The 57,671-nt window shown below is 59.8% G+C and carries 52 protein-coding genes and 2 pseudogenes (2 of these 54 cut by a window edge); 28 read left to right on the top strand and 26 right to left on the bottom strand.

From position 1 onward, the window contains the following. The 3 genes in view from pdhA to V7E26_RS00520 are tightly spaced (at most 20 nt apart) and all read left to right on the top strand, a layout consistent with a single transcriptional unit that may run on beyond the window. Positions 1-290, top strand: partial view of a pyruvate dehydrogenase (acetyl-transferring) E1 component subunit alpha gene (gene pdhA / locus V7E26_RS00530; protein ID WP_324412332.1) — the 3' end only. Its footprint begins 811 nt before the window's first position; only the last 290 of its 1,101 coding nucleotides appear in the window; its start codon lies off the left edge, out of view; it ends in the stop codon at positions 288-290. Continuing rightward, positions 283-1,263, top strand: a complete 981-nt coding sequence (locus V7E26_RS00525; RefSeq protein WP_324412330.1) for an alpha-ketoacid dehydrogenase subunit beta — start codon at positions 283-285, stop codon at positions 1,261-1,263. The genes pdhA and V7E26_RS00525 overlap by 8 nt, the downstream gene beginning before the upstream one ends. Positions 1,264-1,283: 20 nt before the next feature. After that, a complete protein-coding gene (locus V7E26_RS00520) occupies positions 1,284-2,384 on the top strand; it encodes a dihydrolipoamide acetyltransferase family protein (RefSeq protein ID WP_324412328.1) in 1,101 nt (366 codons plus the stop codon). 99 nt (positions 2,385-2,483) lie between these two features. Here the strand turns inward: V7E26_RS00520 and V7E26_RS00515 are convergent. From V7E26_RS00515 to V7E26_RS00485, 7 genes and pseudogenes are all read right to left on the bottom strand, one after another. Further along, positions 2,484-3,217 (bottom strand): annotated as a pseudogene (locus tag V7E26_RS00515) (ABC transporter ATP-binding protein). Further along, the gene (locus tag V7E26_RS00510) at positions 3,214-3,948 is read right to left on the bottom strand and encodes an ABC transporter ATP-binding protein (RefSeq protein ID WP_324412326.1); all 735 of its coding nucleotides are present in this window, start codon (positions 3,946-3,948) and stop codon (positions 3,214-3,216) included. Before V7E26_RS00510 ends, V7E26_RS00515 begins: the two are co-directional and overlap by 4 nt. After that, positions 3,945-4,877, bottom strand: a complete 933-nt coding sequence (locus tag V7E26_RS00505) for a branched-chain amino acid ABC transporter permease (protein WP_324412459.1) — start codon at positions 4,875-4,877, stop codon at positions 3,945-3,947. Before V7E26_RS00505 ends, V7E26_RS00510 begins: the two co-directional genes overlap by 4 nt. Before the next feature lie 11 nt (positions 4,878-4,888). Beyond that, positions 4,889-5,752, bottom strand: coding sequence for a branched-chain amino acid ABC transporter permease (locus V7E26_RS00500; RefSeq protein ID WP_324412324.1), 864 nt, complete (start codon positions 5,750-5,752; stop codon positions 4,889-4,891). Positions 5,753-5,788: 36 nt separating this feature from the next. Then, complete coding sequence (locus V7E26_RS00495; RefSeq protein ID WP_324412322.1) at positions 5,789-6,997, bottom strand: amino acid ABC transporter substrate-binding protein; 1,209 nt, start codon at positions 6,995-6,997, stop codon at positions 5,789-5,791. Positions 6,998-7,216: 219 nt separating this feature from the next. Next, positions 7,217-7,453 carry a hypothetical protein gene (locus V7E26_RS00490; RefSeq protein ID WP_324412320.1) on the bottom strand — a complete coding sequence of 79 codons (237 nt, stop codon included), beginning with the start codon at positions 7,451-7,453 and terminating at the stop codon, positions 7,217-7,219. Between the two features lie 351 nt (positions 7,454-7,804). Next, a complete protein-coding gene (locus V7E26_RS00485) occupies positions 7,805-7,969 on the bottom strand; it encodes a hypothetical protein (protein ID WP_324412318.1) in 165 nt (54 codons plus the stop codon). 131 nt (positions 7,970-8,100) lie between these two features. Here V7E26_RS00485 and V7E26_RS00480 point away from each other — a divergent pair, with 131 nt between their 5' ends. Further along, a complete protein-coding gene (locus V7E26_RS00480) occupies positions 8,101-9,627 on the top strand; it encodes a Do family serine endopeptidase (RefSeq protein WP_324412316.1) in 1,527 nt (508 codons plus the stop codon). 427 nt (positions 9,628-10,054) lie between these two features. Here V7E26_RS00480 and V7E26_RS00475 read toward each other — a convergent pair whose 3' ends face one another. Next, a complete protein-coding gene (locus V7E26_RS00475; protein WP_324412314.1) occupies positions 10,055-10,870 on the bottom strand; it encodes a class I SAM-dependent methyltransferase in 816 nt (271 codons plus the stop codon). 197 nt (positions 10,871-11,067) lie between these two features. Between V7E26_RS00475 and V7E26_RS00470 the strand changes: the two genes are divergently transcribed. Next, a complete protein-coding gene (locus V7E26_RS00470; RefSeq protein WP_324412311.1) occupies positions 11,068-11,766 on the top strand; it encodes a winged helix-turn-helix transcriptional regulator in 699 nt (232 codons plus the stop codon). A gap of 217 nt (positions 11,767-11,983) precedes the next feature. Here the strand turns inward: V7E26_RS00470 and V7E26_RS00465 are convergent, their stop codons facing one another. After that, positions 11,984-12,304, bottom strand: a complete 321-nt coding sequence (locus V7E26_RS00465; RefSeq protein WP_324412309.1) for a phasin family protein — start codon at positions 12,302-12,304, stop codon at positions 11,984-11,986. 720 nt (positions 12,305-13,024) lie between these two features. Here V7E26_RS00465 and ctaD point away from each other — a divergent pair. The 3 genes from ctaD (at position 13,025) to V7E26_RS00450 (ending at position 15,927) form a co-directional block, all read left to right on the top strand. Then, entirely contained in the window at positions 13,025-14,635 is a 1,611-nt protein-coding gene (ctaD, locus tag V7E26_RS00460; protein WP_324412306.1) for a cytochrome c oxidase subunit I, read from the top strand. 141 nt (positions 14,636-14,776) lie between these two features. Next, entirely contained in the window at positions 14,777-15,784 is a 1,008-nt protein-coding gene (locus V7E26_RS00455) for a sensor histidine kinase (RefSeq protein WP_324412304.1), read from the top strand. Continuing rightward, positions 15,781-15,927, top strand: coding sequence for a hypothetical protein (locus tag V7E26_RS00450; protein WP_324412302.1), 147 nt, complete (start codon positions 15,781-15,783; stop codon positions 15,925-15,927). Before V7E26_RS00455 ends, V7E26_RS00450 begins: the two co-directional genes overlap by 4 nt. A 17-nt stretch (positions 15,928-15,944) precedes the next feature. Here V7E26_RS00450 and acnA read toward each other — a convergent pair whose 3' ends face one another. From acnA to rnk, 4 genes are all read right to left on the bottom strand, one after another. Beyond that, entirely contained in the window at positions 15,945-18,935 is a 2,991-nt protein-coding gene (acnA, locus tag V7E26_RS00445; RefSeq protein ID WP_442893332.1) for an aconitate hydratase AcnA, read from the bottom strand. Positions 18,936-19,012: 77 nt separating this feature from the next. Continuing rightward, on the bottom strand, positions 19,013-20,131 hold the full coding sequence (locus V7E26_RS00440) for a baeRF11 domain-containing protein (protein ID WP_324412299.1): 1,119 nt from the start codon (positions 20,129-20,131) through the stop codon (positions 19,013-19,015). A gap of 147 nt (positions 20,132-20,278) precedes the next feature. Then, positions 20,279-20,602, bottom strand: coding sequence for a DUF1476 domain-containing protein (locus V7E26_RS00435; protein WP_324412297.1), 324 nt, complete (start codon positions 20,600-20,602; stop codon positions 20,279-20,281). Positions 20,603-20,758: 156 nt separating this feature from the next. Continuing rightward, positions 20,759-21,181, bottom strand: a complete 423-nt coding sequence (gene rnk / locus V7E26_RS00430; RefSeq protein WP_324412295.1) for a nucleoside diphosphate kinase regulator — start codon at positions 21,179-21,181, stop codon at positions 20,759-20,761. Between the two features lie 1,351 nt (positions 21,182-22,532). On the opposite strand from rnk, the gene V7E26_RS00425 reads away from it, so the two are divergent. Together V7E26_RS00425 and V7E26_RS00420 are read left to right on the top strand one after the other, a co-directional pair. After that, positions 22,533-24,347: a PHA/PHB synthase family protein gene (locus V7E26_RS00425; RefSeq protein WP_324412293.1), complete on the top strand. Its 1,815-nt coding sequence runs from the start codon at positions 22,533-22,535 to the stop codon at positions 24,345-24,347. 59 nt (positions 24,348-24,406) lie between these two features. Next, a complete protein-coding gene (locus V7E26_RS00420; RefSeq protein WP_324412290.1) occupies positions 24,407-25,168 on the top strand; it encodes an SDR family oxidoreductase in 762 nt (253 codons plus the stop codon). A 51-nt stretch (positions 25,169-25,219) separates the two neighbouring features. On the opposite strand, the pseudogene V7E26_RS00415 reads toward V7E26_RS00420, so the two are convergent. Next, positions 25,220-25,482: pseudogene (locus tag V7E26_RS00415) on the bottom strand (dihydrolipoyl dehydrogenase); the annotation flags it as partial. 29 nt (positions 25,483-25,511) lie between these two features. On the opposite strand from V7E26_RS00415, the gene V7E26_RS00410 reads away from it, so the two are divergent. Beyond that, entirely contained in the window at positions 25,512-27,320 is a 1,809-nt protein-coding gene (locus tag V7E26_RS00410; protein ID WP_324412288.1) for a glycoside hydrolase family 15 protein, read from the top strand. 404 nt (positions 27,321-27,724) lie between these two features. Continuing rightward, positions 27,725-28,558 carry a TIGR00282 family metallophosphoesterase gene (locus V7E26_RS00405; RefSeq protein ID WP_324412286.1) on the top strand — a complete coding sequence of 278 codons (834 nt, stop codon included), beginning with the start codon at positions 27,725-27,727 and terminating at the stop codon, positions 28,556-28,558. A 280-nt stretch (positions 28,559-28,838) separates the two neighbouring features. Here V7E26_RS00405 and V7E26_RS00400 read toward each other — a convergent pair whose 3' ends face one another. Further along, positions 28,839-30,167: an MFS transporter gene (locus tag V7E26_RS00400; protein WP_324412284.1), complete on the bottom strand. Its 1,329-nt coding sequence runs from the start codon at positions 30,165-30,167 to the stop codon at positions 28,839-28,841. A gap of 535 nt (positions 30,168-30,702) precedes the next feature. Then, entirely contained in the window at positions 30,703-33,510 is a 2,808-nt protein-coding gene (locus V7E26_RS00395; RefSeq protein ID WP_324412283.1) for a UPF0182 family membrane protein, read from the bottom strand. Positions 33,511-34,459: 949 nt separating this feature from the next. Between V7E26_RS00395 and V7E26_RS00390 the strand changes: the two genes are divergently transcribed. Together V7E26_RS00390 and V7E26_RS00385 are read left to right on the top strand one after the other, a co-directional pair. Next, positions 34,460-36,862 (top strand): glucan 1,4-alpha-glucosidase, encoded by a 2,403-nt coding sequence (locus V7E26_RS00390; RefSeq protein WP_324412282.1) that lies wholly within the window; start codon positions 34,460-34,462, stop codon positions 36,860-36,862. A gap of 379 nt (positions 36,863-37,241) precedes the next feature. Next, positions 37,242-38,186, top strand: a complete 945-nt coding sequence (locus V7E26_RS00385) for a Crp/Fnr family transcriptional regulator (RefSeq protein ID WP_324412280.1) — start codon at positions 37,242-37,244, stop codon at positions 38,184-38,186. A gap of 114 nt (positions 38,187-38,300) precedes the next feature. Here V7E26_RS00385 and V7E26_RS00380 read toward each other — a convergent pair whose 3' ends face one another. From V7E26_RS00380 to V7E26_RS00345, 8 genes are all read right to left on the bottom strand, one after another. After that, on the bottom strand, positions 38,301-38,513 hold the full coding sequence (locus V7E26_RS00380) for a hypothetical protein (protein WP_324412278.1): 213 nt from the start codon (positions 38,511-38,513) through the stop codon (positions 38,301-38,303). Positions 38,514-39,000: 487 nt separating this feature from the next. Continuing rightward, a complete protein-coding gene (locus tag V7E26_RS00375) occupies positions 39,001-39,822 on the bottom strand; it encodes a Cof-type HAD-IIB family hydrolase (RefSeq protein ID WP_324412276.1) in 822 nt (273 codons plus the stop codon). Then, the gene (gene zwf / locus V7E26_RS00370) at positions 39,819-41,339 is read right to left on the bottom strand and encodes a glucose-6-phosphate dehydrogenase (protein ID WP_324412455.1); all 1,521 of its coding nucleotides are present in this window, start codon (positions 41,337-41,339) and stop codon (positions 39,819-39,821) included. The genes V7E26_RS00375 and zwf overlap by 4 nt, the downstream gene beginning before the upstream one ends. Positions 41,340-41,436: 97 nt before the next feature. Next, on the bottom strand, positions 41,437-42,480 hold the full coding sequence (gene gnd / locus V7E26_RS00365; RefSeq protein WP_324412274.1) for a phosphogluconate dehydrogenase (NAD(+)-dependent, decarboxylating): 1,044 nt from the start codon (positions 42,478-42,480) through the stop codon (positions 41,437-41,439). Positions 42,481-42,640: 160 nt separating this feature from the next. Beyond that, positions 42,641-44,716, bottom strand: coding sequence for a transketolase (gene tkt, locus V7E26_RS00360; RefSeq protein ID WP_324412272.1), 2,076 nt, complete (start codon positions 44,714-44,716; stop codon positions 42,641-42,643). A gap of 268 nt (positions 44,717-44,984) precedes the next feature. After that, positions 44,985-45,170 carry a DUF2945 domain-containing protein gene (locus V7E26_RS00355; RefSeq protein ID WP_324412270.1) on the bottom strand — a complete coding sequence of 62 codons (186 nt, stop codon included), beginning with the start codon at positions 45,168-45,170 and terminating at the stop codon, positions 44,985-44,987. Positions 45,171-45,206: 36 nt separating this feature from the next. Beyond that, a complete protein-coding gene (locus tag V7E26_RS00350) occupies positions 45,207-45,635 on the bottom strand; it encodes an OsmC family protein (RefSeq protein WP_324412268.1) in 429 nt (142 codons plus the stop codon). Between the two features lie 225 nt (positions 45,636-45,860). Beyond that, positions 45,861-46,232, bottom strand: a complete 372-nt coding sequence (locus V7E26_RS00345) for a DUF488 domain-containing protein (RefSeq protein WP_324412266.1) — start codon at positions 46,230-46,232, stop codon at positions 45,861-45,863. A 612-nt stretch (positions 46,233-46,844) separates the two neighbouring features. Here V7E26_RS00345 and V7E26_RS00340 point away from each other — a divergent pair. From V7E26_RS00340 to V7E26_RS00305, 8 genes are all read left to right on the top strand, one after another. Beyond that, a complete protein-coding gene (locus V7E26_RS00340) occupies positions 46,845-47,174 on the top strand; it encodes a hypothetical protein (protein ID WP_324412264.1) in 330 nt (109 codons plus the stop codon). Then, positions 47,171-47,602: a PAS domain-containing protein gene (locus V7E26_RS00335; RefSeq protein WP_324412261.1), complete on the top strand. Its 432-nt coding sequence runs from the start codon at positions 47,171-47,173 to the stop codon at positions 47,600-47,602. The genes V7E26_RS00340 and V7E26_RS00335 overlap by 4 nt, the downstream gene beginning before the upstream one ends. Next, entirely contained in the window at positions 47,589-47,852 is a 264-nt protein-coding gene (locus V7E26_RS00330) for a universal stress protein (RefSeq protein ID WP_442893331.1), read from the top strand. The genes V7E26_RS00335 and V7E26_RS00330 overlap by 14 nt, the downstream gene beginning before the upstream one ends. A gap of 207 nt (positions 47,853-48,059) precedes the next feature. Continuing rightward, a complete protein-coding gene (locus V7E26_RS00325) occupies positions 48,060-48,839 on the top strand; it encodes a Crp/Fnr family transcriptional regulator (protein ID WP_324412259.1) in 780 nt (259 codons plus the stop codon). Between the two features lie 327 nt (positions 48,840-49,166). Continuing rightward, the gene (locus V7E26_RS00320) at positions 49,167-50,567 is read left to right on the top strand and encodes a cbb3-type cytochrome c oxidase subunit I (RefSeq protein WP_324412258.1); all 1,401 of its coding nucleotides are present in this window, start codon (positions 49,167-49,169) and stop codon (positions 50,565-50,567) included. Further along, a complete protein-coding gene (locus V7E26_RS00315) occupies positions 50,564-51,892 on the top strand; it encodes a c-type cytochrome (protein ID WP_324412256.1) in 1,329 nt (442 codons plus the stop codon). The genes V7E26_RS00320 and V7E26_RS00315 overlap by 4 nt, the downstream gene beginning before the upstream one ends. Positions 51,893-51,901: 9 nt before the next feature. After that, a complete protein-coding gene (locus tag V7E26_RS00310) occupies positions 51,902-52,141 on the top strand; it encodes a hypothetical protein (RefSeq protein ID WP_324412254.1) in 240 nt (79 codons plus the stop codon). A 13-nt stretch (positions 52,142-52,154) separates the two neighbouring features. Then, positions 52,155-52,601, top strand: a complete 447-nt coding sequence (locus V7E26_RS00305) for a cytochrome C (RefSeq protein WP_324412252.1) — start codon at positions 52,155-52,157, stop codon at positions 52,599-52,601. A 656-nt stretch (positions 52,602-53,257) separates the two neighbouring features. Here the strand turns inward: V7E26_RS00305 and V7E26_RS00300 are convergent. After that, entirely contained in the window at positions 53,258-53,515 is a 258-nt protein-coding gene (locus V7E26_RS00300; RefSeq protein WP_324412250.1) for a hypothetical protein, read from the bottom strand. Between the two features lie 97 nt (positions 53,516-53,612). Here V7E26_RS00300 and V7E26_RS00295 point away from each other — a divergent pair, with 97 nt between their 5' ends. The 6 genes from V7E26_RS00295 to V7E26_RS29950 all read left to right on the top strand — a co-directional run bounded on the left by V7E26_RS00295 (position 53,613) and on the right by V7E26_RS29950 (position 56,879). Further along, on the top strand, positions 53,613-54,506 hold the full coding sequence (locus V7E26_RS00295) for an XdhC family protein (RefSeq protein ID WP_324412248.1): 894 nt from the start codon (positions 53,613-53,615) through the stop codon (positions 54,504-54,506). A 171-nt stretch (positions 54,507-54,677) separates the two neighbouring features. Beyond that, entirely contained in the window at positions 54,678-55,475 is a 798-nt protein-coding gene (locus tag V7E26_RS00290; protein ID WP_324412453.1) for a succinate dehydrogenase iron-sulfur subunit, read from the top strand. Between the two features lie 24 nt (positions 55,476-55,499). Beyond that, positions 55,500-55,904: a succinate dehydrogenase, cytochrome b556 subunit gene (gene sdhC / locus V7E26_RS00285; protein WP_324412246.1), complete on the top strand. Its 405-nt coding sequence runs from the start codon at positions 55,500-55,502 to the stop codon at positions 55,902-55,904. An 11-nt stretch (positions 55,905-55,915) separates the two neighbouring features. Continuing rightward, on the top strand, positions 55,916-56,287 hold the full coding sequence (sdhD, locus tag V7E26_RS00280) for a succinate dehydrogenase, hydrophobic membrane anchor protein (RefSeq protein WP_324412243.1): 372 nt from the start codon (positions 55,916-55,918) through the stop codon (positions 56,285-56,287). 120 nt (positions 56,288-56,407) lie between these two features. Next, the gene (locus tag V7E26_RS00275) at positions 56,408-56,752 is read left to right on the top strand and encodes a carboxymuconolactone decarboxylase family protein (RefSeq protein ID WP_324412241.1); all 345 of its coding nucleotides are present in this window, start codon (positions 56,408-56,410) and stop codon (positions 56,750-56,752) included. 16 nt (positions 56,753-56,768) lie between these two features. Then, complete coding sequence (locus V7E26_RS29950; protein WP_442893330.1) at positions 56,769-56,879, top strand: DUF3551 domain-containing protein; 111 nt, start codon at positions 56,769-56,771, stop codon at positions 56,877-56,879. A gap of 623 nt (positions 56,880-57,502) precedes the next feature. Here V7E26_RS29950 and V7E26_RS00270 read toward each other — a convergent pair. After that, on the bottom strand, positions 57,503-57,671 hold the 3' portion of the coding sequence (locus tag V7E26_RS00270) for a hypothetical protein (RefSeq protein ID WP_324412239.1). The gene runs 26 nt beyond the window's last position; the window shows 169 of its 195 coding nt (coding positions 27-195); its start codon lies off the right edge, out of view; it ends in the stop codon at positions 57,503-57,505.

Raw genomic sequence — 57,671 nt, 5'->3', positions numbered from 1 at the left:
CGACCTCCGATGACGCTTCACGCTATCGTTCGGCTGACGACGTCCAGGCTCATTGGAAGGAAGAGCCGATCGCCCGATTGCGGGCCTATCTTGTCGGTCGGAAAATGTGGAACAAAACCGACGAAGAGCGGCTTGCCACTGAGTGCCATGATCGCCTCGAGGCGGCGGTCGAGCGCTATCTGGCAACGGCACCGCGCCGGCCGGAAACCATGTTCGACCACCTCTATGGCGATCTGCCCGAGGTCTATGCCGCACAGCGCCGTGAACTCGCGGGAGAGCACGATGGCTGAGGTAACGCTGGTGGAAGCCATCAATCTGGCACTCGGACGGGCGATGGAGGACGATCCCGATGTGGTCGTTCTTGGCGAAGACGTTGGCATCAGCGGAGGCGTCTTCCGCGCGACCGTGGGCCTGCAGAAGCGCTTTGGAGCCGAGCGCGTCCTCGATACGCCGCTTGCCGAGCTCCTGATCAGCGGGCTCTGCGTCGGCATGGCGGCGCAGGGGCTGAAGCCCGTCGGCGAGATCCAGTTCATGGGGTTTATTTATCCCTGCCTGGATCAACTGGTGAACCACGCATCCCGAATACGTAACCGTACCCAAGGACGGCTCACCTGTCCGATGGTTCTGCGTACCCCGCATGGGGCCGGCATTCGCGCGCCCGAACATCATTCCGAAAGCACCGAGGCAATGCTCGCCCATATTCCGGGCCTGCGCGTTGTCATCCCTTCTTCGCCCGAGCGCGCCTATGGACTTCTCCTCGCCGCTATTCGCGATCCCGATCCGGTGGTGTTTCTGGAGCCGACGCGCCTATACCGCGCGGCAAAAGGCGAGGTGCAGGATAATGGCGAAGCCTTGCCGCTAGATCGTGCCTTTGTCCTGCGCCAAGGCCGCGACATCACGCTGATCGGTTGGGGCGCTGTGCTGAAAGAGACCATGGCCGCGGCCGATGTGCTCTCCGCCGAAGGTATCGCTGCCGAGGTCATCGATCTTGCCACGCTCAAACCTTATGATGAAGGAACCGTGCTCGAGTCGATCGCAAAGACCGGACGTTGCGTCATTGTGCACGAGGCGGCGCACACCGGCGGATTCGGAGCGGAGATCGCAGCCCTTATCGCCGAACGTGGCCTGTCCTCGCTGCTCGCACCTGTGACCCGCGTCACCGGCTACGACACCGTCATCCCGATGGCACGCCTCGAGCAATACTACATGCCTTCGGTTGAACGCATCGTCAGCGGGGCACTCAGGGTATGCCAGTTCAGCTAAATCTCGACGGACTTCGTCCCATGCGCCAGTTCATGCTGCCGGATCTCGGAGAAGGCCTTGAAGAGGCGGAGATCGTCAGCTGGTATGTCAACGAAGGCGATCACGTCGTCACCGATCAGCCGCTGCTCTCCGTCGAAACCGACAAGGCGGTCGTTGAAATTCCATCGCCGTCGAGCGGACGCATCGCGCACGTGTTTGGCGTCAAGGGCGATATCGTGAAGGTCGGCATGCCGCTCGTCGAATTTGCCGAAGGCGTCGAACAGGACACCGGCACAATCGTCGGTGAGCTCGGCAGCAGCGAACATCCGCCAACTACAGCAATCTCCTCCGAGCGGCCGACCGGGCCGCAGCCTCAGGTGTTTCCGGCCGTGCGCGCGCTCGCACGCAAGCTCGATGTCGATCTTGAGAGCGTCGAGGCCACTGGACCCGGCGGCACCATCACACGAGCCGACGTCGAACGGGCTGCGAAGGGTATGTCCCCGGCCGGTCGCGTCGAGCCGCTGCGAGGCATGCGGCGCGCCATGGCCCAACGCATGACGGCAGCCCATGCGCTAATCGTCCCCGCCACGGTAACCGACGAAGCCGACATCGACGACTGGCCAACCGGCGAGGACGTGACGATCCGCCTGGTGCGGGCCATCGCTGCCGCCTGCAAGGCACAACCCGCTCTCAATACCTGGTTCAGTTCCGGTACGGGCGAACGGCGCCTCATCGCGCGCGTCGATCTCGGCATCGCCGTCGATACCGAGGGCGGCCTCATCGTTCCGGTGTTGCGTAATGTCGGAGAGCGCAGCGTATCTGACTTGCGGGCCGGCCTCGACCGCCTGCGGGCCGACGCAATCGCGCGCTCGATACCCCCTGAAGAGCTGCGCGGCGCGACCATTACGCTGTCGAATTTCGGGATGATCGGAGGCCGGTTTGCCAATCTGGTCATCGTGCCCCCGCAGGTGGCAATCATAGGAGCGGGGCGGATCTCCCCGCAGGCGGTCGCGCATCGGGGCCAACCAGCGGTGAGGCGTGTGCTGCCGTTGTCGCTCACCTTCGATCATCGCGTCGTGACTGGTGGCGAAGCCGCCCGCTTCCTCGTCGCGCTCAAGTCGGAGCTCGAGCTGACGTCGTGAACTACCTTATTTGCAGGTCCTCTCAGCGCACGCCGTCCGCCGGCTTCGGGGCCGTGATGGAGCACACGTGGCGTAAAGCACATACTGCAGAACGGCGGGTCAGATTCCCAAATAGGCGCGACGGACCTCAGGATCATCGATGAGTTTCCTGGAGAGGCCGCAATGAACGATACGACCGGTTTCCATCACGTAACCCCGGTCGGCCGTCGACAACGCCAGATTGACGTCCTGTTCGACCAGCAACACCGTCACGCCTTCATCGCGTATCGCCGCCAGAACATCCATTAACTGTTCCACGATGACGGGGGCCAGTCCCAAACTCATCTCATCGATCATCAGCAAGACCGGCGCCGCCATCAGGCCCCGTGCCATTGCGCACATTGCTGTTCGCCGCCCGACATGCTTCCCGCGAGTTGACCTCGACGCTCGCGCAGACGCGGGAACAGCGCGTACATTTTATCCAGATCGCGTGCGATCGCGTTCTTATCGTTTCGCCTGAAGGCGCCCATCAGCAAGTTGTCCTGTACACTCATGCGATCGAAAAGCTGACGGCCTTCCGGAACCTGAACCAACCCTGCGACAAATGCCTGATCGGACGTCATCGGCACCAGATCTTGGTGGTTCATGACAATGCCGCCCGTGCAGGAAAGCAGGCGCGACAGTGTGCGCAGCAAGGTGGTCTTACCGGCCCCGTTGCTGCCGACCAGCGCCACGATCTCGGCCGGGTAGACCTTCAGGGTGACATCGCGCAAAACCGGCATTCCGCCATAGCCCGCGCTGACCCCACGTACGTCAAGCAGAGGTTCTGCCTTGACTGCCGACTCTTCGTTCATGCGCGCCTCTTGCCAAGATACGCCTCGATGACGGCCTGGTTGGCGAGCACGGCGCCGGGCTCGCCATCGGCAATCTTCTCGCCATGATGCAACACCAGCAGCCGGTCCGACAGACTCTTGATGGCCTTGATGACGTGTTCAATGACGAGAACGCTGATACCCGCGTCACGGACCTTGCGGATCACTTCTATCACCTCCTCGATCTCGACGAGATTCAGCCCGGCCATCACCTCGTCGCACAGGAGAACCTTCGGCTGCATTGCCAGGGCCTTTGCCAGCTCGAGCCGTTTGCGGCCGGGACCTCCCAATTCATCGGCGCGTTGATCGACATTCCTGCCGAGCCCGACGAAATCGAGCTGAGCGCGCGCCTGCTCGCGCGCTTTCGCCAGTTGGGCCTGTCCCCCGCCACGTCCAAAGAGGGCGCCTACTGCGACATTGTCCAGCACCGACAAGCCGGGAAACGGTCGCATGATCTGAAAGGTACGTCCTATGCCCAGCCGTGCACGACGGTACGCGGGCAAGCGGCCAAGAGGCCGTCCTTCAAAAAGGATATCGCCCGAGCTCGGAAAAAGCGTCCCGCTGATCAGGCTGACGAGCGTGGTTTTCCCGGCACCGTTCGGGCCGATCACGCCGAGAATCTCTCCTCGCTGCAGGATGAAACTTACATCATCGACCGCAATCAGGCCTGCAAAGCGTCGGGTCACGTGCTTGATCTCGAGTATCGTGGTCACAGCCGGTGCGTCCGAACGTTTTCGGCAAAATACCGCCACCCCATTTTGCGGAAGCGCCGCAACATGTCTGCCAAACCGCGCGGCATCAGCACAACTGCGGCCACGACGACAACACCAAAGAAAAGGCCCGCGAGACGGGTAACCTCGCTTGAGAGGACTTCGGAGATCGCCGAGAGCGACAATGCCCCGACGACGGGCCCGAGAATCGTGCCGGGTCCCCCGAATACCGCCATGATGATCATCTTGACGTTCAGACTGATGTCGAATGCACTCTCTGGATCAATAAACGTAACCCAGTAGGCGTGAATTCCACCGGCCAGAGCGCTGAATATGCCCGAGAGGGCAAACGCCAACGTCTTGTACAATGTTGTATTGACACCCATCACTGCCGCGCCTTCTTCGTTTTCACGGATAGCGATCAATCCAAAGCCGAAGCGGCTGCGCGTCAGCCAGAAAATGGTCAATGTAGCCAGGACCAGAAGGCCGAGCGACAGCTCGTAAAATAGAGGATCATTGTTGAGCGGCGGCAAGACGAGGCCGATATTCCGGCCCGCCAGCTTCACGTTGGAAACGATCGCCGTCATGACCTGGGCCAGCGCCAGTGTAGCGATCGGGAAGTAATGGCCCCTCAGCCGCAGGACCGGTACCCCGAGGAGAAGGGCGAAGACGACGGCAAGAGCTGCGCCGAACACCAGCCCAACACCGAACGGCAGTTGCCACTGCACCATCGCAATGCCCACACCGTAGCTGCCGAGCCCATAAAACACCGAATTGCCGAAGGAGGCGTAACCGGTGTAACCCCCAATGATATTCCAGCCCTGTGCCAGAACCGCGAGCAGGAGGGCATTGATGCCGAACTGGATCAGAACGTCCGATCCGAACCAGGGCACCGCCGCAAGAACCGCGAGCGCGGCCAGAACGAAGGCGATACGCAGCGCTTTCACGCTGCTTTCCCAAGCAGGCCGTTGGGCCGCACGATCAGTACCAACACCAGCACACCAAAGCTTGCCACGTCGGCGTAGGTCGATCCGACATAAAGCGCAGTCAACGATTCGAGGATCCCCAGAAACAGGCCTCCGACGATCACCCCCAGAGGATTATCCAGTCCGCCAATAATCGAGATGGCAAACGATTTTGCCGTCAGCGCCGCACCGATGTAGGGATTGATCTGCGACACCGTTCCGTAGAGGCCTCCTGCTGTTCCGGCCAGCGCAATTCCGATCCCGAAAGTCGTCGCGTAGAGATGCCGGGGCTCAACGCCGTAGAGACGGGCCGCCACCAGGTTCTGCGCGGTGGCCCGGATGGCACGCCCCAACCTCGTGTGCAAAAGGAACAGCCACATGCCGACCGTCAGCATGATCGCAACGCCGAAAGCCAGAAGTCGCGCCAGCGGCAATACGACCGGCCCGAGGACGATACTGTTGCCTGCATAGGCGGGGTTGATGGTGCGAAAGTCAGCCGAAAAGGCCAGTTGGGCCAGATAGGTCAGCACGACCTCCAACCCGAACGTTATCAGCAACGTGTTGAACATGGGCGCGCGGACGATCAAATTCAGGAGCCCACGCTGTACACCATACCCGATGGCAAACATCACCGCCGCGGTGATTGGCAGCCCCAGAAACGGGTCGATATGCGCGTACGTGTAGAGATACCACGACACGTATGCGCCGAGCATGATGAATGCGCCGTGTGACAGGTTGACGATATTCAACACACCCCAGACAAGCGCAAGACCGAGAGCCATCACGGCGTACAAGCCGCCCAAAAGGATGCCGTTGAGGAGGATTTGCTCAAGCAGATCCACGTCGTCCTCTTTCAGCCGACCGTTCGTTCGATCCGCTTAGCGCGCGTCCCAGGCTGGCATCGGATATTTCGGCTCTTTGATCATGCCATCGACGCCGTAAATTGCGACCAACGCGTCCCCTTGAACCTGAACAACTATCTGCGGCAGGTCAATCTGACCGTTTTCGTTGAACGCAACGCGGCCATAAAGGCTGTCGAACTTCACTTTCGACAACGCGTCTCGCACCTTCTGCGGATCGGTCGAGCCTGCATTTTCCACGGCTTGCACCAATGCTTCCACGTCGGCTACGCCGGAAGCAGCATGGTAATCAGGATCATAGCCAAACTTTTCCTTGTAGGCCGAGGCGAACTTTGCAGCGTCGCCAAACCAGCGGTCCTTCAGTTCGGCGGAAGGCAGCCAAGCGGTCATGCCGAAAGCATAGTCCGCATCTTTGCCCAGGGCCTTGCGGAAATCTTCGCTCGGAACACCCACCGTGAAGGAATACATCTTCGGCGCGACCGCAAGGCTCTTGGCCTGTCTCACGAAGTTCAGGATTTCGGTTTCATGGCCCGCCACCAGCACCGCATCGATGTTCTTGCTCTTGATCTGCGCGAGGAGCGAGTTGAAGTCGGTGGCGTTGGTGCTGTACCGCTCGTCCATGGCCAACGAGAGGCCCGCCTTTTGCAATTTCGATCGCGTTCCCTCGGCCACCGAGACGTCGAAGGCATCGTCGGCATAAAGCAGAGCGACTGATTTCGGGGCCGGGTTGACCCCCTTCATCATGTCCACCGTCGACCCAAAATAGTTGCTGGCCGGCGCCAGCGTTCCAAAAATATACTTGAACTTGCGAGCGAATATCTGGTCGGACGCGCCACCGCCCTGAACCATCGGAATCCTGTACTTTTCGGACACGGCCGAATCCGCCAGTGCAAAATTACTTGCGAATGGTCCCAGCAGGAAATCCACCTTGTCCTGAGAAACCAACTGAGTGTACTGGCGTACACTCAAATTGACGTCCGACTGATTGTCGTACAGCTTGAGGTCGAGCTTGTGTGATTCATTGCCGACCTTGACTCCGCCCGCAGCGTTGATCCTGTCGATCGCAAACTGATAGGCGTCGCGGTAGTAGCGGCCGGTATTGGCAACCGGGCCAGTGAGCTGCACGGACGCTCCCAGGACGATGTCTTTAGCCATTGCCGAACCTGACGGCATCGTAAGTGCAGCGGCCACCAACAAAAGGGCTGAGACGGTGGATGTTTTCAACATGGTGCTATCCTTCCTGCGTGCTATCCTTCCTGCGCCCATGTTTTTCGGATTGGAGTAACGTTATTTTCCATGTGCTCCGATGTCAGTGCTCCGATTTCACCGCAACGAGCATGCTGCAAGGCGGATGATGCAAAACCGATTCGCCGACCGATCCGTTCAGTCAGCGTGCAAGCGTGCCTTGATCTCGACGGCCGACGATGATCCTCATTTCCCTTTTGGTCAGAACGATCTGTTCGGCAGGATTGCCGTACCTGATGTCGTTCGTTGCCGTGCATGCAGGCGCTTCACGCCGGCATCCAGCACCGACTGCATGACATACCGCCGATGGTCGGGAATGAAAGCCATCCCTTCGACGACAAGCATGTTCTCGGACAAACTTGTTCTCGGAGAGGTCAAGCCATAAACTCCAAGCCAAACGGATAGTTCCGGGTATCGGACGCTTTTGATCTGGCTCATCATCTCGAACAGACGTGTCCTCAACCCGATCTATTTCGTCCCCGTTATCCTGTCCAACTATGCCTTCAGGCACCTTGTCATACGCTCACTCCAGCCGACGCATCCGCGTGCCTGTCATGCATCCCCTCTTTCTCGTCGCGGAGTGAAATCACTCGGCACGAAGCCGGAAGAAGCGCATTAGTGACAACATATGCTCCAAATAGATTTTGACGAACGAATAATTTAAGCTCTTGATATCTATGAATTGGATATGACGAGATGTTTTCGATGGATATGGAACTGGCTAGGCAGCGGTTCGGACCCGTTGTAGGCGGACAAGCCGACGGCGCCTGAGACGTCGCGGAGAGAACATCAATCGTAGATCTGGATCGCTTGCAGGCGATTCAGGAGGAAGTCGCGCCGCGCTTCTGACTTGTGCCGCTGCGCGCTTGCCTCATCATTGCGCGCTTGTCTCATCATTTGAATCACGACATCGGGAGATCGCTTCATCGGCGCCATCTTTCGTGCGGCGATCAAGGCGCGAGATCGACCGTCCGATCGTTACCGCGAATCCAGCTTTCCCTCAGCCGAATTAATGCTCCCGACAGGATTCCGTAATGCAACAGCCTTAGCTCTTTTACAGGGCAGATCATATTTGGAGAATCATCATGAAAGAGAACAATGAACGACCGCGTCGCAGGATCCTGTCGCCCCGACGCCTGACGCTGCTCGGGTCGGTGGCGGTGATAGGCTCAGCCATTGCGGTTGCGGGATCGTTGCCGCACGGCCAGCTTGCCGAACCAGCGTTTGCGGCAGCATCGCCGTCCGAGGCCCAGCAAGGACCAACGGGCTTCGCCGATCTGGTCGCGAAGGTCAAACCGGCCGTAATCTCGGTGCAAGTAAGGGTCGATCAAGGTGCCGACACGGGCACACTCGGACCGAACGGCGAAAGGCTGCCTCCTTTTCTGGAGGGGACGCCTTTCGAGAAATTCTTCCGTCAGTATGGCTTCGGGGACTCTCCTGGCGGCCAACCTCGCCGCCATGAAATCATCACGGGCGTCGGCTCCGGTTTCTTCATTTCCCCCGACGGCTATGCCGTGACCAACAATCACGTGGTCGACCATGCGAAGTCGGTTCAAGTCAAGACAGACGACGGCAGCCTCTATACGGCGAAGGTGATCGGAACCGATGCGAAGACCGACCTCGCGCTCATCAAGGTCGAAGGCAAAACGAATTTTTCCTATGTCGGCTTCGAAAGCCAACTCCCCCGCGTCGGCGACTGGGTCATCGCGGTCGGCAACCCCTACGGCCTGGGCGGCACCGTAACTGCCGGCATCATCTCGGCTGAGGGACGCAACATCAACGCCAGTCCCTACGGAAGTTACATCCAGATCGATGCCCCCATCAACAAGGGCAATTCGGGCGGGCCGACCTTCGACAGCAACGGCAACGTGATCGGCGTAAATACTGCGATCTATTCGCCCTCCGGCGGCTCGGTTGGAATCGGCTTCGACATACCTGCCCCGACCGTGAAAATGGTCGTCGCGCAACTCCGGGAAAAAGGCGCCGTGACTCGCGGCTGGCTCGGCGTCCAGGTGCAGCCGGTCACGGCGGGCATCGCTGAGAGCCTCGGCTTGAAAAAGGCGGAAGGAGCGTTGGTCGACGAAGCCCAGCCTGACACGCCGGCGGCCCAAGCCGGCATCCGGGCCGGCGACGCGATTACTTCGGTTAACGGGAATGCGATCAAGGACCCGCGTTCACTGGCGCGCGCGATTGCGGCGATGGCTCCCGGAAGTTCGGCAAAGCTCGACATCCTGCGCAAGGGTGAGGCGAAGACGATTACCGTAACCCTGGCGAAGATGCCAGACCAGACACAGAAGCGCGCCCAGGCGAAGGAGCCCGAGCAAGAATCGGCGAAGGGCATTCCCCATCTCGGTTTGTCGGTTGTCCCGGCAAACGATGTTGAGGGCGCCGGCAACAAGGGCGTCGTGATCACCGCCGTTGACCCGGACGGTCCGGCGGCCGAGCGTCTGCAGTCCGGCGACGTGATCCTCGCAATTGCTGGCAAGAGCGTCAGCAAAGCTGCCGACCTTCGCAAAGCGCTTCTGGAAGCAAGGTCCGACGGCAGGCACGATGTTTTGATGCAGGTCAAGACGACGGACAATACGCACTTCGTTGCCGTGCCGATCGGCTAGACACGGTGACAGGCCTGCCGCCGCGCGTTCTCCGGGCGCGGCGGCTGGGCTCGATTGGATTTTTGCGTCCGATCTTTCCGAGGCAGAGCCGGACTGGTATCAGCAGCCCGCGAGATGGACACGAAGATAAAGATCGACATCTGGTACATCGTCGTGACTTTCGTGACGCTCTCGCTTCTGCAGAACCTCTACCGGCTGAGCAAGCAATACACGGTCATTCCTCTTTTCAATGGATTCTGCCTTGTGCCATCACATGATCGAGTCACTGGTCCGCTGCATCGATCATGTCTGTCCGGCCCGGGGTGCCGGTTGTCACCGCGGGCGGCTCAAAGGGCCTCAAGCTGGCCATCCAGCAAGAACAGTGATGCTTGCGGCGCAACCGGAAATAGCACAACGACTACTTGGTCGACCCTTGCTCGATGCGATCTCAAGATCTGGTAATCACAACCTCGAGATAGTCACCGGGAACAATGAGAGTGCAGTTACCGCCCCAGTTCGACATTTCCAGTAGATCAAGAATGTCGGCTTCCAGTGCCGCTGCCCTTTCCGGATCAAGCGACGCGAATGCACGGTTTGTGGGACCATAGCAAGCGCGAAAAACGTCGAGCCAGTGTTCCGGAGATTTATACCTGAAGGTAAAAGTCTGCACGGAGCTATTGATTTCATGTCCTTGGAACAACTCTCCCAGGCGAGCCGCGGTTCCCCAGAGAGTAGGCGGTTTGACGCCGGGTAGTGGTGGCGTGTACTTTCCAACAGCTTTGAGAAGCTGACCTATAAAGCCATCTGGCGTCCAGTTGGCCAGCCCGATCTTCCCGCCTTTCCGCACCACGCGAACAAGCTCGGCGGCCGCCTTTTCCTGGTTCGGGGTAAACATGACGCCGAACGTGGACAACGCTACGTCGAAGCTGCCGTCAGCAAATGGAAGCGCTTCGGCGTCAGCCTCCTGAAACTTGGCGGAAAGGCGCTCGGCGGCGGCGCGCTCCTTGCCTCGCTCAAGATGTACGCCAACATAGTCGGTCGACGTGACTTGAGCAAAGCGACGTGCGGCGGCGAGTGTCGCGTTTCCATTGCCGGCTGCGACGTCGAGCACGGCGCTCCCCGCATGCATATCGACGGCTTCGCACAGCCGCTCACCGACAATCTGAAGGGTTGTGCCGATCATTGCGTAGTCGCCGGCAGACCAGACAGCCTGTTGGTGTTGTTTGATGACATTGTAATCGAGGGGTAGCGTCGCAACGGACATTTGGTCATCTCCTCTTGCCTCAGAACCTCCGCGCGAAGGCGGAACCCGCAACTTGCGAGGTCGGCGGGAAGCATCTCATCATGACTCTGGAACAAGCTAGTTCAGGATATGAATCCGACCGGTACAGATTTTGAACTGGCACCGCTGGACTGATCGTAGCATTCTTGCCGGGCGGGCTCAGTTGGAGGAAGACTTCAATGTCGGACAGCAGCTACAACCAGTTCTGTCCTGTCTCGATGGCGGCGGAGATCATCTGCTCCCGCTGGACGCTTCTCGTTCTGCGTGAACTTGTGCTGGGATCAACCCGTTTCAACGAACTGCGGCGCGGGCTGCCGAGCATGTCGCCCGCGCTGCTCTCGAAGAGGTTAAAGGAACTTGAAGCTGACGGCATTGTCATGCATATCGCCGCCGAACGCGAACCTGGCGCACTTGAATATCGCCTTACCGAAGCGGGAAATGAGTTGCGTCCGATCATCGAAGGAATCGGCACTTGGGGACATCGCTGGGTTACGACCAAAGCAACGCTGGAGAACCTCGATGCCAATCTGCTGATGTGGGACATCAGGCGAAACATAAACACGGATCCAATGCCGCATCGTCGCAATACGATCCAGTTCATCTTCAATGACAGGTCACCCTCGGAGCGGAATTATTGGCTCGTCGTGGAACCGGGCAACGAAGTTGACCTGTGTCTCGTCGATCCGGGCTTCGACGTTGATCTTTACGTATCAACGGATCTGCGGACGATGACCGAAATCTGGCTCGGATATGCCGCCATCGGCCACGCGTCTGAGGATGGCCGACTTGTCTTGACAGGGAACAGCAAACTTGCCGCCGATCTGCGCACGTGGTTGAAGCTCAGCGTGTTCGCAAGAATCGAGAAGAAGGTCGCTTAGGTATGGCGCCCGTTCTTCTGGCATAGCGTGGTGCTGAGCGAGAGCAGCCGCCACTGCTTGAGCGGGCATCGTCTCAAGGACACCCGATGGCGTTCTCCCAAGACGTTGACGGCGAGCCGTTGAAGACGCGCGCAGTCTCGTCGGGCGACGATGATTGGAGGCAAATATTCGCTCATGTCTATTCCAGGGATGGACTCCACGGATATTGCATCAGCCGTCAAAGGATGACACAGCCTGCCACGATCGCTTCCATTCTGAAGGGTTCAGCCGCGTCCTTCGGCATCTTGCGGATCAGGTCGACGAGGTTGTCGGTATAGCCGCCCAGGACGTTCAGTTGATTTTGGCAATGCGCACCGGAAAGCGCGATGACTTCCAGTCCCGTCTTCGCGTCAGCAAGTTGGGTCACGTATTCAAGCGACCTCAATGCGTTGTCGCTCGACAATCTCATGTTTTTTAGATTGTGGTCAGCAACGGCACGAGCAACGCTACTCGCGGAATCCAGGCAAAGCCGACCCATTTCGCTTGTCCTGCCAATCATCACTTGCTCCTCTGTCACAATGAACCGATCTCGCAGCCGAGGTGCTGGACTGGCCGCCCTCACCGTTCGAAGGCGACAGACTTCACAACCGTCACTTTCGGCCGCGCTTTGTCGTCGTGCGACGGCAAGTTCGCGCCTGATGCTTCGCACGAGTGATTGCGGAGCGTCTGCTCCGCAACATCGCAATCAAGCAGGCTGCATTTTGTTCGGAACTTTAGCCCGGACAGCCATGAAAGGCGGCCCGGGCTACTCGCCTATTTGCAAGAGGCCGGCGCGACAAAGGCGTTTTTGATCGAGCCCAATGATAAGCATGACTCATACTTGGCGAGACAATCCACGAAATCAAGCCCGCGATCTAGGCCGTGCCGCTTTGTCGCTGTTTAGCTGCCGCAAGCTCCGCCGATGTCTTGCGACGCCGCGACAGATCGAAGCGACGTCAAGCACGCGGCCAAGCTCTTTTGTCGCCGGCAATCCTTCGCCCTGATATTTCGGGGACGATCTCGTCCCCGCCAGGCGCGGCCACTCTCCGTAACTCGGACTAGCCAAGCTAGACCGGCGATGCCTTGAAACTGCTCGGTCGCACTATGTATCAATTTTTGTGAATTCAACGGTCGACATTTCTCGCTTGTAAAACTTGAAGATGAGCCGAGAGTACGAGCGTTCGCCAATCTTGAAGATTAGCGACATGGGGTGTGGGCAGCTGCGAGTGAGGTAATCTCCATGACTTCTGTCGAATGCGCAGCTCATGGTCCAAACGACACACACGGTCGCCGTACTGGCTGGCGGCGCTATGTTTACTCGACCAATCACAAAGATATCGGCACGATGTATTTCGTGTTCGCGATATTCGCAGGGCTGGTCGGCGGGATCCTTTCGGTCGTGATTCGGATGGAATTGCAGCATCCGGGACTGCAGCTTTTCTCCAGCACGCATACCTACAACGTGTTCGTGACCAGCCATGGGCTGATCATGATTTTCTTCACGCTCATGCCGGCGATGATGGGCGGGTTTGGCAACTGGATGGTACCGCTCATGATCGGAGCGCCGGACATGGCGTTTCCGCGAATGAACAACATCTCGTTCTGGTTGCTGCCTTCATCGTTTGCGCTGCTCATCATCTCGGTGTTCGTCGAGGGCGAGCCCGGCTCGCATGGCGCCGGCACCGGCTGGACGCTCTACGCGCCTTTGTCGACGTCCGGACACCCCGGCCCTGCGGTGGATTTCGTCATCCTGTCGCTGCACCTGGCCGGCGCATCTTCGATTTTGGGCGCAATCAATTTCATCACCACCATTTTCAACATGCGTGCGCCCGGCATGACCATGCACAAGATGCCACTATTCGCATGGTCGGTTCTTGTGACCGCTTTTCTGCTGCTGTTGTCGCTGCCCGTGCTCGCCGGCGCGATCACCATGCTCCTTACCGATCGTAATTTTGGCACGACGTTCTTCGCCGCAGAGGGCGGCGGGGATCCGGTATTGTTTCAACATCTCTTCTGGTTCTTCGGCCACCCGGAAGTTTACATCATGATATTGCCGGGCTTCGGAATCATCAGCCAGGTGGTTTCGACGTTCAGTCGCAAGCCCGTCTTTGGCTATCTCGGGATGGCCTATGCCATGGTTGCGATCGGATTCATCGGCTTTGTCGTCTGGGCTCACCACATGTACACCGTCGGGATGACCAGCAGCGCCCAAGCCTACTTTGCTCTCGCCAGCATGGTGATCGCGGTACCGACTGGTGTAAAAATCTTTTCGTGGACCGCGACCATGTGGGGAGGCTCGATCAGATTTCAAACGCCAATGTTGTGGGCGATCGGGTTCATCTTCGTGTTCACCATCGGCGGCGTGACTGGCGTGGTGTTGGCGAATCCGGGCGTCGATCGGTCATTTCAGGATACTTATTACGTCGTCGCACATTTCCACTATGTGCTATCCCTTGGCGCCGTTTTCTCGATCTTCGCAGGCTGGTACTACTGGTTTCCGAAAATCACCGGCTACATGTATTCGGAAAGTCTGGGCAAGCTGCACTTCTGGTTGACCTTCATCGGCGTCAATCTCGCATTCTTTCCAATGCATTTCCTCGGACTATCGGGAATGCCGCGCCGCATCGCCGATTACCCGGATGCGTTCGCGGGCATGAACCAGATTTCATCGATTGGATCTTATATCTCTGCAGCGGGTCTCGTCGTGTTCTTTGTCGGCCTCGCCTTGGCATTCAGCCGTAAAGAGCGGGCTGCGGACAACCCGTGGGGTCCCGGCGCGACCACACTGGAATGGACGCTCTCTTCGCCGCCACCATTTCATCAGTTTGAGGTCTTGCCCCGTGTCGCCTGATCGAGTCTTGCGGTTCGAGCCGAGCAACGTAGTGCCTGAAGTTCCGCCGCGACGTCCGCTCTCGCAGTCCTTCGTGTGACGCAGGGACGTATGTGCGATGATCTGGAGACAGCCCGCTGCGGTTGAGAGGAGGGATTTCCCGTGTCTGGCCGGTTGCTCGGAATGTTCGGCGAGCGCATTAGTCGCTCACAGGCAGCGGCTCTATGTTGGCCATCCTCGGGAGGCGCTGCTATTGTCGTTCTCTTCGTCGTAGCCGCTGCCTTGATGTTTGATGCGTTGACCCCGCAGATAATCTCGGTCGGCATTCTGTATGTAGGTCTGGTCCTTCTGGGTTTCTGGTTTCCAAAGCCGAAGGCAGCCCTCTTTCTTGCGCTGCTCGCAACGCCTTTAATCATCGCAGGATACTGGATAACGATTCCTGACAGCATACCTGCATGGCAGGCATGGTTGAATCGTGCCCTCGCCATTGGAACTGTTTGGTTTACGGCAGTTTTCGTGTGGCACATCCGCGTCCTTGAAGGAAACTTGCAGCGACAGATGGATATCACCAAGGCACTTTCGCGCGAAATGACTCATCGTGTGGGAAACCACCTGCAGCTCGTTTCTTCGTTCTTGATGCATCAGGCCCGCAGCAGCTGTAATGAAGAGGTGCGTCGCGCGCTCGAACGTGCGGGCTCACGTGTGATGGTGATTGGAAATATTCAACGGCTGTTGTCGCATTCCGCACCTTCGCGCATGATCGACTCGAGAGAGTTTATCATGACCGTCATCGACGAGGTGCGCTCGGCTTTGCCAAACTCCAGTCAGGTTGACATAGCGGCACGGGCCGATTCCGCGGAGCTAACCTCCGTGCGCGCAATCGCCATCGGAGCCTTGTTGCTGGAACTCATCAACAACGCACTGAAGTATGCGTTCCCCGACGGTATGAAGGGAATGCTCACCGTGAATTTCACTGTTTCAGGTAACAAGAACATAATCGAGTTTGAGGACGACGGCGTTGGCATTGCTCACGGACAAACCCCCGACGGATTTGGTACCAGGAATGTAGAGGACCTCGCACGCCTGCTGGGAGGGTCGATAACCTGTCAATCCGCATGCCAGTCCGACAGTCGGCCGGGCACCAAATGGCGGCTGGTGATCCCAGCATGAAAATCGGCATCGGCTGTGTTGCGAAGATCGAACCGGCCAGCCAGCAGCCCGCGAATGTTCTAGCTAGCCAGGACGAGCGTTCGTACGCGGTCGAACGGCGGGTCGAACGGCTTGAGCAAACCGCGATCGACAAAGGCCTATGAAGCGCCCAAGCGCAATGCTAGACGCGCGTGCTTCCCGTGTACGAAGCCGGGTCACTCGCGGGGAACGACTGGATTGAGCCCTCGTCCACCGTCCTGTCTTGGTCCCCTTCGGCCGGGAGCGGGTGCGGGTTGCGGGCGGGGATCGCAGAGACTTCCAACGGATTTCCAAGCAGTTGACGCAAGACGTACTGCAGGATGCCCCCATGACGGATGTAGAGCACTTCTTGCGGAGTTTCGATGCGGGCGCTGACCTCGAACTCGACTGTGCTGCCGTCCTCACGGCGGGCGCGCACCGTCAAGCGGCGCGATTGCGCGAAGCCGCTTGCGACGCCGGCGGTGATCCCGTCAATGTCGAAAATCTCCCACCCCGTGAGTCCGAGGCTGGCGGCCGAGGAGCCGTCCACGAACTGGAGCGGTAATATGCCCATGCCAACAAGGTTCGACCGGTGAATCCGCTCGAAGCTTTCGGCGATAACCGCTCGCACTCCCTGGAGGTAGGGGCCTTTCGCCGCCCAGTCCCGGCTGGAGCCGGATCCATAGTCCTTGCCGGCCAGCACCAGCAGAGGAATACCCTCCGCCAGATAGCGCTGGCTTGCCTCATAAATTGAAGTCACTTCGTGGGCCGGCAGATAGGTCGTGTAGCCGCCTTCTGTTTCCGGAGCGAGCCGGTTGCGGATGCGAACGTTCGCAAAAGTGCCACGGACCATCACATCATGATTGCCGCGTCGTGACCCGTATGAATTGAAGTCCCTCGGCGCCACGGCTTCCGAAACTAAATATTCTCCGGCAGGGGACCGCACCTGGATCGTCCCCGCGGGAGAGATGTGATCCGTGGTGATGCTGTCGCCAAACACGGCGAGCGCGCGAGCGTCGCGGATGTTTTCGACTTGCGGAGGGGCTTTGCGAGGCATGTCCTCGAAGAACGGCGGACTCCGGACGTAGGTGGACGTCTCGTCCCAACTGTAGATGTTTCCTGCGGGTGCCTGCAGCGCGCGCCACAGCTCATCGCCAGCGAAGATGTCGCGGTAGTTCTCGCGATATAGCTCCGAACCGGTCGCCTCACGCATCGTCCGCCGGATTTCCTCCTGACTCGGCCAAATGTCGCGCAGGAACACGGGGCGTCCGTCTCGATCATGCCCCAGCGGCTCGGTTTCGAGATCGATTGTGATCCGTCCGGCGAGCGCGAACGCAACGACGAGTGGCGGTGACATCAAATAATTGGCACGTACTTCCGAATGGATCCGACCTTCGAAGTTGCGGTTTCCGGACAGCGCCGCGGCGACGACGAGGTTCCTGCGCTGGATCTCCTCCGATATCTCGGCTGGAAGAGGTCCGGAATTCCCGATGCAGGTGGTGCAACCGTAGCCGACCAGGTTGAAACCGAGTTGTTCGAGATAGGGCGTGAGTCCGGCGCGATCGTAGTAGGCGGTCACCACGCGCGACCCCGGCGCGAGGGACGTCTTGACCCAAGGTTGCCGGTTCAGGCCACATTCGGCGGCACGTTTGGCAAGCAGGCCGGCGGCCAACATGACCGACGGATTTGACGTGTTGGTGCAGCTTGTGATGGCAGCGATGACGATCGAGCCGTGCTCCAGGACGTCGGCGCCGCCCACCACAGGATGGAGCGGGCTGCCCCCAAAATCCCCTGCGGTCGATTCACCCCACACCTCCAGTCGCTCTTGGTGCGAAGTGCGAGCATCGGCGCCTTTTCGACTGCGCGGAGAGTTAGGCGGCAAGAGCGATGGCAAACAAGCCTCGAAGGCCGCTTTCGCGCGCCCAAGAGGCACACGGTCCTGCGGGCGACCAGGACCGGCAATGCTGGGCTCAACCTCGCCAAGGTCGAGTTCGAGCGTGTCGCTGAACATTGGCTCGGGCGCGGTGCTGTCATGGAAAAGCCCCTGCTCCTTCATATAGGCCTCGACGAGCGCGACCCGCTCCTCCGAGCGCGCCGTTAGCCGGAGATAGTCCAACGTCAAGGCATCAATCGGAAAGATCGCGCATGTCGAGCCGTATTCTGGAGACATGTTGCCGATGGTCGCGCGGTCCACCACGGGAACGTTTCCCACGCCTGGGCCATAGAACTCCACGAACCGGCCCACCACTCCCTTCTTGCGCAGCATCTGTGTCACAGTGAGCACGAGGTCCGTCGCGGTCGCGCCTTCGCGGAGCTTGCCCGTCAGCTTGAAGCCGACAACTTCCGGGATGAGCATCGAAATTGGCTGGCCGAGCATTGCCGCCTCGGCCTCGATACCCCCGACGCCCCAGCCAAGCACGCCGAGGCCGTTCACCATCGGTGTGTGCGAGTCGGTTCCGACCAGCGTATCCGGATAGGCGAGCGGGAGCACATCACCGCTTGCGGGATTTCCTTTCGAGTCCTCGTCCGCTCCGAACACCACGCGCGCCAAATATTCGATGTTGACCTGATGGCAGATGCCGCTGTTCGGCGGCGCGACGCGGAAGTTCTTGAACGCCTGCTGACCCCATTTGAGCAGCGCATACCGTTCCCCGTTGCGGCCATAGTCGAGCTTCTGGTTGATCGCCATGGCACCGGGCACGCCGAACGCGTCGGCCTGGATGGAATGGTCGATGACAAGTTCGACCGGTTGCAGCGGATTGATTTTCGCGGGATCGCCGCCGAACCGAACCATGGCATCGCGCATCGCCGCAAGATCGACGATTGCCGGAACGCCCGTGAAATCCTGCAGCAGGACGCGTGCGGGCTGAAACGCGATCTCGGCGCGCTCGGGCGAGTTGGGCCGCCAGCCGGCCAGCGCCTCGATGTCAGCGCGTGTCACCGAAGAGCCGTTTTCGTTTCGCAGCAAGTTCTCAAGAAGGATGCGAAGCGAGTACGGTAGACGATCGACCGCAAAGCCGTGTCGCTCGAGCGCGTCGAGGCGATAGATCGTGTAGGAGCGATCGCCGATCTGAATCTGTGCGGCGGTTCCGAAGCTGTTCATGTGGTCCTCCGTTCGAAACGATTCGTCCTGTTCCGCGATGCGCGTGAGCATTCACGCCTGCGGCAGGCGGTCCAAGGCGCGGACACCGCCGGGCTGCCAGGAGACCCGCCCTGAACTTCACCGGCGTGCTAAACCGGATAACGCAGAACCGCCGCAAACGACTGCTCGCGTGGGATGTCGGCCTTGCGGACCCCGATTACTCGACCTCCCGTGGCAAGGACGCGCGTGGCGATTTCGTCGACCAAGCCGGAGTTGCCCTCACCCTGTTGCCGCGCAAAGCTAACGGCGCCTCGACTGTCAATGCGGCCCGGAATGACCGCATCGATGTCCACGAGGATTGTCTCCGCCGCGCCGAACGTCGCCGCGCGGGCGGCTTGGGCGATGTCGGTCGTGGCCTGGCCATTGTTCTCGCGTTGGCTGAACAGCGTTTGCCAAGCGGCGATCTCATGCCGGTAGATTTCATCCAGAATCGGCCGAGCTCGTTCGGCGAGGCCGGCTTCGTTCAATCCTTCGGGGCTTCCCTCGATGATGGGATCAGCGAGCTGCGGGTATGTGTTCACCGACCGGTAGATGGAAGCAAGCGGTTCGGCTGCCGCGAGGACGAGCGGGAGACCGCTTCCGCCCAACACGGGCCGTAGGGCGCGGTCCACCCTCCGGGCGAATTGTCGCAGCAGCACTTTCTGACCTTCCCGGCCTTGGATTCGGCCGCTGGGCCAATGAGTGATCTCCCCAACACCGCGCACAGCTCTTCCGGCATCTACCGGCAGGCCTTCGACTTTGACCAAGGCGGCGGGCAAGTCAGCCGACACTTCGATGAGACGCACGCCTCGTTGCGCCAGCGCCAAGACGTAACATGCATTGGGGAAGCTCACGCTTCGGAGCAGCGGCTTGATGTGAAATCGATCCGAGACTTCCAGGAGACGCTCAAGGGAACTCGGAAGACGAAAGGTTCGTGCGTTCTCCGGCGTCGCAAATACGGCGAGGCTGTGCGCCTGAAAGCGCCAGAATTCGTCGTCGTCAACGAGATCATCAAGCTGCTCAGCTATCAGGACCGCTGCGCGCTCGTCCCCATAAGCCGAGCGGATCTGCTCGACCGTCCGCTTGCTTAAATTCTTGAGCTCGATCCGATCGCCTCTCGTCTGCCGAGTTACGGGCGTGGTCGGCAAGTAGATCGAGACGCACACGTCGCCTCGATAGGACGCCAACGCCGCTATGTCACCGGCGGTAGGAATATCGACATACAGCATCCTGATGTCCTCCGCTCTTAAAGTAGTAGCACGGACGGAACGAGCGAAAACGTCTCCCGCGCTCAATGATCAGCGTCCGATGCGTCTTGACGCACTTGCTTCGTAAACACCAGCAACTCTCTCGTTCAGCTCGCGAGGTCGGAAAACTCATCGTCCGGCTTTGATCTCATCGATCGCACGAACCATGAGATCCTCGAGCGCGCGTCGTACCTCGCCCTCGTCAGAGGGGACTCCTGCAATCTCTAGATCGTTGACCACCTTGCTAACGACGTCATCATCTCCCGGTTCCTCGAAATCAGCGATAACCACCGCGCCTGCATAGGCGTCGGCATCCGCACCTGATTTGCCGAGCCGTTGCGCAGCCCACAGGCCCAAAAGTCTATTTCGGCGGGCAATAGCCTTGAAGCGCAGCGCCTCGTCGTGCGCAAACTTGCCTTCGAACGCTTCCGCGCGCTTTGTGAACTCCATCATTCCCGACTCCCTTCCATGGATGATCGATCTTGGCGGTAGCGACAACCGTCAAGAGAGGCGAATTAATGCAGGACATCACCCGCCTATGGTCACGATATTCTTCCATCCGCCTACGTGTCGCGCAGCCAAGTCACGCTGCGCGACTGAATTGTTAGCTCAAGCTGGCGCCAGTTCGCGCACCGCCAAAACGGTGAGCCGCTTGAGCTGGCCGGTCCGGGTTTCCCACGTAATGGACGTCCCCGTACTAAGTCCAATCAGCGCAGTTCCTACCGGCGTGAGCACGGAGATCTTGCCCTGCTCGATATCGGCTTCGCTCGGATAAACCAGCGTCACCTTCTGAGTCCGGCCGGTACTTTCGTCACGGAACTCGACCTCATAACCCATGCTGACCACGTCTATCGGTTGGCGTCCTTTCGGGAGCACGTCCGCACGGTCGAGTTCATCTGCAAGATTCGCCGCAACGTCAGGCATGGTGCGTAGGGCGGCGCGCGCCAATCCCGAAAGGCGCTCGTGGTCCAAGGCTGTCAAGGTAACGCGGGGCATCGAATACGACCGCAGCCGGTCATTCGTGTGTTTCATCATCGTGATCCTTGTTGAGCGGCCTCATGCGGGGGCCGCGAACATCGTCAACGGAGGCAGATGGCCTCTACCAAGGCCCAGAACGGACCTCGTAGCCATCATTCCTGTAGTCCTTTTGGAGGGATCCCCGAGTTCAATAATGCGACGCGCGCTGAACTCGGGGCTAATCGTCCGCGAACTGACTGCCCGTGCGATAGCGGTCGTGCTGAAACTTCGGAAAGCTCATCATCATGCACGTTAGATAATGCGTTTCCCATAGCAATCAAATGACGCCACCAGGCGCACTTTGCCGCACTATCACCAACGTGACTGCCCTTCGCAAATTCGCCGAGGGAGACGCGCATTAGCCCAGACCGCCGACGGACACCTCAATCATTGATTGCGCACTGGGATCTAAGCGCAGTCGACTGATACGCTGCGACAAATTTGGTTCACTGGGGGTTTATCGATGAAGGAGACCCTGAAATGTGTGACTACAGCCTTCATACCGTCAAGTCTCGGCCGGCGAGAGCCGGCGACGAATTGACCACCCACGACTTTCACGCCGGCACATGAGGCTTTGCGGCATCGGAGGGCGAAAGTGTGGCTGTCGCTGAGCACCGGATCGAGCCAGACAAGATAATTTCGATAATCGTCCGGCCGCGGAGAGCGCTCGCCATCGGCGACTATGAAGAAATATATCGAATAATTTATCGCACCTGATGACCCCGAAAGGTTATCGTTGGCGCATGTGCGCGAGCATCATGCATAGTACGGGTGGCTGAAGCTGACCATCGACATCGATCGTGGTCCGATACGGCCTCCAGTTCTGCGAACAGAGACGGGAGATTATTCGCAACCGAGGTAAGAAATGTGACAGGTGCTTGCCGGTACGGAAATAGAATGGCACCGCCGCCGATGTCGAACAAGCCAGCAAGAAATCTGGACAGGGCGCCGACAACGATCAAGAGCGCGGCCAGCTTGAATAGCTCGGACGGAGAAGATAACTCGGACGGAAGAGATCCAGCCACAACGTCTCCCGATTCCACGGTCAAGTAATGCTTCTCCTGCGGTTCGCTTCGAAGCGCAGCCAGCAAGTATTGGCCTGTTGAGGCGCGATGTCCTTGATCCTCGACATTGCGCACGATCAATATCGTTGGACATTTAGTACGATCGTGGCGGCACGCAGCGGACTGCGCTTTACATAGAAGCATGTCGTCGTCTTTGTTCGGCAAAGCGATCAAAGCTGGTCTCACATCACGGAGATTTAGGATCACATGCGAGGAACCTTTCGAGTTTTCTCGGCCGGTTCAAGAACTCGACGGGGTCTGCTTTGCTCGCAGCAACTTTACGTATTTCGCGGAGTTCCAGAATGTCAGCGCTCGCCGCCATACGCTCGTGCGACCCTCCGGCGTCACCCGCCACCGAAGCCTCCCATCGCCCGGCCGCCCCGCAAAGGTCATCTGGTGACAACGCATTTGCAATCGTCGATCGCGAAATGCGCGCAGCTATGTCCAGAGCCACGGCGGGCCTGTCGCCAGCCGCGATGGTGGGCGCATTTTTCGATTGGTGGGTACATCTCGCGCTATCGCCCGGCAGGCAGCTCAGCCTGACACAGCAGGCTATCGTTGCCGCGGCGGACAATTTTGCGTTCACCATACGATCCGAGTTCGGGGTGGCGGAAGATCCATCCGCGCACGCGCTACCACACGACGATCGCTTCCGTGCTGCTGAGTGGCGGACCTTTCCCTTCGACACCTACGCCTATGATTTCCTTTCGATCGAACGCTGGTGGGATGCGGCGACAAAAGGCGTGCGCGGCGTGAGCCAGCGCCATGACGAAATGGCCAGCTTTACCGCGCGCCAAATTCTCGATACCGTTGCTCCCTCGAATTTCATTGCGACAAACCCCAAGGTTCTCGCACGTACGCGCGCAGAGTTGGGCACTAATTTGCTGAGGGGTTATGCCAACCTGATTGACGACTTGACGCGATTGCGGGATGGCGCGCCACCGCGCGGTACAGATGCGTTCAAGGTCGGTGGGGCCGTGGCAGTTACGCCAGGCAAGGTCGTTCTTCGTACGCGGCTTGCCGAAGTGATCCAATATGCGCCCGTGACCGAGCATGTCCATCCAGAGCCGGCCGTGATCGTTCCGGCCTGGATCATGAAATACTACATTCTCGACCTGTCTCGGGGGAATTCATTGGTCAAATTCCTCACCCAACAGGGTTTCACGGTATTCATGGTCTCCTGGAAAAACCCAGGAGCAGAAGACCGCGACGTTGACTTCGATGATTATCGCACCCACGGGTTTCTCCCCGCCATAGAGGCAGCAACCGCGATCACCGGCGCCCGCAAGGTGCATGCGCTCGGCTACTGCCTCGGTGGTACGTTGCTGGCCTTAACCGCTGCGGCCATGGCGCGCGACAACGATGAGCGGTTGGCGAGCGTAAGTCTGTTCGCCGCGCAAGTCGACTTCACTGAGGCCGGTGAATTGATGCTCTTCATCGACGAAAGTCAGGTTACCTTTCTCGAAGACATGATGTGGAAGCGTGGCTTTCTCGATTCCATGCAAATGGCTGGCGCGTTTCAGATGCTGCGCTCCAATGATCTGATATGGTCGCGCAGCATTCACGACTACCTGATGGGCGAGCAGTCTTTTCCCAACGACATCATGGCCTGGAACACCGATACGACACGCATGCCCTATCGGATGCACTCGCAATATCTGCGCTCTCTCTTTCTCAGGAACGACCTCGCCGAGGGCCGGTTCAAAGTCGACGGACGACCCGTGGCACTGCTCGATATCCGTGTTCCCGTTTTCGCGGTCGCCACCGAGCGCGACCACGTAGCACCTTGGCGCTCGGCTTTTAAGCTGCATCTCTTGACTGATACAGAGGTTACCTTCGTGCTGACCAACGGTGGGCATAACGCCGGCATCCTCTCCGAGCCGGGTCATCCGCGTCGTCATTATCGGACATCTTCGCGCAAGCCGGCCGAACCCTATGTCGATCCGGACACTTGGTTTTCCGATCACCCTCCGCACGAAGGATCGTGGTGGCCGACGTGGGCCTCGTGGCTTGCCGCGCGCTGCGGCGAGCCGGTCCGTCCGCCGGCGCTCGGTGACGCGGCAGCCGGTTTCGCCGCGCGCGAGGATGCCCCGGGGAGCTATGTGTTGATGAAATGAGTACCCCGATGGGACGTCGCTTTACCGCTGAGAGATGAACAGTGCTCCGGAGCGTTGAGATGGACTTGCAAGGCAAGGTGATCGTGATCACGGGAGCAGCGCAAGGGCTTGGCCAAAAGATGGCGGAATTCATCGCGGCGCAGGGCGCCAAGCTCGCGCTGGTCGATGTCGATCATGAAAAGCTTCGGAACACTGTGCGGCTATGCTCGGAGGCAGGCGCGAAGGTCGAGGAATATCCGGCCGATGTCACCAACGAGCCAGCCGTTGAGTCTCTATTTAGCAGCATCCGCAAGGATTTCGGCAGTGTCGATAGCCTCATCAACAATGCGGGCATCACGAGCGACGCCCTGTTGGTAAAAGCGGCAGACGGCAAGGTGCAGGGAAAAATGTCGCTGGCCGAATTTCACCGCGTGATCGCAGTTGACCTCAGAGGCGTATTCTTGTGCGGTCGCGAGGCCACTGTACAAATGATCGAAAGTGGCCACGGCGGAGTGATTGTCAACATCTCCAGCATCTCACGCGCCGGCAACGTCGGGCAGACTAACTACGCCGCCGCCAAGGCAGGCGTTGCCGCCATGACGGTGACCTGGGCCAAGGAGTTGGCGCGCTACAACATTCGTGTCGCCGGTATTGCCCCAGGATTTTCCGAGACGCGGATGGTGGCTGCTATCCCGCCGAATGTCAAAGACAAGATCGTCTCGACCATTCCGCTGCGACGCTTAGCCAAGCCCGAGGAGATCGCGCGCGCAGCGCTATTTATCCTCCAGAACGACTATTACGACGGCCGAATTCTGGAGGTGGACGGGGGCTTGCGGATATGACCGCTGAGCAACAGCCATGCCAACTTTTTCGGAGCAGGACTCGTGAACCAGCGCGAGATCGTCGAGCAGCGCGTCCATTTCCTGCGCGAACGCGAATGCCGCCGACCGCTCGGACGCGCCAGCTTGACCGCCTGCACGCCGAGTATGACGTGATTGTCTGCGCGCGCAACTATGCGCACGAACCCCTCCTCGCGCTGCCGCGTCAGCGCCCGGCCATTGGCGCGGAAGGGAAACAGGGCGCCACGCGTTTCACCGTGTACGGCACGTGCGGCGTCCGGCGAAAGGCCGACACTGGCGACCTCCGGATCGGCGAAGGCTCGGCGGTCGCACGGAGTTGCCTGTCATGTCCTTGAAGATTGAAGACTATGCACTTTTGGGAGATTGCGAAACTGCCGCGCTCGTTGGACGCGATGGATCAATTGACTGGCTCTGTTTGCCGCGTTTCGACAGCAGCGCCTGTTTCGCGGCACTCCTCGGTGGCCGCGAGCACGGTCGGTGGCTGATTACGACAACGGACCAGGCCGCACGTATTTCCCGGCACTACCGCGACGATACGCTTATTCTGGAGACTGATTTCGAAACGGCGGACGGCGCTGTCACCTTGGTTGACTTCATGCCGCCACGCGGGAAAACGTCCGACGTGGTTCGCATGATCGTCGGCCGTCGCGGTCGCGTTGCAATGCATACCGAGCTTATTCTACGCTTCGATTACGGTTCGCTCGTGCCTTGGGTGACCCGGATGGAGGATGGCGGTTTGCGGGCCATTTCCGGACCGGACATGGTGGTCGTTCGCACGCCAGTGCGACTGCGAGGGAAGGATTTCACGACGATCGGTGAGTTCACCGTATCGGCCGGCCAAACGGTTCCATTCGTCCTGACCTATTCTGCCTCGCACCTGTCGCCTCCTGGCCCCATTGACGCACAGAAAGCTCTCGTCGATTCGGAAACGTTCTGGCGTCACTGGATAAGTCGCTGCACCAGCGCGGGCGAGTGGTCAGCCGATGTTCGCCGTTCACTCATTACACTGAAGGCGTTAACGTATCGTCCAACAGGCGGTATCGTTGCCGCTCCCACCACATCCCTGCCAGAGCAACTTGGAGGTCCACGCAACTGGGACTATCGCTTTTGTTGGTTGCGGGATGCCACTTTCACTCTCCTCGCGCTGATGAACTCGGGCTACTACGAAGAGGCACGATCATGGCAAGCGTGGTTGTTGCGTGCGGTGGCTGGCGAGCCGTCGCAAGTGCAAATCATGTACGGCCTGCTGGGCGAGCGACGTCTAATAGAATGGGAGGTCCCCTGGCTACCGGGCTATGAGGGATCTAAACCGGTGCGAATTGGCAATGCCGCCGCCACCCAATTGCAGCTCGACGTCTTTGGCGAGGTGATGGATGCCTTCTGTCAAGGACGCAACGGGAAAGTGGCCGTGGAGGAACACGCCTGGGCCGTGCAGCGTGCGCTCCTCGATCACCTGGGGACCGTCTGGGATCAACCGGATGAAGGAATTTGGGAAGTTCGCAGTGGTCGCCAGCAATTCACTTATTCGAAGATGATGGCCTGGGTGGCTTTCGACCGCGCTATCAAAGGCGCGGAAGACTTCGGTCTTGAAGGGCCAGTCGAACACTGGCGCGCTCTGCGCGGAACCATCCACGAAGAGATTTGCAGTCACGCGTTCGATCCGAAGATTGGCGCCTTTGTGCAATCGTACGGATCAAAGAACCTCGATGCCAGTTTGCTGCTCATTCCAGCCGTTGGTTTCCTGCCTCCCGACGATCCAAGGGTTCGAAGCACTATTGCCGCTATCGAACAACATTTACTGGCAGACGGTCTTGTCCGACGCTATGACACCGCGGACACCCGCGACGGCCTGCCCCCAGGCGAAGGCGTATTCCTCGCTTGCAGCTTTTGGCTCGTGGATAGCCTGCTGGCAATAGGACGGCACGAGGAAGCACAGCAACTATTCGAACGGCTGCTAGCGCTCAGGAATGACGTTGGACTTCTGTCAGAAGAATACGATCCACAGACGAAGCGGTTAATCGGCAATTTCCCTCAGGCACTCTCGCATATCGCGCTCGTCAACACGGCTCACAACCTCACACGTTTGGAAAAGCCGGTGCGGCAAAGGTCCGGGCGTGAAGTCGCGAGTGGTTGAGAACGCGCGGATTATCCGGAGCACGGAGCCCGAAGCGTACGAGAGCGAGCGCGTCAGGGCTCACGATTTGCGAGGCCGCCCACCTGCTGTCCGGCGGCGGACGGTTTTTGATCTGTACGAATCCCCCGATCGGTGAGGCGACATCAGCAGTCTCGGGCGGAGCGATGCGGAGTAACCGTCGACACCCATCTCGTTCGTCAGCGGCGTGCCGTTGGCATAGATCCATCGCTTGATCAGGCTATTCCAGAGATCGGCGTTCTCGCGCAGATAGTCAGCTTGACGGTGCGCGGAACCCTTATCAGCGAGGTCGGCAGCGGCGATAGGTGCGGCGATTTCGCGACGAGTTGTTCGATGGGCCGGCCGGTGACATAATTAAACATTCCTTTCGAATATCGGTGACCGAGATGCGTATTCTGTTCGTTGGAGACATCGTGGGGAAGGCAGGACGGCAAGCCGTTCGCACGCATCTTCCGAATTGTATCAGTCGCTGGAGTGTTCATCTCACGATAGTCAATGGCGAAAACGCCGCCGACACCGGCTTCGGAATCACGCGCCCCATCTACGACGAATTACTCGCAGCCGGCGCGGACGTTATCACTCTGGGCAACCATTCCTGGAACAGGAAGGAAGCTCTGCAATTCATTGATGAATGCCCCCGCCTCGTGCGGCCTGTTAACTATCTCGCGGGCACGCCCGGTAAAGGAGCCTTGCTGATCGAAGTCAGGAACGGACGACGCGCGCTCGTCATCAACGCGTTGGGGCGATTGTTCATGGAGCCGGTGGAAGATCCGTTCGGCCGCATCGGAGCCGAGCTCGATGCCAACCCGCTCGTTCGCGCCGTCGAGGCGACCATCGTCGACTTTCATTGCGAGGCTACCGGCGAAAAGCACGCCGCCGGACACTTTTGTGACGGACGCGCAAGCCTCGTCGTCGGAACCCACACGCACACGCCGAGCGCGGACGACAGGATCCTCCCGGGAGGAACGGCCTTCATGACGGACGTGGGCATGACCGGCGACTATAATTCAATCGTCGGCATGGTCAGAGAGGAGCCCCTTCGCCGGTTCACGACCGGGATACCCTCCGCACGGTTCGAGCCGGCCTCTGGCGAGGCGACGCTCTGCGCCGTTCTAGTCGAGACTGACGACCGCTCGGGATTGGCGCTCAGTATCGCTCCGGTCCGAATCGGCGGCTGTCTGAAACCGGCTCTTCCGTCCTTCGCGGATGAGAAGAGCTAGCGCACCGACGGCAGCACCTCGCACCTCCTTCGCCGAAGAGCCATTTTGACATGGCGAACGCGCGGCCTGACGAGTTAGTACACGATCGTACCAATCCACACGGTCCTTGATTGTCGCAGCGCCGTCTTGGTGACCGAAGGCAGCAATTCGAGCCGTTCACCAAATGAAGGACGCTCGCAGTCGAAGCTGTCGCGGGCTTAACATGTGTTCGGCGCTTCAACATCCAACCATGCAGATCTGGATCGGTGCAGGGGCCTCTGCGTCCGACGCGGCCACCGGACTACCACGATCCATGGTGCTCCGGCACGCGAGCAACGAGCGGCAGGGCCGCAATCAGGAGCAGAGCGACGATGACATAGACCCAGGCTTGAATGCTGCCAGGGTCAGCCGAACCAGCGAGGACGGCTGTGGTCATCGAGATTATAGCAATCGATCCAATCTGGAGAGACAGGGAGCGGAGCGCGGCAAGGATCGAAGACTGATCAGGCGCCAGTTGCAACCCGGCATTGCGGGTTGCCGGATTGATTGTCCCACTGCCCGCACCAATCAGAAATGCCGACCCCGCCAACCAGGCGTACGGCGAAACCCCGCAAACTGGCTTGAGGGCAAGCAGAAGCAATCCAGCCGCGATGGCAGTGCCGCCGACATACAGCGGCAGTCGATGACCGGTGCGCCGGAGCACCAAGGCAATCGAGACCGACAGCACAACGGTTGCCAGCCCCTGTGCAATCAGCAGTGTGCCAGCATCAAACGCACTGATACCGTAGCGATTGGTGGCATACAGAGGGATGAGTGCCGCCGCTCCAATGGTCGTACCGCCAAAAATCATGTTAACGAGGTTGACCGGGCCGAAACTCGCCCCCCAGATAAGGTCAGGAGCGATAAGCGGATGTCTCGAACGGCTGATATGGCGGAAGAACGCCCACAAGGTGACGATCGCGACTGCCGACAGTACCACGACCACGAGCAGCCACACATATGCGTGACCTTCGCTCAGAGAGCTGACAGCAAGCATGCCGGCCAGCAAACCGCACCCAAGCAGTGCCATACCGGTGATGTCCATGCTGAGATCAACCTTATCCCGAGGCGGGTCGCGCGGAATGTAACGTAACGCCAACACGATGACCACAAGTCCGATCGGAACGTTGACCAGAAACACACCGCGCCAGCTCCAATGCGAAACGAACAGTCCGCCGAATACCGGACCGATCATCGCGCCAATTGGAAAGATGCTGCCGAACAGGCTAACCGCGCGATCACGCTCGTCGCCGAAATGATCGACGATGATTCCGGTTGCCGACGGCGTAAAGCCTGCGCCGCCCGCCGCCTGCACCGCACGCAACGCGATCAACAGGAAGATGTTGTCCGCCAACCCACACAATAGCGATGCCACCGTGAACATCACGACTGAGCCAAGAAACACCCTGCGGCGGCCGTAATGTTCGCTGAGTCTGCCGCTAACCGGCAGCATCAACACGAAACCTAACGAATATGCGGTAAGGCTCCATCCGGCCCAGTTGATCGTCGTTCCCAGCCCGTGTTGCAAGGCATGCAACACCGTCGCCACGATCGTCGAATCAACGGACATCATCAGCAGCGTCAGGGCCACTATCATAAATACCAACGGACGGTTAACGGGCCGCGGCTCACCGAAGGGGTCTCGTACCGCATCGGGTACGCGAGCATCATGCTGAACTGGCAAGCACCTCACCCCCATGCTTGAGGCTTGACGCTTGCGTGAAGCGCCAGGAATGTGGGGTCTCCGATCCGGATGCACGCTACAATCGCTCGACCAGCAATCCTCCCCGTTCGACAACCTCGAACAGGCCAGCCAACCTGGTTCACTTCAGCTTCAGTTTTAATCATCGCGCGGGGGTCTCTCCAATGCGACCCTGCATGTCAGGCCTGCTCTCTGCGTAGAAAGTCATCAGACGAGACCCTGAGACCGGCCTTGCCAGCCCGCCAGAGTGTAAAGGTCATCTCCGAGGAAGTTCCACAGCAGTCTTGCGGTCATCCAATTCGGCTCGTCCGCCTCCCCGGCATTTGCTTGGGAAGCTCGGGCAATCCGTCGACCTCGTGTGCGTTCTCCAATTTCTTCGCGAGGACGCAATGCGTTGGGCACGCTCGGTAGCTTGCTGCGTGAATCATCTGGCCATCTCGTCGAGGATGCGGCGCATCGCTTCGAGCTCGGTGCCGAATCCGGCCCAGTCGCCGGCTTTCAAATGCTCCACGGCCTGGTCATAGCGCCGCAGGGCCTGGCGCGCCCGGCTTGCGGCGATGCCGGGAGCCGCGACTCCGGCTTCGGCATCGGGGTTGGCAGAGATGGGCTCGACAAACAGCGCCGCCAGCGCGTCCTCGAGCGTTTCCTTCATCACCACGCGTTCACCATAGGAAGCGATAACGCGCTTGAGTTCCGGCAGATGTCCTTCAAGGGCGCGCAGATAGAGCGGCGAAACATAAAGAATGGAGTCTTCGATCGGGATCACCAGCAGGTTTCCGCGAATGACTCGCGAGCCCATTTGATTCCACAACGAAAGCTGCTGCGATATCTCGGTATTCTGGTTGATCCGCGCCTCGATCTGCAGCGGCCCGTAGATCAGCTTCTCCTTTGGAAACTCATACACGATCAGCTTGCCATAGTCGGGCGGGTCGCAGCGCCCGGCGAGCCACGCGATCATGTTGTCGCGCCCGCTCGGTACCATCGGCAGCATGACGACAAACTCGGCCTGCGGTTCGCCAGGCAGACGCATGATAATGTAATACGGCATCATCGTCGTGGTGGGGCTGCCGGCCGGCAGCCGCGGAAACTGCCATAGATCCTCGCGGTTATAGAACACGTCCGGCTGATCCATGTGATAGGTCCGGTAGATTTCCGCCTGAATCAGGAACATATCCTCGGCATAGCGGATATGCCGGCGTAGATCGGCCGGCATGGCCGAGATGGGCTTGAACAGCTCTGGAAAAATGCGCTGATAGGTGGCGGCGATCGGATCGACGCTATCGATCAGATAAAAATCCGTCGCGCCGTTGTAGGCATCGATCACCACTTTCACCGCATTGCGAATATAATTCAGGCTGCCGTTGCGAGCTGGCTTGGCATAGGGGAAATAGCTGCTGGTGGTATAGGCATCGAGCATCCAGAACAGGCGGCCGTCGCTCACGACCAGATACGGATCGCGATCGTAGCTCAGGAACGGCGCGATGGTCCGTACGCGCTCTCGGATATCGCGCCGGATCAAAATCCGGCTGGCGTCGCCGATGTAGTCGGACAGCAGCAAATTGACATCGCCGAAATAATACGAGAACAGCGTTTTGCGCCCGATACCGTCAAGCGCGATGCCGCCGTTGCCGTCGTACTTGGCGTAAGCGTTATCCTTGCCTTTCGGATAATCGAACTCCGGTGTCTTGCTTTTGACGACGACATAACTTTCCATCTTTTCGCCGAAGTAGATCCGCGGCTCGCGGACTTCGGGGCCGCCATCGGCGACTGGTGGAATGTCGCGTAGATACAATAGCGGCAACCCTTCGGGGCTCTTGCGCGTCACCGGGCTCATTACCACGCCGTTGCCGTGGGTAAAGAGCAGATGCCGATTGACCCACGTCTGTGCATTCGGTGGGAGCAAGGAGGATTGTAGTTCGCGCGCAGACAGCATCACACTTTGGTACTTGCCGTCCAGCCAGTAGCGATCGACATCAGCGTCGTGGAATTTGTAGTAAGTGCGGATCTCCTGAAGTTGCGCATAGGTATCCATCAGCGGCTGCCAATCCCACAGCCGGATGTTCTCGACCGTTGCTCGATTGGCCTGGAGAGCCTTGAAGGTCAAATCCTGCTCGGCCGGGAACGGCTTGACGACGACCTGGTGCAGATTGTAGGCCATCTGCGTGAGCGCAATGTTGTTCTGGATGAAGGGCCGCTCCCATTGCAACTCGTTGGGCTTGACGAAAAAGCGCTGGAAGAGTCCCGGGACCACGCCGGCAAGCACAAACGCCGCACCGTACACCACGGCAACCGCGATCAGCGGCCGTTGGTACCCACGAATGCGAATATTGCTCCATGAGACGAGCGCCGCGGCAGCGGCAATGCCGACCAGCGACCACAGGACCGGCAGTTCGACATGTATGCTGGTGAAGCCGGCTCCGACCACCACCCCATTGTCGGCATACAGCAGCAGGTAACGGTCGAGCCAATACGACCACGCCTTGACGAGGAAAATGGCGCCGAGCAGCACCGAGCCGTGGAGAATCGCGATCGGCGACGCCCAGCGCCGCTGCGCCACGAGTTCGATCTCGCCGTAAATCCAGTAGATCGCTCCCGCGAACAACGCGCAAAGGACCAGCGTCAGCAGCAACCAGTGCGCGATTTTAATCAACGCCGGAAGCGAAAACAGATAAAAGCCGATATCGTTGCCGTAGAGCGGATCTGCCACGCCGTAGGGGCCGCCATAGACCAGTCCCAAGAAGATCATCCAATTGCCGAGTTCGAACCAGGCGACCGCTATCGCCACGATGCCGGCGCCGGCGGCAATCACCCAGCGCCACGGCAGCCGGTGACGAACGAGCCGGAGTTGGTCGAGCGGCGCCACACCGACGGTTTGCGGTTGAACCGGGGCCGTCAGGAATTGACGGCGTTGCGCGGCGCGCAACGCGAGCCATGAATTGATTCCAAGGCTGGTCACGGTGACCGCGAAGACGATCGAGAATACGAGGATCTCGGCTGCGATCGTCGTCCAGAAGACCGTCACGTAGCCGAGTTTGGCGAACCACAGCCAATCCACCAGAAAGCCGCTCGTCAGCCCCAGCAGGACGAGGCAGACTACCAGCACGATCGCGCCGCTGAAGAGGGACGTTACAATACCACGCCACGGATCCCGCCGTGCCGGCCCGGATATGGCAAGCGGCGCTGATGGATGCGTTTGATGCTTTCCCTCTGCATCATGATCTCTTTGCAGCATGATGGCTTATCCCCGTCCGAAGTGAACGTCGGCAGGTGCCCCGGCGACCCATTGCCAATCCTTTTGCGGGTGTAATCAACGAATGAGGGATCACTCGTTTGATTGTTGGCCTGCATATCAATGGCATGCGCCAGCATGAACGCGGTCGCGACCCGCACGACCCACACCCTCCAGTCCGTTTCGCCTGCGGTGCGCCGCCGCTACGTCGTGCGAACCACGAAAAAGAGATGCGCTGCTCAGAAACTCCAATCGGTCGGGATTCTCGTTTCGGCACCTGCGCTCACCTCTCTGGAAGGAACCGTTGCGCTGGAATAAGGGGCGGAGATACCATCCGCTGTGTGTGCTCTTTGCCGGTAGCTTGAGTAAGCAGCGACGGCTATCGCGAAACTCCACCAGAATACCAGAAAAACCAGCATTCGTCCGTTTACCTCTCCCGACTTCCGGTGAGCCAAACTCTACGTCTAATGGCGGACAACTCATTGCGTCCGGTTATTGCGCGTGAGCAGAGACGCGGCAATTGATTTTACTCTCGAGCAGCACAGTGCCGTGGCCACCACGGATCACCAAAAACTTCACCCCGTTTGGCGACTCCGGGCTTGGACGTGATGATCATAGCGCCGCGCTTGCGTTCGCGCCGTGCTGTGGCTCACCCGCCTCCTCAGACACAGCCTGCCCTTGCTCCGATGATGTTGATTGCACGCAATGCTTCCGGTCAGAGACACAAGATATCAACGAAGCTAGCTTTCGAGCCGTTGGCTTTTTTCAGAAGTCGAGTGTGGTCTGCGCAGAAGTCCGAGTTATTCGAAAGCTGCCATGATGCTGCAAAGGACGGCTGCGGCGAAGGATTGACGGGCGAGAACCTCACGGCGCGCGCCCTCGCCAAGTTTCAGCGATCATGCAGCCCCAGCAAATCTGTCGCCTGCGATGCTGTCCAGACAGGAAGATGCAGATGACCTTCGAGAAGCCGGCGCCAGGTTGGCCTGGCATTCCGGCGCGGTGGACGTCCAGCGCCAAAAGCGGCGTTGGCACTGCATTGCAACCGCAGAGCCGGGTCTGGTTCACGTTGAGCCATGGTATCCTCAACGAGATCTATTATCCTCGGATTGATCAGGCCTGTACGCGGGATCTTGGCCTCATCGTCACCGACGGACGTAGCTTTTTCTCGGAAGAGAAACGCCATGCAAGCAGCACTATTCGGCGGATCGCCGAGGGTGTGCCGGCCTTCGTCATGACCAACACCTGCAGCCAGGGGCGCTACCAGATCGAGAAAATGGTGCTCGCCGACCCGCGTCGAGACGTCGTCCTGCAGCGCGTGACATTTCAGGCGCTCGCCGGGACTGCGTCCGACTATCGGCTCTTTGCGCTTCTTGCGCCACACCTCGTGAACATAGGCGCCGGCAATACGGCATGGATCGACGACTACAAGGGCATGTCGATGCTTTTCGCCGAAGGCAGGGGAACGATGCTCGCCCTGGGGTGCTCCGTTCCGTTCGTCGCTAGCTCGGTCGGCTTTGTTGGGTCTTCGGACGGATGGCAGGACCTTCGGCAACATTTCGAGCTGCGCTGGCGCTACGATGTCGCACGTAACGGCAATGTCGCTCTTGCCGGCGAAGTAGACGTGGCGGCATGCGGCGGCAGCTTTGTCCTCGCCCTGGGTTTTGGCAGGACCGCCGCAGAGGCCGCGCTCCGCGTTCGCATCAGCCTCGATGAAGGCGCCGACACGGCTATCGAGGAGTATGTCGCGGGTTGGCGCGCCTGGCAGGACAAACTTCTGCCGCTCGACTCCGCCGGGCATCCAGGCGGCCACAATACATATCGGGTCAGCACGGCCGTGCTGCGGACGCATGAGGCCCGCTCATTTGCCGGCGGCTACATCGCCAGCCTGTCCGTTCCCTGGGGCTTCGCCAAGGGCGACGAGGATCTCGGCGGCTATCACCTTGCCTGGCCGCGCGACCTCGTCGAGACTGCCGGCGGGCTGCTGGCCGCCGGCGCGAAGGACGAGGCGCGGCAGGTCATCGACTACCTACAAGGCATTCAGGAGGCGGACGGCCACTGGCCCCAGAATTGCTGGCTCGATGGGACGCCTTATTGGAACGGCGTGCAGCTCGACGAATGCGCCTTTCCGATCCTGCTCGTCGACCTCGCTCGCCGCGAAGGAGCTCTGTCCGAGGCGGACCTGCCTCGCGTCTGGCCGATGATTGCGAAGGCGGCGGGATTCGTCGTCAGAAACGGGCCGGTCACGGGACAGGACCGGTGGGAAGAGGATGGCGGCTATTCGCCCTTCACTCTTGCGGTCGAGATCGCTGCGTTACTGGTTGCCGCCGAGTTCGCTGACCAACTCGCTGCGCCGAGTTTGGCCGTCTACCTCCGCGAGACCGCCGATATCTGGAACAGCCTGGTCGAGCAATGGACCTATGCCATCGATACGCCGCTCTCCCGGCAGATAGGCGTTGACGGCTACTACGTCCGCATTGCGCCGCCGGAGACCGCTGATGCCGCATCTCCCGTCAGTGGCTTCGTCCCGATCAAAAATCGACCACCGCAAGCGAGCCGCGAGAAAACCTCGCTGGTGGTAAGCCCCGACGCACTCGCGCTGGTGCGGTTCGGCCTGCGCGCCGCCGGCGATCCGCGCATTCTCAATACCGTGCGGGTGATCGATGCCTTGCTGAAGGTCGATTTGCCTGCTGGGCCATGCTGGCATCGCTACAACGCAGACGGCTATGGCGAGCACGAGGACGGCCGACCGTTCGACGGCACTGGCATCGGTCGCGCCTGGCCGCTGCTCACAGGCGAACGGGCGCATTACGAACTCACCGCGGGCAACAGGGCTGGTGCAATAGCGCTGCTCGCGGCGCTCGAAGGTTTCGCAAGCGATGGTCATCTTATTCCTGAGCAAGTGTGGGACGCGGCGGACATCCCCGAGCGCGAGCTTTTCCGCGGTCGGCCTTCCGGCTCGGCGATGCCGCTGGCCTGGGCACATGCGGAGCATGTCAAGCTCCTGCGCTCGCTGGCGGACGAGCGTGTGTACGACATGCCGCCGCAGCCCCGGGAGCGCTATCAGGTTCAAGGCGTGCGTCCACGCCACGCCATCTGGCGTTTCAACAACAAATGCCGCCGCCTGCCGGCAGGGCGTGTTCTCCGGGTCGAGCTTCTCTCGACCGCGTCGGTCCACTGGAGCGTGGACGGCTGGCGAACCGTTCAGGACACGCCGACAGAGGACAGCGGCCTCGGCGTCTACTTCGCGGACCTCGATACTGCAGGCCTCAAGTCAGGCGACGCGATCGTTTTCACGATCTATTGGCCCGCCGATGACCGCTGGGAAGGCATCGACTATGACCTCGCTGTCATGTGACATCCCTTCATGATCGGAGTCGAGGAGCGCGTCGATAAGGCTATGGGCTCATTGCAGGACGAGAGACGTGGGAACGCGAGCAGGATCGCGAGCGCACGCACACACTCATCAATTGCAGCGGCCGGCCGCGGTTTTTCAAGAGCACCGTCGCGTCCCACACCGGGCCATCGATCCGCCTTCGACATCGTCATCTCGGCCCGTCATTGCAGACGCCATACCGTTCCTGGCGCTGGTGGGACGTACTGAGGTGATGACTGTCGTCGATACACCTCGCTCGTCATGGGCTTGGTGTGAAGATCGACCGCATCATTCGCGAGAAAATTGACGTTGCCGACTCACCCTGTCCCATGCCGCGGATTCCAGCGCGGAATTGGGTGTCATGGGCGCCTACGGCCATTCGCGACTGCGCGAGTTCATTTTGGGGAGCGCAACACGGAACATGTTGCATTTCAATAACGGTTCCGGTCCTTATGTCGCATTGACGTTGGTGCCGCGGATAGCTTTCCAGAGAGTGTCGAGCAATCGTGCGAGGGAATATGAAATGCGCGTCCGACAGGCTGCTGGCGCAGACGCCAATAAAGATCGGGCGATCGAGGATCATCCGTTCGTTGCCATGTTATCGGCCCACGGAGCCGTCGATGCGGAGGACCTCAAAGCCCTTGGCCGCATACTGAATCACAGGGTGACCGTGAAGAAAGGACAAGACATCATCGTCCAAGGTTATGAGTACAAGACCCTGGATATCGTCGAGAGTGGGTTTGGTCTACGATACACCTTGCTGCATCAAGGCGGCCGGCAAATTCTCGACGCAATATTGCCTGGAGATATTGTCGGATTCCCTGCGTCCTTCTTCAGCCGGTCGATCTTTTCGGTCATGGCTGCAACGACGATGAGCCTGCATCGAGTTTCGTTTGACGCGTTTACCGATCTTTGCAAACTAAGACCCAATATCGCAACGGCACTCATCTGGTTCGCGGCCCGTGAGGCATCGATATATGCGCATCATCTCGTGAATGCCGGCCGCCGATCGCCGCTCGAACGCGTCGCGCATTTTCTTTTGGAGACCCACTTCCGACTGAAGGCCGTTGGATGCGCCTCAGAAGACTCATTCGATCTGCCCTTCTCCCAGGAAAGCATCGCCGATACCCTCGGGTTGAGTGCGCCTCATGTGAATCGCATGCTCAGCGAGCTCAGAAATCAGGGATCGATCGCCACACAGAATCATACCATCAAGATCCTGGATAGAGCCGCAATGCAAGTTCTGGCGGAGTTTGAGCCATCGTACCTTGAGCGTACATCATTCTCTCAGCCTCCGATCCGATAGTTGAGGTGCGAGGAGTTGCTGAGCGGGTGTGCCCTCCCAATTCGGTGGTCTTGCGGAGAGGTCTGTGGCGGCCTGGAAGAAGAGGCGCAGGCTCGATATTGCTTGACTTGATGTTCAGGACTGCAAGTCGGCTGAATCAACCTTCAAACGGTCTGCATGCAAAGACCAGTCACGGGTCCTGTGCATGTCACAGAACCTTTGCTTGGCCTTTTGCTCGGCTTCCCGTTCGTTTCGAGCATCAAGCTCCACCGTCGCCTGGCCAACCTCGCGCATCTGGCCGTTTTCGCCCAGCACGTCCTTCACGAATCGGACGACAAAGTACGGCATTGAGACCTCCATTCACAAACACATGTGGCCCCGCCGGGCGCTAATGAAGTCGGACAGCCCCACAATCCGAGGATGTCCATGATTCCAGCAAGCGCCAAATGACCAGATCGGAAAGCTTAATTGGCATCTCGGAACAGTTCGTGTCTTTGAACCGCGATATTGCGTACGATCAATGCGGCTGGATAGGGATTGCTGCGCCACTTATCGCAACAATCCTCGATGGAGCCTTTCTGGACGATTGCCAATTTCCAGAAACAAGAGCGTTTGAGGCGCGAAGCCGATGATGTCGGAAGGCGCTGCCAGCGTTTCACTACCGCGCGGTAACATTGAAGATGACCGCGTACTGGGGCGAGTATTCGTCGCCTATATGGTGTCGGCAACGATTTGGTTGGTATTCACGATGGCCGTGGGACTCCTTGTGCGCTCCTTCATGAGGACGCGCACGCGCCAGCGGGCGTTCCTGACAGACGGGTTCCCGTCACCCGGGTCATGCGGCTGTTCGCAGAACGAATTTCCGCACCGCTTTGGCAAAGCCCTCATTCTCATTGCTATCGGTCACGGCGCTCGCCTGCGCCTTCACCTCGTCGCTGGCATTGCCCATGGCGATTGAAAATCCGCTCTTGCGGAACATGAGGACGTCATTCGGCATGTCCCCCATGGTGGCGATTTGCGCGGGCAGAATGTTCAAGAGCCTGGACAGCGTTTCGACGACCGTTCCCTTATTGGCTCGCGGATGGGTCACGTCGAGATAGTAGGGCTGCGAGCGCGCCGCACTCGCCTTCGCACCCAGCTCCCGCTGCGCCGACTTCTCGCAGGCGGCGACCAGGTCGAGGTCGTCCGAAATGCCGACAATCTTCACTGCGTGCGTCAAGTGCGCATCGGTGAACGACGCCACGAGCTTGGCGTCGAATTTCACCGTCCAGGCCTCGCGCGCCACATGCGGCGCCTTCTTGTCGCGGATCAGCCACTCCGTCTCCGTGTAGACCCAGGCGTCCAGCCCCTGATCCAGGATCAGCTTCACGGTCTGCTTGGCCACAGCCGGATCGAGCGTGTGGCTTTCGATCACGGAGAGATCGGGATTGACCAACACCCCACCATTGAAGCCTGCTATGGCGGTCCGCAGCGCGAGCGGCACGATTAGCATGCTCATGCCTCGGGGCGGTCGCCCGCTTGTGATGGCAAAGGCGACGCCGGCCTGATCGAGCTCCCGCACTGCCGCTTTCGCCGCCTCGGTCAGCACTTTGTCCTTGGTGACCAGCGCACCATCCACATCGGCCAGAAACAGACGAATATCATGCTGACCCGTCATTGCTTTCGCTCCATGGCAGGGATCACCGGTCGCCACGCTCGTTCTCCGTCGCCCGCCAACAATTCTCCGGCCGCCCTGGGGCCGTCGCTGCCGGAATCGTAATTCGGAAAATCGGCCTTTTCAGCAGCCCAGGCATCGAGCACCGGCTGTACGATGCGCCAGGACTGCTCCACCATGTCAGCGCGCATGAACAGCATCTGGTCGCCGATCATGACGTCGTAGATCAGCGTCTCGTAGCCGACATTCGGCTCTTTGGGAAACCAGTCATCGTAGTGGAAGTCCATCTTCACCGCGGCAAGGTCGACCACCGGTCCACGCCGCTTGACCTCGAACTGCAGCGAAATGCCCTCATCAGGCGTAATGCGCAGGACCAGCCAGTTGGGCCGTAGAACATCGACGGCGGTGTCCTGGAACGCCGTGTAGGGCGCCTGCTTGAAGCGGATCGCGATCTCCGTCAGACGCCGCGACATGTGCTTTCCCGTACGGAAATAGAAGGGCACGCCCGCCCAGCGCCAGTTGTCGATCTCGAGCTGCATGGCAACATAGGTCTCAATGTTGGAATCCGCCGCCACGTTCGGCTCGCCCCGGTAGCCATTCACCGGCTTGCCCAAGACAGTGCCGGCGCCATACTGGCCACGCACCGCCCTTGCCCGCTTGACGGCAGGCATCGCGGCGAACACCTCGGCCTTCTTGGTGCGGATCGAAGCCGCGTCGAAGCCCGTGGGCGGCTCCATGGCCACCATCGAAAGGAGCGTGAACACATGGTTAGGCACCATGTCGCAGAGCGCACCCGTTTGCTCATAGAACTTGCCACGCCCCTCCACGCCCACCGTCTCCGCCACGGTGATCTGCACATGATCGATCCGATCGCGATTCCAGATCGGCTCGAACAGCCCATTAGCGAACCGGAACGCCATGATGCTTTGCACCGTGTCCTTTCCCAGAAAATGATCGATCCGAAAGATCTGGTTCTCGTGCAGCGTGCGCAGGATGCGGACGTTCAGTTGGCGCGCAGAGTCCAGACTGTGGCCGAACGGCTTCTCGATCACTACGCGGCGCCAGAACCGGGGCTTTCCGTTCTTGTCCTCGCCCTGATCGGTGAGCTTTGCCTTACCGAGCTGATCAACTGCGGCGCCAAAGAACCGATCGGCGACCGCGAGGTAGAAGATCGCGTTGCCCTGTGTTCCATGGGCCTTCTCCGCATCGCCCAAAGCGCCCTCGATCTTCTCATAGAGCTCTGGCTTTGTCAGATCGCCCTGGATGTAGGACATCTTCTCCGCGAGCCGTTTCCAAGCTGCCTCGTCGATCCGGTCGATATCGAACTCCGCGGTTGCGTTCCCAACGAAGGTTTTCAGCATGTCGTAGAGATGGTCGCGCCAGCTTTCCGTCGTCCCGTCGGTCAGGTCCACGCCGATCAACGCAAATCTTTCCGGCAGGACCTTGGTACGCGAGAGGTTGTAGAGAGCCGGTATCAGCAGGCGCTTGGCCATGTCGCCGCCAGCGCCGAAGATCACCATGGCGCAGGGGTCGGCCGGAGGGACCTGCCGCCGCGGCAACCTCCGCGCCGCTGACGCGCTCGGAGAGGCTCCGATCGGATGGTTGTCCGGCATCGCGCTACTCCGCGGCGTTCGGTGCCGCCGAATGGTCATGCTTTTTCGGCTTCGTTTCAGGATCAATGGGCTCGTTACCCTCAATGTGGCCGCCGAAGCCGAAACGCATCGCCGAGAGGATCTTTTCTCCGAAATTGTGCTCCTGCCGCGAGCGGAAGCGGGCGTAAAGCGCGGTGGACAGCACATCCGCCGGAACCGCCTCCTCGATCGCGGCCTCGACGGTCCAACGTCCCTCGCCGGAGTCCTGGACGTAGCCGGAGAATTCCTTCAGCTGCGGATCCTTCGCCAGCGCAGCGGCGCCCAGATCAAGCAACCAGGATGAGATGACACTGCCGCGCCGCCAGACCTCGGCGATATCCGGCATGTTCAGCGCGAAACGCTCGTCCTCGGGAAGGTCCTTGGAGTCCTTGTTGCGGAGAATGTCGAAGCCCTCTGCATAGGCCTGCATCAATCCGTATTCGATGCCGTTATGCACCATCTTGACAAAATGCCCGGCGCCGGACGGCCCCGCGTGAATATAGCCGCGCTCGGCGTGGGAGGCGGCCTTCTCGCGGCCGGGCGTGCGCGGAATATCGCCCAGGCCGGGGGCAAGCGCCGCGAAGACAGGGTCGAGATAATCCACAGCCTCCTTCGGACCGCCGATCATCAGGCAGTAGCCGCGCTCGATGCCCCAGACGCCGCCGGACGTGCCGCAGTCGATGTAGTGAATGTGCTTCTGGGCCAGTTTCTTGGCGCGGCGGATGTCGTCCTTGTAAAAGGAATTGCCGCCATCGATGATGATGTCGTTCGGCTGCAGCAGGCCGCCGAGATGCTCGACCGCTTTTTCGGTAATCTCGCCGGCGGGCAGCATAACCCAAACGGCGCGCCGCTTGCCCACGAGCGCCTTCGTCATCTCGGCGAGCGAGCCAGCGGCCGTGGCGCCCTCCCTGGCGAGCGCCTCGCGCGGCTTGGCGCTGGTGTCGAATACCACACATTGATGCCCGGCCTTCATCAGGCGGCGAGAGATATTGCCGCCCATACGGCCTAATCCAATGATACCGATCTGCATTTTGCCTCACTCCTTACGACAAGGCGTTACGACACATTCTCCTCATCCAGCGATCCCGCATCGCCGTGTCGAACGCTGCTCCGGCATGAAGCCGAATATTTCATCGTCAATGTGTCGCGTTTGCCAAGGCGGCTCGAAGCCTCATCTTCTCGCCGTGCTCCTAGCCCAACAGCGCAGCGGCCCTTTTACATACGTTGTCGGCGGTAAAGCCATATTCACGCATCACGACGTCGCCCGGAGCCGACGCGCCGTAGCGGTCCACGCCCAGCACATCACCGCGATCGCCGACATAGCGATGCCAGCCCTGCGACGCGCCCGCCTCCACAGCAAGCCGCGCGTGGACGGCGGGCAATAGTACGTTGTCGCGATAACTCTGTGGCTGCGCATCGAACAGATCCCAGCTTGGCATGGAGACAACGCGCGCTCCGATGTTTTGCTCCTGCAACTTTTGTCGAGCGGCCATGACCAGGCCGACTTCCGAACCGGTTGCAATCAGGATAACGTCCGGTCGGCCGTCCGGAGCATCGACCAGGACGTATGCACCTTGGCGCACGCCATCTGCTGCGGCACAGTGGGTGCGATCAAGCGTCGGCACATTCTGACGGGTCAGAACCAATGCGACGGGACGGTCGCCCGCTTCCAGCGCGATCCGCCAGGCAATAGCCGTCTCATTGGCGTCGCCCGGGCGAATGACGGTAAGACCTGGAACCGCGCGCAAGCCGGCGAGCTGTTCCACCGGTTGATGGGTGGACCCGTCCTGCCCCAAGGCGATGCTGTCGTGGGTAAAAACATAGATCACATGCAGCTTCATCATCGCGGCGAGACGGATGGGCGGCCGCATGTAGTCGGAGAAAATCAAAAATGTCGCGCCGAATGGCACGACGCCCCCGTGCGCCGCCAGACCGTTCAGGATCGCTCCCATGCCGTGCTCGCGCACGCCGAAATAGATGTTGCGACCGGCATAGCTCCAGACACCCTCCACCGCACCCTGCTTGTCAGGTACGGTCATTCCGGCGGGCTCGAAATCTCCGAACCCGGAAAGGGCGGTATGAGTCGACGGATTCAAATCCGCCGAACCGCCAATCAGTGCGGGCAATCGAGGCGCGACCGCATTCATTACCTTCCCAGCGGCAACGCGAGTGGCCATGCCCTTTTCATTCGCGGGGAAAGCCGGAATATCCCTATCCCATCCATCCGGTAATTCGCGGTGCGTTATCCGCTCAAAAATTTTGGCCAGATCCGCAAACGTGCGGCTGTAGGCTGCGAACCTGTCATTCCACTCCGTCTCGGCCGCCTTGCCACGCTGGATAGCCTTGCGAAAGTGTTCGGCCGCCTTTTCAGGGATGTAAAATGGCGGGTCGATCGGCCAGCCAAGATTCTGCTTCGCTAGCCGGACTTCGTCGACGCCCAAAGGCGACCCGTGCGATTCGAAGCTGTCCTGCTTGTCGGGCGCGCCGTAGCCGATGTGGGTCCGCGCCAGGATTAGGGAAGGACGCTCCGGTTCCGCGCGAGCCAAGCGCAGGGCCGCGTCGATCGCAACAAGATCGTTGCCGTCCGTGACCGACTGGACGTGCCAGCCATAGGCCTCAAAGCGGCGCGCGCGATCCTCGGTGAATGTGATGTCGGTTCCAGCCGACAGTGTCACCCGGTTGTCGTCATAGAGGTAGATCAGCTTACCGAGTTTCAGGTGGCCGGCAAGGGACGCGGCCTCCGAGGCCACGCCTTCCATCAGATCGCCATCGCTGACGATCCCATAGGTGAAATGATTGACGATTTCCGCGCCAGGCCGGTTGTAACACGCCGCCAGGCGCGCTTCGGCCATCGCAAAACCGACGCCGTTGCCAAAGCCTTGACCGAGCGGTCCGGTCGTCGTCTCGACTCCCGGCGTAACGCCACGCTCGGGATGCCCAGGCGTCATGCTGCCCCATTCGCGAAAATGCTTGATCTGTTCAAGTGGAAGATCGTAGCCGGTGAGGTGAAGCAAGCTGTACAGCAGCATCGAGCCATGCCCGGGCGACAGCACGAAACGGTCGCGGTCAAACCATCCGGGATTGGCCGGATTATGTTTGAGGAAGCGCGCCCACAACACATAGGCCATCGCCGCAGCGCCCATCGGCAGCCCCGGGTGGCCGCTGTCGGCCTTTTGCACGGCGTCAACGGAGAGGAAACGCAGAGTGTCGATGCACTCATTATCCAATGCAGGATCGAAAGGCATTGTAGAAGGCGCTGCGTTCATTCGAACTCTCCGCTTTGATTTTTGTCTCGGCGAGCACGTCTCGACTGGCGCGGCAGGTGCCGCGCTCCGATCCCGCGTCTCTCAAAATCGACATGCGGCTCCCATAAACAGACATCTACCGAAGTGCGTCGCGGCAGCGACCGTGCCACATCACCTCGCGCGCGCTTTGAGCTAGTTGCGAAGGCACCTTGGGCGGCGGGTTCACAGGCGCGCTTGAACTCCGCGTGGTCAGCCGTTGCTCGTTTGCTCATCGACCCCGCTCCAGAATTCAGGCATTGATTTCTGTCAGCGGCTGGCCTTTATGCATCGCGATGTGATCGGTCTTACTGCTCTTTATTTCATACTGCGGATCGTCATCGCTCGCGTGATGAGCGTATCCCTTGTAGTCGATGTCTTTGGTGTGCACTTTGATCATCGTGTCGCTGACATGGCCCGCTTCCGGATTCCAGGTCACGCCATGCTCGCGCCATCGGGCCGGCTGCAACCCGCGTCACGCCAGGAGCCGCGCCGTCAGCCTGATCTCGGTGCCGGCCAGTGCCTGGGATACCGGGCAGCCTTTTTTGGCTGCCTCGGTCTGCTCGAGAAACTTCGCATCCCCGATTCCAGGCACCTCGGCTTCAGTGTCGAGTTCGATCCGCGTGATCTTGAATCCGTTATCGACCCGCTCGATCCGAGCCTTTGCGTTCGTATGAATGCGCCGCGGCGTGAACCCGGCCTGGCCGAGGCCAAGTGCCAGCGCCATTGAGAAGCAGCCGGCGTGCGCCGCCGCGATCAGTTCCTCGGGATTGGTGCCTTTCTCGTTTTCAAATCGAGTCTTGAAGGAGTATCGGCCTTCGAAGGCTCCACTCCCAAGCTTCATAGTTCCGGATCCGTCGGTAAGCGAACCCTTCCACTCTGCCTCTGCGCTACGTTCCACCATTGGTTTTCTCCATTTTTGACCTTGTCTAGGCGTATGATGTATCGCCCGATCATGCTGCCTGCCTGAGCGGGCGATTGCTGATCCCGAGCGAGACGGATATGTCGACGAGCGTCATATCGCGCCGCAGGGCAATTGCGTCAGCGACCCGCTTGCCGATCACCCCGTAACCGCTGACGAAAACCCGCACGATTCCCTTGCGGTGTCATTTGTAACCTCCGTCATCACTTAGTTGTGGCGCAGGAGCAGGTCCTTTAACACCACCGCATCGTTGTGCGCCTCATCGTGCGCCGAGAACACGAGGGTAATCCGACCGTGTTGTGCAAGATGCCGCAGACGATCGAATTGCTCAGCATGCTGCCGGATCTCCGATTTATAGCGACGGCGAAATTCCGGCCAGCGTTCGGGATCGTGCCCGAACCATTTGCGTAATTCGGTGCTGGGCGCGATTTCCTTCATCCATTCATCGATTGCGGCATCCGCCTTCTTCACCCCGCGCGGCCAGAGCCGATCGACAAGGACGCGGATGCCGTCATCCGAGGCGGGCGGTTCATACGCCCGTTTGAGCTTGACGTGACCTGCTGCGATGTTCTTGCTCATCGATTTCGTCCTTTGAGATGCAACGTCCGTTCCGGCCAAGCGATCCCTTCCGATTGCCTGTTATTTGGAAAACTTCAGTTGTGAGTGCACGATTCGTTGCCGCTCGATCTAGACCGCGCGTTCCTTCTCCAGATCCGCTTCGGAAGCCGCAGCAGACTGCAACTGCTACGCATGATTTGCATTTGCTATGCCGCGCTCTACCAAACTGGCCGAGTGCTCGTGCCTCGGAATTGGGGTCTTCCCCCGCTATGATGCGATGGCAGCGCTAAGGCGCGTTCGCCCGCTTCCGTCAACGCGTCCAAACTGGTGTTCCCCGCCTTCGCACACCGAATGATACTTTGGGCCACGCGTTTGCGAACGTTGTGCTTCCCGCCGCAAGCAAAATGCTCGCAAGCTCCGTCCAGTGCAACTTCCATTCTTGCCATGGTTTGACGGTCAAACTGTTCAACAATCATCGTTAAATCCTCCGTCATCATCCTTCGAGATATCTCACCAACGCGCGGATCTCGCTCTAAGCGATAGAGCCGCCGAATTCCAAGTCGAATTGGTCCCACGGCAGGAAGCCTAGACCAAGTTTGACGGACGGATATTGCGCAGACGCAATGATCGGAAGTGAAGCATTCGGGTCTGGGTCCGGGTAATCTGCAACGTCTTGATGATTCAAACTTTGCCGGCGGTTGGCTGGCACTTTGTTCCATCGACATGCGTGGCGGTGCGGCAGGGATCATAGTTGGGACTGCGATGATCGATTCACTTAGCTTCTCGACGTCCGTGTTTCGGCTGCAGATTGGTGAGCTCGCACTTCCTTGTTATGCCGCGCTAGCCTGCCTTGTCGTCAACTTGGCGGTTGCCGTCGCGCTCACCTTTGTTCTGAATGTTATCCATACCGCCCGTGGCCGTGATGATACTATCGAGGCGGATTACCAGGAGGCGACTTCATGACCCCGGACGTTGATCGGTTCTATCGAACGCTGGTGCGTGAGGCCCCTGACGCCATCATCTATGCGGATGCTCAGGGCACGATCACCTTTTGGAACAAGGCTGCGGAGCGCATCTTTGGATTTTCCGAGTCGGAGGCCGTCGGAAAATCGCTCGATATCATCATTCCGGAAAAGCTTCGAAAGCGCCACTGGGATGGCTTTGCCGAAACCATCCGAAGCGGAAAGACGCGCTATGGCGCGGGCGATATTCTTGCAGTACCGGCCTTACGAAAGGATGGAGCGCGCATCTCAATCGAATTCACCATCTTGCCATTCCCCGACCGAACTGGGCACATACTGGGAATGGCTGCGATCCTTCGCGATGTCACCCAACGGTTCGAGGAGCTGAGGCGATTGCGTAAGGAAGCTGCGAGCCATGTCTTCGGCTGAGCTTCGTCCGACACTCGATAGAAGTGGGGCATGTCTTCTGGCTCGCCACGGGCTTGATGTGAAGATCAACCGCATCATTCTCGAGAAAGTTGACGTCGCTGACGCACTCCTGTCGCATGCAGCCGACAGCGGCGCGGACCTGATTGTCATGGGTGGCTACGGCCATTCGCGACTGCGCGAGTTCATTCTGGGTGGCGTGACACACAGCATGCTGCGTTCCATGACCGTCCCGGTGCTTATTTCGCACTGACCTTGCATCGTAGCATTGGAGACTGCCCGCTCGCAATTGACGGTTCGTAGAACAGCCGGATCGGAAATCGGGTGCCCGTCATGTTGATATTACATGTGTTTTTCTGCTGGACGATCGGCTCTTTGTGATTTTCTTCTCGCAGGTCTTCTGGAATCATGCAGATGATGAGTTTCCAGATAAATTCGAGCAATCCTGCGGGGGTTCGGAATGCGCGTCCAACGGACCGGCGGCGCCGATGCCACCAAGGATCGGGCGATCGAGGATCATCCTTTCGTTGTCAAGCTTATGTCTCACGGACATATCGATCGGGAGGATCTGAAAGCCCTTGGCCGTACACTCGATCGCAGGGTCACTGTGAAGAAGGGGCAGGACATCATCGTCCAGGGCTACGAGTACGAAACCCTGGACCTTGTCGAAAGCGGGTTTGGTCTCCGCTTCACGTTGCTGCACCAGGGAGGACGACAGATCCTCAATGCAGTGCTGCCAGGCGATATTGTGGGGTTCCCCGCCTCCTTGTTCAAGCGCTCGATCTTTTCGGTTATGGCGGCAACCCCGATGAGTCTGCATCGGGTTTCGATTAAAGCCTTTACCGAGCTTTGCAGGCAAAGGACCAATATCGCGATTGCGCTCATCTGGTTCGCAGCCCGCGAGGCATCGATATATGCGCATCATCTCGTGAATGCCGGTCGTCGGTCTCCGCTTGAGCGGGTTGCGCATTTTCTTCTGGAGACGCACTTCCGGCTGAAGGCCGTTGGATGCGCTTCGGAAGACTCATTCGAGTTGCCCTTCTCCCAGGAAGCCATCGGCGATGCCGTCGGACTGAGCGCGCCCCATGTGAACCGCATGCTCAGCGAGTTGAGGCATCAAGGATTGATCGGCACACAAAATCATACCATCAACGTTCTGGATAGAGCCGCGCTGCAGATTCTGGCAGAGTTTGAGCCATCGTACCTTGAGCGCACCTCATTTTCTCGGGGCCGAAAATGAACCAGGCCTCCGATAGATCTACAATGATCCTGTCAACGCTGGCGCAGACGCGGTGACGCTCGGGAAGCTCGGTCAAATCGAAAATCAATATTCACTGCTCCCGGTCACTGCGGTGCCCGGGCATATCGTCTAACGCCAAGACCTGGGCTCTTTCAGAGGACAGGTCACCGGCCGTCCATCTGGATCCGATCGAGCTTGCGTCTCTGCTCCACGATCTTGCTCGCGATCAATGTCTTCGAGCAAGGACCGCCATCGCGCCTGCCGTGATACTGCGTCCGAAAAGCCGGAAGTTGCTCATTGGCTTGAAGCCGAAGCGGGAGTTGAATGGTGTCGGACAGCGCGGCAACGCTTCCCTTTCGAGCAGGCAACAGTCGGGATGACCGCGTTCTGGCGCGGGTGCTCGCCGCTTACGTGATGTCGGCGACAATCTGGCTCGTATTCACCACGGCCGTAGGGCTTCTTGTCAGCTTCAAGTTCGCCTATCCGGATTTCGCCACCACGCCGGCGCTGTCATTCGGGCGGCTGCGCGCGATCCATACCAACGGAACATTTTACGCGTGGGCGAGCCAGGCACTGATCGGGCTGGCGCTGTTCATCGCGGCGCGCAGTTCGGGCGCGCGCCTCTACAGCGAACGCCTCGCATGGATCAGCCTTGCGCTCCTCAATCTTGCCGCCGTGCTTGGCACCGTAACACTCGATCTCGGCTTCAACTACGGCCAGGAGTACCGCGAATGGCTGTGGTGGATTCGTGCGATTCTGGCACTTGGCTTGATCACCGCAGTCTGGAACATGATCGCCACTGTCGAGAATCGCGAAGGTGAGCACATTTATCTTTCCAACTGGTATACCATTGGCGGAACGCTGTGGACGATTGTCATCGTCGTGGTGTCGATCCTGCCCTGGTACCAGTTCGGGTTGGGCCAGGTCGCGGTACAGGCCTTCTTCATGCATAACGCCGTCGGATTGTGGTTCACGCCACTATCGCTGGGTGTGTTCTACTATGCGCTGCCGAAGCTTTTGAACCGTCCGATCTATTCGTATTCGCTTGGCGTTTTTGCGTTCTGGACCAATCTCGTCTTCTATCCGATCATCGGCGCTCATCATTTCGAGTTCAGCCCGTTGCCGTGGTGGCTGCAGACGACGGCAATCGTCTTCAGCGTGGCCATGCTGGTTCCGGTGCTGGGCGGCACCGCGAACTTCCTTCTCACCTTCCGCGGGCGCTACGAACGGATATATCGCTCGCCCGCGGTGTTTATCCTGGTCGGCGTCTACGGTTACCTGTTGGGCTCCACGCAGGGCACATTCGAGGCATTCCGCTCACTCCAGCAACTCTGGCATCTCACCAATTACACCGTGGGGCATTCGCATCTGACGATGTATGGCTTCGTCACCTTCGCAATCTGGGGCGGGGTCTATGCACTGTTGCCGCGCGCTACCGGAAAGTATCCCTATAATCTTGCGATGGGCATCCATTTCTGGCTGTCGGCCATTGGTGTTGCCATTTACGTTGCGGCGCTCTCGGCCGCCGGCACGATTCAGGGGCTCGACTGGATTCGGGGGCTCACCTTCATCCAGTCGGTGGAAGATGCCGCGCCCTACTGGCTGTGGCGCTCCGTCGGCGGCTCGCTCATGTTTGCCGGCCATCTGGTCTTTGCCTTCAATGTCTGGACCATGACCTACGGTCGGTCCTACGCGGCCCTTGCCGCGGCGGAGACGGTGCCGGCATGAACAGGTCATTGGCGATTTTTGGCGGTTCAACGCTGATTTACATTGGATTGGCGATCCTCATGGGTGTGCTGCCGGGAATCTGGCTATCGAAGGTACCCGCGACGCCGGGACTCAAACCGTTGACGCCGCTCGAGGCGCGAGGTCGCAACGTCTATGTCGCGGAAGGCTGCGTCTATTGTCATACCCAGCAGGTCCGCCCGCTCTCCGGAGATAAACCCTTCGGCCGCCCGTCCGCACCGGGCGATTATGCCTACCAGACTCCGGAATTGCTGGGCTCAGAGCGCAACGGCCCCGATCTCAGCAATATCGGCAAACGGCAATCGAGCAGCGTATGGCAGTACATCCATCTCTATGAGCCGCGCGCCGTGGTGCCGCAGTCGATCATGCCGGCCTTCCCCTGGCTGTTTCGGATCGTGGACAGAGTACCGGAGGGAGAGAAGCGAGTGCCACTGCCGCCGCAGTTCGCGCCAAGCGGTGCCGTCATCCCCAGCGACGACGGCAAGGCGCTGGTGGCCTATCTGTTGTCGCTGAAGCAGCCCGTGCTGACGCAGGCGCAACCCGGTGCTCCCGTTTCGGGGTCCTCAAGCGGCGCAGCAGGGTTTGACGTCGCCAAAGGTGCATCGCTGTTCGCCGACAACTGCGCATCCTGCCATGGCGCGGAGGGCAAGGGCGTGCCGGGAACATTTCCGCCGCTCGCCGGCGATCAGGTGGTCAACGCCGCCAATCCCAAGGCACACATCAGCACTGTGCTGCACGGACTCAGTGAAAAAGCGATCGACGGCCAAAAATACGAGGCGCAGATGCCGCATTTCGCCGATCAATTGTCCGATCAGGAGATCGCGGACATCATCGACCACGAACGCTCCTCCTGGGGTAATCACGGCGCGCTGATCACTGCGGCCGATGTCACCGCGGTGCGCGCCAACGAACCGCTGCAGAAGGCTGCGGCGCCTGCGGCCCAACCCCCGCCCACGCAGGCTCCGGCGGCGGCATTCGATGCCGCGGAAGGATCAAAGCTATTCGCCGATAACTGCTCCGTGTGTCACGGCGCCGAGGGCAAGGGCGTACCGGGCACTTTCCCGCCACTTGCCGGCGATCCGGTCGTTAACGCCACTGATCCCGCCGAACACATCACCACCGTGCTGCACGGGCTCGGCGGCAAGACGATCAACGGCCAGAAGTACGAGGCGGAAATGATGCCGTTCGCTGACAAGCTATCTGATCAGCAGATCGCCGATATCATAGATCACGAGCGCAGTTCGTGGGGCAACCACGGGCCGTTGGTGACCCCTGCCGATGTCGCGAATATCCGCGCGAAGAAATAGGAGACGACGATGACCGACACGATTACCGCCTGGGTTCTCTCGGCGCTTGGCTATCTCTGCACCGCGCCTGCGGCAACCGGCACCGGCGGTCACAGCCTCGCCGGACCGGTGCTCGGCAACGCGCTGGTGGTGGGCGCGACAGGGCTTGCCACCCTCGCATGCATCGTGGCGGCGCTGTGGATGCTCATCGACCCCGGCGAACGCGACCCCGACCACCCAAAATACCGCGTCCTGGACGCCGACCGCTAGAGGAGCGCAACAGGTGTCCGATCCGCGCATCCGCATCTACCTCGACGACGCGAAGGACCCAATCACGGATAAGCGGCCGCCGACCGAGCTGGCGTTCGACACCAAGAGCCTTGCCGACGGCGAGCACGGCCTGCGTATCGAAGCACAAGACACCAACGGACAGGTCGGCGTCCGGTACCTTCGATTCCAGGTCCGCAATGGCCCCGGGATCACCGTCACTGGGCTGGGCGACGGGGCCGTCGTCCACGGCACGGTGCGCTTCATGGTCAACGCGTTTGGAGCGGAAGAGCCCTTTGAGCCTCATCGGGCGGAATCGCCCTCGCCGATCCCGGTTTGGGTGTGGGTACTGAGTCTGCTTATCGTCGCCTGGACTGCCTGGTACATCGCCACCCTGTGGAACGCTCCGCCGGATTACGCGAAAACACCAACTTATTCCACGCCGATGAATCCGTTCAAATAGTGCAGCGGGGGCGCCAGCGTTGCCACAAGGTGGAGCATCCGCCTATTCGAAGCTTGTGTCTTTGACTTCCGATATTGCGCGCGATCAATGTGACTGAATAGAGACCGCTCCTTCGTTTGGCGCGACATTACTGCAGCGTACGGCATTGGAGAGGAGCTTTGCGATGACCGCAACGACGGCCCCCACCACGTCACCGCCTTTCAGTATCGCGCGTTTGCCATCGATCTCGGCCACGTCGCAGCATTTGTCGCAGAGGCCGGCGAGGCTTTGTGGTTCTTACCCGGGGTGCGCAGGAGATGGGCTCGTCACTGCCGCCGTCCTCATGATCGAGGTTGTGCCTCCTGTTGCCTGGGTTCTACACTTGGATGCCCGCCGAATGACCTGACCGGGCTTTTTTGGGCCAAGCAATATGAGAGAATGGGCTTGGAAAAGGAGCTTTGGATGCCGAAGAAGCGTACAGTGCGGAGCAGATTGTTGTGGTGCTCCGTCAAATTGAAGTTTTGATGTCGCGGGGCAAGACGCCGGCTGTGGCATGTCGGGGGCGGAATTTCGCAGCAGAGTTATTGCTGCTGGCGGAAGGAATACGGCGCGTTGCGCTACCCTGATCGTCCTCTTTCAGAGAACAAGGGCGTTTCAGCAGATCCCGTCGAGCGGGCTCATCGACGCCGACAGCGGCGGCGCAGCCGTCCAGCGTGGACAGACTGATGGCGGCAGGATTCCGATCGACGCGAGCTTCGAGCCATCGCCTGCGCCGCCTCGGCAGCCAGCACAGACTGCGCGCCCCTGACGATTTCGACAAAGGTCCTCGCAGACTCGACGTCCACCGCGATCACCTTATCGTGCAGCCGATCCAACAATTTTATTGTTGCAATGAAGCTATTAAATTCGTTTGCCTGCCTGGAGATATCGAGCAAGGATCGAAGTGAAACTGATTGTCTAAGGACCCGGGCCGATTGCCGGCGACCACCTTGCCCGGTCATCAGGTCCGCAGCAATGCCAGGGCGCAAAGCGATGGCAATGACCGATCGAACTGCTGACTTCGCGGGAACAGACGTTCTGACGGTAGCCGCAGAACTGATGGCGGCCAGAGAGCCGTTTGCGCTAGGCATCGTGATCGAAGCGAAAGGTTCGACCTCGGCCCGGCTCGGCGCCAAAGCCATCTTCAACGCCGATGGCGCTGTGACGTGCGGGTGGGTCGGCGGAGGATGCGCAGATTCAACCATTGCACATGCCGCGATAGAATCCCTTGAAACCGAAATTCCGCAAGTCGTCGATGTCGATCTCGACGATGAGATTCTTGGAGCAGGTATGCCGTGTGGCGGCAGCATGCGGGTCTACGTCGAGGCTATTATTCCACGACCCGTGCTCTGGATTCTCGGTCACGGACGGGTGGCGGAATGCCTGTGTCACCTCGGTGCGTTGACCTCGTTCGACGTTGCGGTCAACGATCCAATGGCCTCCCTGGATCGGTATCCGGACGCCAGGCGGCTCATTACCGATGACCCCGATTACGGAGCGCTCCAGCTGACAGCAAGCGACTTCGTGATCATTGCGACCCAACATCGCGGCGACCATGAATCATTGCAGCATTTTCTTGCCAGCGACGTCGGCTACATCGCGCTGATCGCGAGCAGGAAGCGAACTGCCCTCGTTATCGACCACCTGCGCAAAGCCGGCTTCGACCAGCCAACCCTTGACCGCATTCACGCTCCCGCCGGTATCGATATCGGCGCCCGCACGGCCGAAGAAATCGCCCTATCGGTCATCGGCGAGGCGGTCCTGGAGCGCCGCCGCCGTACTCGGCAACGCTTCCCTCGAAGCAACGCGCTTCCTGCCTCGACGGTCGACACACGACATCCAGCCCTGCTCTCGGACCATCCTCGGTTACGGGCCGCGGGAGACTGAATGCATGTCGAGATCCCGCGACGACATTTGCAATGGTCTGCCTGCTCGCCCGGGGCTGGCGATTTGCCGGAGCGCATTTGAACGAAGATTCCCGGGCCCGCGCGTCCGGTGGCCGAGAGGAGGCACGACGTGATCATTCGACACTCGCATGAGGTACCTCGTACCACGCTGCTGAAGCGTTTTCCGGTACCGAAGAACTTCGGTGTATCAGCTAATTCCCGCATCGAAGCTGGACGAACGTGGGAAGTTCCGCGCGGAGCGACGCGGATCAAGCGGCTTGACGTCTATCGCTACGATCCCGACTCCGGGAAAAATCCTCGCGTCGATACCTATCAGGTCGATCTTGACGACTGCGGTCCGATGGTCCTGGATGCCCTCATCTGGATCAAGAACAAGGTCGATCCGACCCTCACATTCCGCCGCTCTTGTCGCGAGGGTGTCTGCGGCTCCTGTGCGATGAACATTGATGGCACGAACTGGCTGGCCTGCACCAGATTCATTTCCGATTTGGCTACACCGGCGACAATCTATCCACTTGCGAACATGAGGATCGTCAAGGACCTCGTACCGGACCAGACCCACCTCTTCGCGCAACACGGTCTTATCGAGCCCTGGCTCCGTTCCAAGACCCCGGATCCGGAACGGGAGCGGCTTCAATCGCTCGAGGAACGGAAGCGACTTGACGGTCTATACGAATGCATTCTCTGCTTCTGTTGCACCTCGGGGTGCCCGAGCCACTGGTGGAACGGAGATCGATTCCTGGGGCCTGCCGTTCTGCTTCAAGCCGCGCGCTGGCTCAGCGACAGTCGCGACGAGGCGACAGGTGAGCGGCTCGACGATCTCGAAGACCCATTCCGCCTCTATCGGTGCCACACGATACTCAATTGCACCCGAACCTGTCCCAAGGGACTGAACCCCGGAGAGGCAATCGCGGATATCAAGAATATGCTGATCGAACGCCGGCGCTGAAAGAAGGGGGAGGAGGATCGACTCATGCCAAACGTTCCATCAGATCGTCCACTTTCGCCTAACATTCAGATCTACAGACCCCAGCTTACCTCCGTCTTGTCGATCGCGAACAGGATCTCCGGCGTTGCGCTGGGCGCGTATGCTGTCGCGCTGGCGGTCTGGCTCATTGCAGCGGCGAGCGGACCGGACACCTACGCCGCCGTTGATGTGTTCGTCAGGTCCTGGGCCGGTTCGATCCTGCTGTTCGGCTGCACCTTCTCCTTCTTCCTGCACTTGTGCGGCGGCATTCGACACCTTGCCTGGGACGCCGGTTATGGCTTCAGCCTCCGCGCGATCTATGCTTCAGGATGGACAGTGGTGGCAGCGAGCATGGCGTTCACGGTTCTCACCTGGGCCGTCGGAATCGCCCTGGCAGGATCCAGTCGATGAGCAGAGTACGGATGCGTTCCCCGCTGGGCCGGGCGCTTGGGCTCGGATCGGCACGAGACGGCGTCCACGACTGGTGGCTTGAACGCGTCTCGGCGGTTGCCCTCGTCCCACTCATCGTGTGGCTTACAGTCTCAATGGTGATGCATGCGAACGACGGCTACGCGCAAGTGATTTCCTGGCTCAAGATGCCCGTCACGACGACGCTTATCGCGCTCCTTCTGATCGCGTTGTTCCATCATACGGCGCTCGGCCTCCAGGTGGTGATCGAAGATTATGTTCACTCACGGATCAAACTCCCGGCGCTGGTCGCGGTGCGCCTGGGTTGCTTTGCGGTGGCGGTTGCAGGTCTCCTGGCGATCCTGAAAATTGCGTTTGGTGGCTGAAGGAGGAGGTCCTGCTGCGGGAGTACGCGATGTGCGTTGGTTATCATTAGCGGCGAGCGGTCAGGCCGGACCCGCAACGGACCGTGGTTCCGCTCTCATCGAAAAAAGCGGAGTTCTCAGATGACTGATACCCTGTACCCGCCGGCGTCACGTGAGCTTGCCGAGAAGCGCCGGGCACTCGCGCCGGAGACCGAAAAAGCGTTCCAGGCCTTTAGCCGCCAGGTGTTCGCCGACGGCGCTCTACCGGCAAAGACCAAGCAGTTGATCGCGGTCGCGGTCGCACATGTGACGCAGTGCCCCTATTGCATCAAAGGGCACACCAAGGCCGCACTGCGGCAGGGCGCCACGCGCCAGGAACTGATGGAGGCGATCTGGGTTGCCGCCGAAATGCGAGCGGGAGGCGCCTATGCGCACACCGCCGTTTCGCTGGCAGCGATGGATGAGGCGGAAAAGCCGACGCCGTAGCTGAGCTTCGCGCGGCATGGCGCAGTGCCGGGCCGCCGCCTCGGGCAGACGTATGACCTGCATCTCCAATCCCTTCTACAAGGGTCGCCGAAGTAGCGCATCACCGAGGGTCGGCACCTTCGGTTAGGACGCGACCATGTCGTCCACGACGTCTACGATCTGACGATCTCAGACAACCATGGCGGCACCACCCATCAGCAGGTGGCGCTCAACCTGTCGCACTACCCGCTGTCGGTCGATCCGAGCCGCAACCATCCGCGAACAGGCCGCTCAACGCGGCCCGTTTTCAAAATGCGGGGTCGTGGAAAATCGATGGGATAGCCGAGTCGTTTTCAAGGTGCCCCCACAATCACGGGATGCGCCGCCACCTTTCGGCAGCGACAGAATTGGGCTCCTCGCCCGCTCCAGCCATCCGCGAGTCCCTTCGTACGGTTCGCTTTTCCACCTGCGTCGCCGATTGTGACGAAGCCGCAAGTATACCCCACGACATGGTCCCGGGCGGCGCCGGCCTGGATTGAGCTCTTCAGCGCATGAACCGTCAGGTCGAGAAACACGCCCCAACCGGGACAGCACGAATTCGACAATTTCCTGCCAGATGCAGGGTTGAACTATATCAACTGGAGGCAGAGAGGAGTGTGAACCAGCTAACATATGATTTTTTCTTGACGGCGCCCGCGTGGAACGAAGTCAGACCGCTCGCCCTTGACTAGTCCCGACAGCACTTTCGGCGAACTTCACCAGACGTGCATCCTAGTTTCCGTCGAGACTATCCGCCTCCGAACCTTGCGCAGGCGTCTTTCGCTCCTGACCACCCGTTTTCTGTCCTGCGGTCATGTCGTCATAGCTGCTCGCAAGGCGCAAAAGCCGCTTCCTGATGAACGGATCGGCTTCGGTCGCCAATTCCCTTAGAACGCGCGCT

It is taken from the genome of Bradyrhizobium sp. (assembly GCF_036735945.1).
In the GTDB taxonomy this organism is placed as follows: Bacteria; Pseudomonadota; Alphaproteobacteria; order Rhizobiales; family Xanthobacteraceae; genus Bradyrhizobium.
The sequence above is the reverse complement of the archived record's forward strand: the minus strand, read 5'-3'. Positions and strand labels throughout refer to the sequence as shown.

What these genes read in the sequence shown, in the direction of transcription:
- V7E26_RS00385 (WP_324412280.1), top strand. Translation starts at nt 37,242, where the DNA reads ATGGGCGCCTACGGCCATTCGCGACTGCGCGAGTTCATTTTGGGGAGC.
- V7E26_RS00330 (WP_442893331.1), top strand. Translation starts at nt 47,589, where the DNA reads ATGTCTTCGGCTGAGCTTCGTCCGACACTCGATAGAAGTGGGGCATGT.
- acnA (WP_442893332.1), bottom strand. Translation starts at nt 18,935, where the DNA reads ATGCTCACGCGCATCGCGGAACAGGACGAATCGTTTCGAACGGAGGAC.
- V7E26_RS00495 (WP_324412322.1), bottom strand. Translation starts at nt 6,997, where the DNA reads ATGTTGAAAACATCCACCGTCTCAGCCCTTTTGTTGGTGGCCGCTGCA.
- V7E26_RS00335 (WP_324412261.1), top strand. Translation starts at nt 47,171, where the DNA reads ATGACCCCGGACGTTGATCGGTTCTATCGAACGCTGGTGCGTGAGGCC.
- ctaD (WP_324412306.1), top strand. Translation starts at nt 13,025, where the DNA reads ATGACTTCTGTCGAATGCGCAGCTCATGGTCCAAACGACACACACGGT.
- V7E26_RS00395 (WP_324412283.1), bottom strand. Translation starts at nt 33,510, where the DNA reads ATGCTGCAAAGAGATCATGATGCAGAGGGAAAGCATCAAACGCATCCA.
- gnd (WP_324412274.1), bottom strand. Translation starts at nt 42,480, where the DNA reads ATGCAGATCGGTATCATTGGATTAGGCCGTATGGGCGGCAATATCTCT.
- V7E26_RS00350 (WP_324412268.1), bottom strand. Translation starts at nt 45,635, where the DNA reads ATGGTGGAACGTAGCGCAGAGGCAGAGTGGAAGGGTTCGCTTACCGAC.
- V7E26_RS00405 (WP_324412286.1), top strand. Translation starts at nt 27,725, where the DNA reads ATGCGTATTCTGTTCGTTGGAGACATCGTGGGGAAGGCAGGACGGCAA.
- sdhD (WP_324412243.1), top strand. Translation starts at nt 55,916, where the DNA reads ATGCGTTCCCCGCTGGGCCGGGCGCTTGGGCTCGGATCGGCACGAGAC.
- V7E26_RS29950 (WP_442893330.1), top strand. Translation starts at nt 56,769, where the DNA reads ATGGCGCAGTGCCGGGCCGCCGCCTCGGGCAGACGTATGACCTGCATC.
- V7E26_RS00295 (WP_324412248.1), top strand. Translation starts at nt 53,613, where the DNA reads ATGGCAATGACCGATCGAACTGCTGACTTCGCGGGAACAGACGTTCTG.
- V7E26_RS00310 (WP_324412254.1), top strand. Translation starts at nt 51,902, where the DNA reads ATGACCGACACGATTACCGCCTGGGTTCTCTCGGCGCTTGGCTATCTC.
- V7E26_RS00520 (WP_324412328.1), top strand. Translation starts at nt 1,284, where the DNA reads ATGCGCCAGTTCATGCTGCCGGATCTCGGAGAAGGCCTTGAAGAGGCG.
- zwf (WP_324412455.1), bottom strand. Translation starts at nt 41,339, where the DNA reads ATGGTGATCTTCGGCGCTGGCGGCGACATGGCCAAGCGCCTGCTGATA.
- sdhC (WP_324412246.1), top strand. Translation starts at nt 55,500, where the DNA reads ATGCCAAACGTTCCATCAGATCGTCCACTTTCGCCTAACATTCAGATC.
- V7E26_RS00440 (WP_324412299.1), bottom strand. Translation starts at nt 20,131, where the DNA reads ATGCTGTATGTCGATATTCCTACCGCCGGTGACATAGCGGCGTTGGCG.
- V7E26_RS00480 (WP_324412316.1), top strand. Translation starts at nt 8,101, where the DNA reads ATGAAAGAGAACAATGAACGACCGCGTCGCAGGATCCTGTCGCCCCGA.
- rnk (WP_324412295.1), bottom strand. Translation starts at nt 21,181, where the DNA reads ATGAAACACACGAATGACCGGCTGCGGTCGTATTCGATGCCCCGCGTT.
- tkt (WP_324412272.1), bottom strand. Translation starts at nt 44,716, where the DNA reads ATGAACGCAGCGCCTTCTACAATGCCTTTCGATCCTGCATTGGATAAT.
- V7E26_RS00525 (WP_324412330.1), top strand. Translation starts at nt 283, where the DNA reads ATGGCTGAGGTAACGCTGGTGGAAGCCATCAATCTGGCACTCGGACGG.
- V7E26_RS00490 (WP_324412320.1), bottom strand. Translation starts at nt 7,453, where the DNA reads ATGAGCCAGATCAAAAGCGTCCGATACCCGGAACTATCCGTTTGGCTT.
- V7E26_RS00380 (WP_324412278.1), bottom strand. Translation starts at nt 38,513, where the DNA reads ATGCCGTACTTTGTCGTCCGATTCGTGAAGGACGTGCTGGGCGAAAAC.
- V7E26_RS00275 (WP_324412241.1), top strand. Translation starts at nt 56,408, where the DNA reads ATGACTGATACCCTGTACCCGCCGGCGTCACGTGAGCTTGCCGAGAAG.
- V7E26_RS00465 (WP_324412309.1), bottom strand. Translation starts at nt 12,304, where the DNA reads ATGATTGGCAGGACAAGCGAAATGGGTCGGCTTTGCCTGGATTCCGCG.
- V7E26_RS00450 (WP_324412302.1), top strand. Translation starts at nt 15,781, where the DNA reads ATGAAAATCGGCATCGGCTGTGTTGCGAAGATCGAACCGGCCAGCCAG.
- V7E26_RS00425 (WP_324412293.1), top strand. Translation starts at nt 22,533, where the DNA reads ATGTCAGCGCTCGCCGCCATACGCTCGTGCGACCCTCCGGCGTCACCC.
- V7E26_RS00315 (WP_324412256.1), top strand. Translation starts at nt 50,564, where the DNA reads ATGAACAGGTCATTGGCGATTTTTGGCGGTTCAACGCTGATTTACATT.
- V7E26_RS00410 (WP_324412288.1), top strand. Translation starts at nt 25,512, where the DNA reads ATGTCCTTGAAGATTGAAGACTATGCACTTTTGGGAGATTGCGAAACT.
- V7E26_RS00345 (WP_324412266.1), bottom strand. Translation starts at nt 46,232, where the DNA reads ATGAGCAAGAACATCGCAGCAGGTCACGTCAAGCTCAAACGGGCGTAT.
- V7E26_RS00375 (WP_324412276.1), bottom strand. Translation starts at nt 39,822, where the DNA reads ATGACGGGTCAGCATGATATTCGTCTGTTTCTGGCCGATGTGGATGGT.
- V7E26_RS00390 (WP_324412282.1), top strand. Translation starts at nt 34,460, where the DNA reads ATGACCTTCGAGAAGCCGGCGCCAGGTTGGCCTGGCATTCCGGCGCGG.
- V7E26_RS00420 (WP_324412290.1), top strand. Translation starts at nt 24,407, where the DNA reads ATGGACTTGCAAGGCAAGGTGATCGTGATCACGGGAGCAGCGCAAGGG.
- V7E26_RS00325 (WP_324412259.1), top strand. Translation starts at nt 48,060, where the DNA reads ATGCGCGTCCAACGGACCGGCGGCGCCGATGCCACCAAGGATCGGGCG.
- V7E26_RS00475 (WP_324412314.1), bottom strand. Translation starts at nt 10,870, where the DNA reads ATGTCCGTTGCGACGCTACCCCTCGATTACAATGTCATCAAACAACAC.
- V7E26_RS00435 (WP_324412297.1), bottom strand. Translation starts at nt 20,602, where the DNA reads ATGATGGAGTTCACAAAGCGCGCGGAAGCGTTCGAAGGCAAGTTTGCG.
- V7E26_RS00470 (WP_324412311.1), top strand. Translation starts at nt 11,068, where the DNA reads ATGTCGGACAGCAGCTACAACCAGTTCTGTCCTGTCTCGATGGCGGCG.